Origin of the sequence: Pseudomonas sp. CFBP 13711, assembly GCF_014842265.1 — a bacterium.
Taxonomy (GTDB): domain Bacteria; phylum Pseudomonadota; class Gammaproteobacteria; order Pseudomonadales; family Pseudomonadaceae; genus Aquipseudomonas.
Genome location: NZ_JACYVI010000016.1, coordinates 112,499 through 159,903 on the forward strand (window position 1 = coordinate 112,499; position 47,405 = coordinate 159,903).

Sequence of the window (47,405 nt, forward strand, 5' to 3'; positions counted from 1 at the left end):
CAGCGTGTCGCCGAAATAAGCCATGCGCCGCCAGACCACGAAAGACCCCAAAGGGCCTGCCACTACCGCTAACGCGAGGCCTGCGAGCAAGGCGTAAAGAAGAAAATCAGCCATGCTTGCAGCTGTCCCCGTGGTCGTGAGTGTGGGTATGAACGTGATCGTGGACTTGAGCGGGTTGGCAGACTTCGCCATGCAGGTCGTGCGCATGATCGTGATGGTGGTGATAGATCGCCAGGCTCGGCGCGTTCAGGCCGAACAGCTCAACGAAAGCCGGATCGTTACTGACCTGCTCGGGGTGACCGGAGCAGCACACGTGGCGATTGAGACAGACCACTTGATCGGTGGTGCTCATCACAAGGTGCAGGTCATGGGAAACCATCAGCACACCGCATTGATGCCGATTGCGCAGCTGAGTGATCAGCGCGTACAGCTCGGCCTGTCCGGCGACATCCACGCCCTGCACCGGCTCGTCGAGCACCAGCAGCTCCGGTTTGCGCAATAGCGCTCGCGCCAGCAGCACGCGCTGCATCTCGCCACCGGAAATCCCTTGCAGCGGGCTGACGATGACTTTCTCGGCGCCGACCTCGACCAGCGCTGCCCGAGCGGTGTCGCGATCAACGCCGGGCACCAGCCGCAGGAAGCGCAGGACCGACAACGGCAGCGTGGCATCAATGTGCAGCTTTTGCGGCATGTAACCGACGCGCAGTTTCGGCTTGCGCCAGATATCCCCCGAGTCAGCCTTGAGCAGCCCGAGCACGGCGCGCACCAGCGTGGTCTTGCCCGCCCCGTTGGGGCCGATCAGGGTGACGATTTCGCCCGAGCTGACGCTCAGCTGAATTTTTTCCAGCACGCTCTGGCCGGCGCGGGTCACGCTGACGTCCTTCAGGCGGATCAGTGCATCGCTCATCAGGCGGCCTTGCATCCGGCACACACGCCAACGACTTCGACGGTCTGGGCTTCAACGTCAAAGCCCACCTCGTTGGCAGCGTCGACGATGGCGGCGCTGATGGTGGCGTGCTGCAACTCGATGGCGGCGTGACACTCGCGACAGATCAGGAACTGTCCCTGATGCGCGTGGGTGGGGTGATTGCAACCTGCGAAGGCGTTCAGCGACGCGATGCGGTGAACCAGACCGTTTTCCAGCAAGAAGTCCAGCGCGCGGTACACGGTAGGCGGCGCGGCGCGGCGGCCATCTTCTTCGCTGAGCACGGCGAGGATGTCATAGGCGCCCAGCGGCTTGTGGCTCTGCCAGACCAGCTCCAGCACGCGACGACGCAGGGCCGTCAGGCGCAGGCCTTTGCCCGCGCACAGCGTGTCGGCTTCAGTGAGCGCACTGTGCACGCAGTGGGAGTGATCGTGGGGGCGACTGGCCAGGGGTGTTTTAGACATGAGCGGCGACGGCCTTTGAGAGAGACGTTATTATGTTACCCGTTCCTGCCCCCATGAGTGGTTATCGTGTCCCGACTTTTTTTACTTTTTGTCGTATTTATTACCGGTTTTTCAACCATCACTGCTGCTGAAGCAAACGTCCGCGTCCTGACCAGCATCAAGCCGCTGCAACTGATCGCCGCGGCTGTGCAGGACGGAGTCGCGGTGCCGGAAGTCCTGCTTCCGCCGGGCGCATCCCCTCATAACTACGCGCTACGGCCGTCCGACGTACGGCGCGTACAGGAAGCCGATTTGCTCTACTGGATTGGCCCGGACATGGAGACGTTCCTGCCTCGCGTGTTGTCCGGGCGCAGCAAAGCCTCGGTCCCGGTCGAGTCGTTGCCCGGCATGCACCTGCGTCATTTCACCGCCAGCGCCGAGCATCACGATGATGACGAAGACGAGCATGACCACGATCATCGCCCGGGCAGCGTCGATGCGCACTTGTGGCTGTCGTCAGTCAATGCGCGGGTAATTGCGGCGAAGATGGCCGCTGACTTGAGCCAGGCCGATCCGGCCAATGCGGCGCGTTATGAGAGCAACGTCAAAGCCTTCAGCGCACGCCTTGACGCGCTGGACGCCAAAATCAAACAGCGGGTCGCCGGTATTTCAGGCAAGCAGTATTTCGTGTTCCACGAGGCGTTTGATTATTTCGAAGAAGCTTATGGGTTGAAGCATGCGGGCGTCTTTGCCGTCAGCAGCGAGGTTCAGCCGGGTGCTCAGCACGTCGCTGCCATGCGCGCGCGGTTGACCGAATTCGGCAAGACCTGCGTGTTCAGCGAGCCGCCTCTTCGCCCGCGTCTGGCCGACACGTTGAGTGCGGGTCTGCCGGTCAAACTGGCCGAGCTGGACGGATTGGGCGGCTATACACCCGCCACCGCCCAGGGTTATGAGCAATTGCTGAGCAAACTGGCGGATGATCTGGCGGGGTGTCTGGAAGGTTTGTAAGTGCTGGGCCGATGCCTTCGCGAGCAAGCTCACTCCTACAGTTGAACGCGGTCCCTGTGAGAGTGAGCTTGCTCACGAAGCTTTCTGATGTCTACAACGCAAACGGCAACGGGATATGGGTTTCCTGCCGCTGTTCCAGGCGTTTGCGGAATTCGTCCGGATCATGGATCAGCACGTCTTGGCCGGCGAAGGTTTCGGCGGCAATGAGGCGTGACAGCCAGAAGCGCACGCAACCCACACGCAGCATCGTCGACCACAGCTCGGCTTCGGCGGCTGTAAACGGCCTCAGCGCGGCATACGCACCCAGAAACGCCCGGGCGCGCGGCGCATCGATGGTGCCGTTCTCAAACGAGCACCAGTCATTCACCGCAATCGCCACGTCGTACAGCATCGGCCCGGAACAGGCGTTGTAGAAATCGATCACGCCCGTCAGGTGGGTGCCTTCGAACAGCGTGTTGTCGCGGAACAGGTCGGCGTGCAGATTGGCCCGCGGCAGCGCCATGATGGCCGCCTTGCGACGCTGAATTTCCTCGACGGCTTTGGTCAGCAGCGCGCCCTGCGCCTCGTCCAGGTGAGAGATGAAATTACCGCCCTCCTCCAGCATCCAGTCCAGACCACGGTCGGTTTTACGCTCGATAGTCGCGCTGCGTGTGGCCATGTGCATGTGCGCCATGAACTCGCCAATTTGCACGCAGTGCTGGGTGTTGGGTTCGGCCGGGTGCTTGCCGGACAGACGCGGTTGCAGCAGCGCCGGTTTGCCTTTCAGCTCGCGCAGGGCCTGGCCGTCGGTGGTGCGCAGTGCGTAGGGCACGGGCAGGTTGGCATCGTGGAGGACGTCCAGCAGCTCGATGAAAAACGGCATTTCCTGAACCGGGCCGCGCTCGACCAGGGTCAGCACGAATTCGCCCTGCTCCAGGCTGATGAAGAAATTGGTGTTTTCACTTCCAGCGGCAATGCCCTGAAAATCACGCAGGGCGCCAAGCCCGTACGGGGCGAGAAAAGCTTCCAGCTCGGGCCGAGCCAGGGGAGTAAAAACGGACATAGAAGACTGCCAGCAAGAGAGTGAATGTAGGGCGTTACCAGCTGAATAGTACCCATTGGGGTATCAGCATGTCCGGTTGATCCGAACGTATGAATTGACCACTTGTGCCGTCGGCGCGCACCAGATAATAAGGCTTGCCGTGTTTGGGCGTGATCTTCACGGCGTACACGAATCCGTTCGCACGATACTCCGTGATGAAGCCGTCGCTGTCCTGACGGATGGTCACATCAGGCTCTGCCGATGGCGCTTCTTCATCCGCCGCGACCGCCAGCCACGAACAGGCCAGCAACCCGCCGAGCAGTAACAGGCGATTCTGCGCGCGCATGATAACCTTGTGCCTTTGTCGTCAACGGTCCGCGCATTCTAGCGCCGACCCCGCCGAAAAGGTTGATCTTGCACATGAGTCTTGCGCCCCTCGTCCTGGTGGACGGTTCTTCTTATCTTTACCGCGCGTTCCATGCGCTGCCGCCGCTCATGACCTCCAAAGGCCTGCCCACCGGTGCGGTCAAGGGCGTGCTGAACATGCTCAAAAGCCTGCGCAGGCAATATCCTGAAAGCCCGTTTGCCGTGGTGTTCGACGCCAAGGGCGGGACGTTTCGCGACGCGCTCTACGGCGAATACAAAGCCAACCGCCCCAGCATGCCGGACGACATGCGCGTGCAGATCGACTTCCTGCACAACTGCGTGCGAGGCCTCGGCTACCCGCTGTTGTGCGTTGAAGGCGTGGAGGCCGATGACGTGATCGGCACATTGGCGCGCAGCAGCGCTGCCGCCGATCGCCCGGTGGTGATCTCCACCGGTGACAAGGACATGGCGCAGCTGGTCGACGGCCACATCACGCTGGTCAACACCATGACCGGCAGCGTGCTGGATGTCGCCGGCGTGAAAGAAAAGTTCGGCGTCGGCCCGGAACACATCATCGATTACCTGGCGCTGATGGGCGACAAGGTCGACAACATCCCCGGCGTGCCCGGTGTCGGTGAGAAAACCGCAGCAGGCCTGCTGGTGGGCATCAACGGCGGCCTGAAAGAGCTTTACGCGAACCTCGACAAAGTGGCAGCGCTGCCGCTTCGGGGCGCCAAATCCCTGCCGGCCAAGCTCGAAGAACACAAGGAGATGGCCTTCCTGTCCTACGAGCTGGCGACCATCAAGATCGACGTGCCGCTGGACATCAAGCTCGACGCTTTGCACTGCGGCGAGCCTGATCGTGAAGCGCTGATGGCGCTGTACACCGAGCTGGAATTCAAAAGCTGGATCACTGATCTGCAGCGTGATGCCCGCCAGGAAGGCGCGGAAGTCGTCCCCGCTGCCGAGCCGGCGCCGATCATCGAAGCCACGTACGAGCTCATTCTTGAGCAAACCCAATTCGACGACTGGCTGAAGAAGCTCAACGCCGCGCAGTTGTTCGCCTTCGTGGTGCAGAGCAACGGCACCGACGCCCAGCGCGCGCAGATCGTCGGTCTGTCGTTTGCGATCAAGACCCACGAAGCCTGCTACATCCCACTGACCCATTCCTATATGGGGGTGCAGCAGCAACTGGATCGCGACGCGGTGCTGAAAGCGGTCAAGCCCATCCTGGAGGACGCGAGCAAAATCAAGGTCGGCCAGCACGCCAAGTTTGCGATCAACCTGCTGGCCAACTGCGCCATTGACGGCGACCAGAGCCAGGGCATCAACGTGCAGGGCGTCAAGTTCGACACGATGCTCGAATCCTACGTGCTCGACTCCACCGCGACGCGCCACGACCGTGACAGCCTGGTCGCCAAGTACCTGGATCACACGCCGGTCAATTTCCAGGACATCGCGGGCAAGGGTGCGAAACAGCTGAGTTTCGATCAGATCGCGCTGGAGCAGGCCGGCACCTATGCGGCTGAAGAGGCTGACCTGACGCTGCGCCTGCACGAGGTGCTGCAGGAGAGGCTGGCCAAGACGCCGAGTCTGGCCCCTGTGCTGAACGACATTGAAATGCCGCTTATGCCCGTACTGGCGCGCATCGAGCGTCAAGGCGCGCTGGTCGATGCCAATCTGCTGGGCAATCAGAGCGTCGAGCTGGGCAACAAAATGACCGAGCTTGAGCGCGAAGCGTTCGCCATCGCCGGTGAGGAATTCAATCTCGGCTCGCCCAAGCAGCTCGGGGTGATTCTCTATGAAAAGCTCGGCATGCCGATCATCAGCAAGACCGCCACCGGCCAGCCGTCCACGGCTGAAGCGGTGCTCGCTGAACTGGCCGAGCAGGAATATCCGCTGCCGAAAGTGCTGATGCAGTACCGCTCGATGAGCAAACTGAAGAGCACGTACACCGATCGCCTGCCTGAGCAGATCAACCCGCGCACCGGGCGAATTCACACCTCCTACCATCAGGCGGTGGCGGTGACCGGACGTTTGTCCTCCAGCGACCCGAACCTGCAGAACATCCCTATCCGCACCGCCGAGGGTCGTCGCATTCGTCAGGCGTTTGTCGCCCCCCAAGGCTACAAACTGCTGGCGGCGGACTACTCGCAGATCGAGCTGCGGATCATGGCGCATCTGGCCAAGGACGAAGGCTTGCTGCACGCCTTCCGCAACGATCTGGACGTACACCGGGCGACGGCGGGCGAGGTGTTCGGTGTCGAACTGCCGGACGTGACCAACGACATGCGCCGCAGCGCCAAAGCGATTAACTTCGGTCTGATCTACGGCATGAGCGCGTTCGGGCTGGCCAAGCAGATTGGTGTTGATCGCAAGCAATCCCAGGCGTACGTGGATCGCTACTTCGCGCGCTATCCCGGCGTGCTGGATTACATGGAGCGCACCCGTGCGCAGGCGGCGGAACAAGGGTATGTCGAGACCATCTTCGGTCGTCGCCTGTACCTGCCGGACATCAACGCGAAGAATCAGGCGCTGCGCAAAGGTGCCGAACGCATGGCGATCAACGCGCCGATGCAAGGCACGGCGGCGGACATCATCAAGCGGGCGATGGTCGCGGTGAACGGCTGGCTGGAAGACTCAGGTCTGGATGCTCGCGTCATCCTGCAGGTTCACGATGAACTGGTGCTGGAGGTGCATGAGGATCTGGTCGAGCAGATCAGCAAGGACATCCGCGTGCACATGAGCGGCGCCGCCGAGCTGGACGTTCCGCTGTTGGTTGAAGTGGGTGTGGGGAACAACTGGGACGAGGCCCATTGATACTGGTTTGCCGTTCCGATTCTGCAGGGAGTCGGAACCGCGCCATCATTAAATTTCCGCCGGTTTTGAACTTCGGCGGACAAAACCCGGTCTGAGTTTGCGAATGGCTGACGTAGCCATTCATGCTCCTATGTTGTGTTAAGTGTTGGCAGATATCCGGACCCCTTCCGAGAGGTCTGGACTTGGACCCCGAACTTCCCCTCCCCACATGAAGTCCGGGGTTTTTTTTGCCTGCGATTCAGGCCGCCGGTGCCTTGTCTTCCAGTTCCATCCAGTCCGCCAGCACGGTGTAAGCCTCTTCCAGGCCCATGCGCTTGGGTGCCGAGAACAGCTGGATGGTGATTGCGTCACCCCAACCGCGATGGATTTCCGACTGGACTTTGAGCAGCGTGTTTTTCGCCGCGCCGAAGGTCAGCTTGTCGGCTTTGGTCAGCAGAATATGCATCGGCATACCACTGGCGATGGCCCAGTCGAGCATCAAAAGGTCGAAGTCGGTCATCGGGTGGCGGATGTCCATCATCAGGATCAGCCCCTTCAGACTTTCACGGCCGCCCAGATAGGCTTCGAGGTGGCGCTGCCAGTGCAGCTTCAGCGGAATCGGCACTTTCGCGTAACCATAGCCAGGCAAGTCGACCAGACGGCGGTCGTCGTCCAGGCTGAAGAAGTTCAGCAGCTGGGTGCGGCCAGGGGTTTTCGACGTGCGCGCCAGGCTGGCGTGAGTCAGGGTGTTCAGCGCGCTGGATTTACCGGCGTTGGAGCGGCCGGCGAACGCGACTTCAAAGCCTTCGTCATCCGGGCATTGGTCGACTTTGGCAGCGCTGAGCATGAACTTGGCTTGTTGGCACAGGCCGAGAATAGGGTTCTTGAGTTGCATGGGATATCCGGTGAGGGCGTTGCGACGTGCGCGGCAACGGGGTGTCTTTTTCCGTTCAATGGGCGCGAGTATATAATGCCGCGGATTTTCATGTGTGCCTTGTCCTGCCCCCGCAAGGGTGTTGTCGACGCAAGAGCCCGCCCGGCATCTGCACTGAAACGTCCAAAAACAGGCCGCTTCTTCTCAAGCCAGCCCATCATGAGGGCCGTACTTTCAGCCGCATCGGATCAACCCATGAACGCATTTCTGTCGAGCCTGCTGTTGACCCTGAGCCTGAATGGCGTCGTGCAGGCCGCTGAATCGCCCGTGGGCGATCCGCTCGCCGGCCAAGGGAAAACAGCAGTCTGCGGCGCCTGCCATGGGCCCGACGGTAACAGTCTGGTGCCCATCTTCCCGAAGCTCGCCGGCCAGGGCGAACGCTATCTGCTCAAGCAGCTGCACGACATCAAGGACGGCAAGCGGGTTGTGCTGGAAATGACTGGACAGCTTAATCCGCTCACGGATCAGGACCTGGCCGACATCGCCGCTTACTACGCCGGCCAGAAAGGCAGTGTCGGCACTGCCGATCCCGATCTCGCCGCCCGAGGTGAAGCGCTGTTTCGCGGCGGCAAGCTCGATGAGGGCATGCCGGCCTGCATCGGCTGCCATTCTCCACACGGCGCGGGCATTGCAACGGCAGGCTTTCCGCACGTGAGCGGGCAGCACGCCGATTACATCAAGAAACAGCTCACGGCGTTCCGCGCAGGTGACCGCACTAACGACGGCTACACGCTGGTCATGCGCACCATCGCCGCGAAGCTGAGCGATAAGGATATCGACGCGCTCGCGGCTTACATTCAAGGGCTGCATTGAGCGTCAGGGCAGCGATCCTGACGGACACGGCTGGTAAAACAAATTGCTCACAGACCTGCCCGGACGGGCCAAAAAGGGTAGCGAACGGCTGCCCTTTTTTGTGGCTGCAGGCGTTACACTTGCGAACTCATATCACCTCGGCCGGTCGAACTGCGGCCACCGAAGTGACCTTCCATGCCCAGGAGTTAAGCATGCGTAATCTGATTCTCAGCGCCGCTCTGATTTTCACCAGCCTGTTCGGTCTGACCGCTCAAGCAGCAGAGCCCATCGAAGCCGGCAAGCAATACGTCGAGCTGAAAAGCGCTGTTCCTGTTTCCGAGCCGGGCAAGATCGAAGTCGTCGAAATGTTCTGGTACGGCTGCCCGCACTGCTACGCCTTCGAGCCGGTCATCAACCCATGGGTCGAAAAACTTCCCGCCGACGTCCACTTCATCCGCGTTCCCGCCATGTTCGGCGGCCCTTGGGACGCTCACGGCCAGCTATTCATTACCCTCGACACCATGGGTGTGGAGAAGAAAGTCCACACCGCCGTGTTCGACGCGATTCAGAAAGGCGGCAAGCGTCTGACCGACCCGAACGACATGGCTGACTTCGTTGCCACCCAGGGCGTCGACAAGACCAAGTTCCTCGAAACCTTCAACTCGTTCGCTGTGAAGGGCAAGATCGCCCAATACAAGGAACTGGCCAAGAAGTATGAAATCACTGGCGTTCCTACCATGATCGTCAACGGCAAGTACCGCTTTGATCTCGGCACTGCCGGTGGTCCTGAGCAAGCGCTGCAAGTGGCCGATCAGTTGATCGCCAAAGAGCGCGCGACGCTGACCGCCAAGTAAGCGCTGACCATGGCGCGCTGGGGAACTACTGAACGGGTCGTTGCCCGGCACAAGCCGAAGGTCAACGAGCATCATCTTCACGAAACAGGGTTGCCGGCCGACGGTCGGCTTCGCCTGCTCAGCTTCAATATCCAGGTGGGTAACAGCACCGAACGCTACCGGCACTATCTGACCCGGGGTTGGCAGCATCTGCTGCCCCACAATGGCAGAGCCGGGAATCTGCAGAAGATCGGCGACCTGCTGCGCGACTATGATCTGGTCGCGTTACAGGAAGCTGATGGCGGCAGCCTGCGTTCGGGCTACATCAACCAAGTCGAACACCTTGCCCAGCTCGGTTCTTTTCCGTACTGGCACCAGCAACTCAATCGAAACCTCGGACGCCTCGCCCAGCACAGCAATGGCGTGCTCAGCCGTTTGCGTCCGTGGGACATCGAAGACCATCCGCTGCCAGGCCCGGCCGGGCGTGGCGCCATTCTCGTTCGCTTCGGCGAAGGCCCGGATGCGCTGGTCGTGGTGGTCATGCACCTGGCACTGGGCGCGCGGACCCGTACACGGCAGCTCGCGTACATTCGCGAGCTGATTGGCGGGTATCGCCATCAGGTGCTGATGGGCGACATGAACACCCACGCCAATGACCTGCTGCAAACCTCGCCACTGCGCGATCTCGGCCTGCTCGCCCCGCAGATCGAAGCGACTTTTCCGAGCTGGCGTCCCCAGCGATGCCTGGACCACATCCTTCTGAGCCCGACCCTGACCCTTGAAAAAGTGCAGGTACTGGCGCAGCCCATTTCCGATCATCTGCCCGTCGCGGTGGAGATTCGCTTGCCGGCCTCATTAATCGGTGACTCGCTGCCGATAACAAGCACATCTCCTCGCGGACCTGTGGAATGACCGACGAAGCGCAGCGCTGGAAAGAAAAGTACCTCAAGAGCATCGAGCAGCAAGACAAACTGGAGCGGCGCTGGAATGCGCGGCTCGACTTGCTGCGTCGAGGCCTCGTGCGCAGCAGCCTGGCGGCCGAAGGTGCCGACAAGGCGGTGGATGCGTGCATGAAGGAAATGCGCGAAATCGTTCGCAAGGACGACATGGACGCAGGCCTGGCAGCCTTGATTCCGCGCCTGGAAAAAGCGGTGCTGGACTCCGAACAGCGTCGCGAGCAGCGCGTCGAGCAGATGGGCACGGCGTTGACCTCGTTGGTCACGCAGTTGCAGGCGTTGCCGCTGCCAAAGGACGTCAGCAAGCCGCTCAAGCGATTCGCCAAGGGCCTGGAAGATCGCATTACCCAAGCCCGTGAGCTACCGCTGTTATTGAGCGAGTTGAGCGGACTTCAGGGGCAGGCGCTGTCGCAGATCGAACACCCGGATGAAGCGTCCCGCCCGGGTTTCCTGCAGCGATTGTTTGGCAGTCACCGTGAGGCTGGCGGCGAAGGTGATGAGTCGGCCCCGTTGCCCCATTCCGTTACCGAGCCGGCCGGGCTGCAGGCTTCCGATGATGCGCCTCAGCATCCGGCCGCCGTGCCGGAAGGTGCCCCAGAGAACACTGAGCTGGAGGCTGAACTTCGCAGCACCGTCCCGCCGGTCCCCCAGCCTGTCGCCGAAGAGCCCGAGCGCTCCATTCCGACGCCCCCCTTGGAAGTTGCAGTCCAGCCGGTAATGCCCGAGCCCGAGCCCGAGCCGGCCCGGCCAGACCAAGAGCCCGAGACGCCGCTCCACACCGCTGATGTCCCACAGGCCTCCGCCGCCGAGTCTCCCCACGACGAAGCATCCGAGCCTGCGGCTGAAGCGCCCTCTCCCGATCCCGAAGAGATTGCTGAAGCCGTCGTTATTGCCGACGACACCGAAATCGTCGCTGAAGACGAAGAGCCTGACGAGACCTTCGCCGAAGAGGACAGCTCCTACGCGCTGCCCTCCTCGCCCGAGCCGAGTTACAGCTCGGTCGCCGCCCACATCGAAGAAACGTTGCTGGGCCTGCTCGACGAACTGACGCTGCCTGAACACCATCGTCCGCAAGCCGAAGCCATGCGCGCCCGGCTTGAGCATGGGCTGAACTGGTACGAACTCCTGCCGATCCTCGACGATCTCGCCGTGCTGATGCTTGCTATCACCGACAGCGGCCAGCACGAATTCGAGGCTTATCTCAAGCAGCTCAACGAGCGCCTTGAGTCGTTTCAGAGCGGCTTGCTGGCTGCCAGTGAAGACCACGCCGATCAGCATTCGGCGTCGCGTCAACTGGATCATCAGTTGCGCGAGCATGTCGACGACCTGCAAACCAGTGTGCAGCAGGCGGCCGATCTGGACAGTCTGAAGCACGTGCTGGAAAGCCGTCTCGAAGGGCTGATTGGCACCATGGATCATCATCAGCAGCAACGCGATCAGCGCGAACAGGAAGTCGCCACCCGCCTGCAAGCCCTCTCCAGCCGCGTGGCCACGATGGAGCAGGAAGCGCTGGGCTTCCGGGTTCATCTAGAAGAACAACGGCAGAAGGCGCTGATCGACACACTGACAGGCCTGCCGAACCGCGCGGCGTGGAACGAGCGGCTGGAGCATGAGATCGATCAGTTGCAGAGGAAGCGTTCAAGCCTGCTGCTCGGCATTCTCGACCTGGATCACTTCAAGCGCATCAATGACGGTTACGGCCATCTGGCGGGCGACAAGGTCTTGAAGATCATCGCCGGTCAGCTGCGAAAGCGGTTACGGGCTTCGGATTTCATTGCGCGTTTCGGCGGAGAAGAGTTCGTGATCCTGCTGCCGACCACGCCGATGGATGAGGGGCTGGCGCTGTTGGAGCGTCTGCGGGAGGGCATCGAGCAATGCCCGTTTCACTTCAAGGGCGAGCGGGTGACGGTCACGGTGTCCATGGGCATCACGCTGTTTGCTCCGGGTGAGCGCAGTGATGTGGTGCTCAAACGTGCGGATCAGGCGCTGTACCGCGCCAAGCACGAAGGGCGTAACCGCATCGAGCAGGGATGAACGCTTCGTCTGGTTGGCTGCGTTGGCTTGATGCATTTTTGAATGCGCCGCCGACGTTACGTTACACTGTTGCATTATTTGCCTACACGTCGTGCCGCCATGAAGTCTTTTTCCGCCCTGTTTCTGTTGTTGCTGCTGACCGCTTGCAGCAGCGGTCCGAAGATCGACACCAGCCACCCTTCCGTCAATTTCGACAGCCGCGTGCAGTTCGTGGTGGTTCATTACACCTCTGCTTCCCTCGACCGGTCGCTGGCCTTGCTGACCCACGGTGAGGTCAGCGCGCATTACCTGATCGGCGACGGTCCGGCCACCACCTACAAGCTGGTCGACGAATCCCAGCGCGCATGGCACGCCGGTGAAAGCGAATGGGACGGGCGCACCTGGCTCAACTCAAGCAGCATCGGCATCGAGATCGTCAATCCGGGCTATCGCGACACGCCCACGGGTCGGCTTTGGTATCCGTACAGCGAAGCGCAGATTCAGGCGCTGATCGTTCTGCTCAAAGACATCGTCAAACGCAACCACATCGAACCCCGTCACGTCATTGGTCACAGCGACATCGCGCCGTTGCGCAAGCTCGATCCGGGACCGTTGTTCCCATGGAAGCGGCTGGCCCAGGAAGGCCTGGGCATCTGGCCGGATGAACAACAGGTCGCACAGCGTCAAACCCAGTTGATGGGCGTCGTACCAAATATCGTGTGGTTCCAGCAGCAACTGGCGCTGCTGGGTTACCCGACGCCGCAGACCGGTGAGCTGGACATCGCAACACGTCACACACTGGCTGCGTTTCAGATGCACTATCGACCACAAAAATTTGACGGTGAGCCGGATCTGCAAAGTGCAGCTATGCTGCAAGTACTTAACTTCAGGCACTAAATTCCGCTAATTGCCGGTTTTTTCGGACTATTTCTGCGCTTGTTGCTATACCTCAGTGGTTATGGAAATCCCACCATCTGGATGACTGCCGATGTTCACGGCGACGCCGCGACTGCGCTCTTTACTTTATCGTCCCTGGCTTCTGGCATTAGTGGCCGCGCTGTTAAGCGCGGCCGTCTTGCTGGCGGGCAGCTTCGGGCTGGCGATGCATCAGGCCCGGCAGGACGAACGTGCCCAAATGAATGCACAGGGCGAGCGCTTTCTGGTGCGATTGGAGCAATTATTCGGTCAGTTGAGGGCCGGGCTCGATCAACTTGAAGCGCAGCCGTTGCGCGGTTGCAGCCCCGCAATGATCGAGCAGTTACGTCAGGTGAACTCGCGCTACCGTTTTATCTACGAAGTGGCGTACGTCAGCGAAAGTCAGTTCTGTTCAAGCTGGACGCGGCAGAGCCTGATTGGCAAGCCCAGGCCGCCGGACATTCGCGGCCCCACTTATGATTACTGGCTGAATACCTCCACCCAGCCTGACGACAACCTGGCTTCACTGATGCTCGGGCGCGGGGAGTTTCGTGTTTCCACCTCCCGCGGCCATTTGACTGACGTCGTTGACCTGCCGGCGGGCGGCAGCCTGGTGGTGGTGTTAGATCGTGGCTCCAAGGCAGTCCCGGTCCTGGGCCCGCCTCAGACATGGCCGCCCACGCCGGACTGGTCGCCGACCTCCACCGAAACGCTGATGTCCACCCAAGACAAACTCGTCTACCGGATGCCGACCCAGAGCCCGGAATATCAACTGGTCCTGATTACCCCGCGCAGTGCCTTGCAACAGAAGATCACCGGTGCGTGGTGGCTGCTGGTCCCGGCCAGCCTGTTGATTTCGTTGTTCATCGGCATTCTCGTCCTGCAACTGGTGCGTCAACGGCAGTCATTGGGCGGTGAGCTGCACGGGGCATTGCGCCGCGGAGAGCTGAAGGTTTTGTATCAGCCGATTTTCGACCTCAACACGCGGCTGTGCGTGGGCGCCGAGGCGTTGGTGCGCTGGCGGCGACCGGACGGCACGTTGACCAGTCCTGACCTTTTTATCCCGCTGGCGGAAAACACCGGGCAGATTCGTCAGATCACCGATTTCGTGCTCCAGCAATTGCTGGAGCAGCTCGGCCAGCTTTTACGCGCCAATCCGCACCTGTACGTGTCAGTCAATCTGGCAGCGTGCGATGTCATGGCCCCACGCATCGGCCGAGTGACGGCGAAGCTGCTGGCGTTACACCGGGTGGCGCCTCGGCAGATTGCGTTTGAAGTGACCGAACGCGGTCTCGTGGACGTGGTAGTCGCGCGCAATCATCTTCAGGCGCTGCGCGATCGGGGCCATCAGGTGTTGATCGATGACTTCGGCACCGGCTATTGCAGCCTCGCCTATCTGCAGACGCTGCCGGTGGACTGTTTGAAAATCGACAAGGCGTTTATTGACGCCCTCGGCCACGATGCCGCGAGCAGTGGCGTGGCGCCGCATATCATTCGGATGGCCCATGCGCTGCAACTGCGGGTGATCGCCGAGGGCATCGAGTTCGAGTCACAGGCGATGCTGCTGAAAAGCGAAGGGGTGATGTATGGCCAGGGCTGGCTGTTCGCCCGGCCCCTGAGCGCGACCAAGTTCACTGAACTGGTGACCGGCGGCAGACGCAGCGCCGGGCGGCGTGCGGATGATGTGGCGTAGCGCAGCAATGCCGGTCTAGAGCGGCAGCGCCATGTAGAACTGCGTACCCTGCCCAGGTCGGGAATACACGCCCATTCGCCCGCCGTGCAACTGAACGATTTCCTTGCACAGGGCCAGCCCCAGGCCTGCCCCACCTTTCTTGCGTCCAACCTGAACGAAAGGCTCGAAGATTCGGGCTTGCTGGCCGTAGGCAATGCCCTCGCCGTTGTCTTCCACGCTGATGATCAACCGCTCGCCATGACGCCGCGCCTGCAAGCGGATCAGGCCGGATTTCGGGGTATGGCGCAAAGCGTTATCAAGCAGGTTGTCGAGCACGCGGTCCAGCTGCGCCTTGTCCGCCTGTACCCGCGGCAGTGGCTCCTGGGTTTCCAGCAGCACCATGACGTCCTGATCGTGGGCGGTATCGGCAAAGCGCTGACGCGCCGCTTCGAGCAATTCGTTGATATCACAGGGCTCGAGCGTCAGCTTCTGCAGGCCGTTCTGGTAGCGCGAGAAGTTGAGCAGGTCGTTGATCAACTGCATCAGGCGCTGCATTTCTTCATTGACGGTGTCGAGCAGGTCCTTCTCTCGCGAATCCGGCGGGAAATGCACGCGCTCCTGAAGCAGGCCGAAAGCCATGTGCATGCCGGTTACAGGCGTGCGCAACTCGTGGGAAGCGCGCAGCACGAACTCGCTGCGTACCCGTTCGAATGCCCGCTGCTCGGTGACGTCGTGCAGCACCATCACGGCGCCGACGATGTGCCCTTTGGTGTGGCTGACCGGCGTGAGGCTGTAGGTCAGCAGGCGGACTTCACCGTCGATCTCGATGGAAAGGTCATCGGGTGCCCGTTCCAGCGTGCCGCCGCGCAACACCAGATACAGCTGCTCGTCCAGTTCCGGGCGTTGCAACGCTTCGCCGAGCCCTTGGCCCAAGCGACTTTCTTCCCAGCCCAACTGTCGTTGCGCGACCGGGTTCAGGTGCTCAAGCCGCCCTTGTCGATCAATCATCAGCAAACCGTCGTCAATGCTGTCCAGCACCGCCTGCAAGCGCTGTTGGCCGGCGAGCAGTTCATCGACATTGGTTTTCTGATGCTGGCGCAATGCGTCGGCCATCATGCCGAAACGGTGAGTCAGCAGATTCATTTCATCCGACGAGGATGTGGGCAGCGTAACGTCGAAATCCCCTTGGGCAATCCGGTCCGCCGCCTTGGCCAGCTGCTCGATGGGGCCGCCGAAACGCCGGGCGATGCCGTGGGCGGTGACGAAGCCGATAACCAGCACCGCCAGCCCCACCAGTCCCAGCAGCGCGGAAACCCAGAGCGCTCGCGATCTCGACGCGGTTTCAGCCTGGCTGATGTTCTCAAGCGCCTGACGATGGGCGTCGAGCAAGCCGTTACGCAACGTGTTGAACGCCTCTGTCACGGCCTCATCGTCGCGGATCGCGTCACCATGTTCGCTGGATTGCTCAATGGTTTTGACGAAGCGGGCGTAGTTCACCCGTGCCGCTTCGAATCCGCTGGGAACGCCGGTCTGCTGATCATGATCAATGCCCTGATCGAGCAGGTTCTGGAACTCCTCCTGATTGCGCTTGATCGCCGCTTGATCGGGGTTGTCCTGGAGCATCAAGACCAATTGGTCGCCCAGGTTCTGTCGCAGCTTCAGGCCGATATCGAGGGTGATGAAGTTGTGCCGAATTGATGATTCCTGAGATTTGGCCATCTGCATGACGCTGACGAGCCCCAGCACCAGGCCCAGCAGGGCAACGGTGATAAGGGCGGAAATACTCAGGAAGAGTCGGGTGCGCAACTTCATCGCAAACATCATCGGCGCCCTGTCACAGGTTGTACTGCTTGCGTTTTCGGTACAGCGTCGAGGCGTCGATGCCCAGCGTGCGCGCGGCCTGATCCAGCGTATCGCTGGTGGCCAGTACTGCGCCGATGTGGGCTTTCTCCAGCTCATCCAGGCTCAACGCTGCGCCGACACGCGGGGCATTGTTGACCGGTTGTTCGGCCATGCCCAGATGCGTAATTTCGACTTTTTCCTGTGGGCAGATAATGCTCGCCCGCTCGATCACGTTACGCAGCTCTCGGATGTTGCCGGGCCAGCGGTAGTTGAGCAGCGCACTGCGCGCCTGTTCGCTGAAGCCACGCGCCGGGCGGCTGTATTCCTTGACGAAGCGCGCCAGAAAGCGGTCCGCCAGCGTCAGGATGTCTTCGCTTCGTTCGCGCAGCGGCGGCAGGTTCAGGGTGATCACGTTCAGGCGATACAACAGGTCCTCGCGGAAACGCCCTTCGCGGACCATGTCTTCGAGGTTCAGGTTGGTCGCCGCCAGGATGCGCACGTCGGCACGACGGGTGACGGGGTCACCGACGCGTTCGTATTCCTTGTCCTGAATGAAGCGCAGCAGTTTCGGTTGCAACGTGAGCGGGAAGTCGCCGATTTCATCAAGGAACAACGTGCCGCCGTCCGCCTGATTCACTCGACCGAGGGTGCTTTCGCTGGCGCCGGTGAAGGCGCCACGGCTGTGGCCGAACAGTTCGCTTTCCATCAATTCGGCAGTGAGCGATGGACAGTTGATGGTCACGCAGGCCTTCTTGGCGCGCTTGCTCCAGCCGTGAATCGCCCGCGCCAACTCACCTTTACCCGTACCGGATTCGCCGAGGATAAGAATGTTCGCGTCAGTGTTGGCGACCTGGCGGGCGGTTTCGAGGATCGCCATCATCGACGGGCTGTGTGAATCAAGGCCGTCCTTCGGTTTGCGTACTTCGCCTTCCAGCGCTTCGAGTCGCGCGGACAACTGGCGGACTTCAAGCTGCTTGGCAGTGGCGAGGCGCAGTTGATCCGGGCTGCAGGGTTTGACCAGGTAATCGGCAGCGCCGGCCTGTATCGCATCCACGGCGGTGTCGACCGCTGAGTGCGCAGTCACTATCACCACGCGCATCCAGGGCGCCTGCACGCGCATTTGCGCCAAAACGTCCAGCCCGTTGTCCTCGCCCAGACGCAGGTCGAGGAAGCACACATCGAATACCTGACGCTGCAGCAGCGATTCCGCCTGCGCCGCGCTGTTGGCGGTGGCTACGCTGTAGCCCTCGTCTTCCAGGCAATAACGGAAGGTGCGAAGGATGGCGGATTCATCATCCACGAGCAGAATACGGCCCTGATTCTCAGCGGCTGCTTCCATTTTTCCTACGCTCCTCAGTGAATAGTCTGTGTTAGTCCCGGAAAGATCGGGCAAGTTGCATGGTTCATTCTGATTGATTCTTTACGCTGCATGGTAGCGATCTTCTGAAAAAAGCCGTTATGCGCTGATCCATGGCAGGGCACGTGGGATTACCGTTGCCCCGAATCTCCATGTGGGCAAAATCAGGCCGCGCCGAACATCTGGGCGAAAGACCAGTCTGTCCAGAGGTACCTTTTGCAATTGTCTGGAGATTCCCATGCCCCCGTTGAAGAAGATCGCCCTGGCCATCACTACCGCCAGCCTGCTCGGACTGACGCCCGTCATCGCTCACGCCGCAGCCGCCGATCTGCCGACCCAACTGGCCGAAGCGCGCCAAGAGGGCTCGATCTGGACCGCCTTTGCCCTGAACCGGCATTTGAGTCCCTTCAAGATCAGCGTGGATGTGGAACAGGGCACGGCAATCCTCAAAGGCAAGGTCGAAAACCAGGTCGACAAGGATCTTGCCGCGCAGATAGCGGGCGACATTCAGGGCATCAACAAGGTCGATAATCAGCTTGAGATCGATCCGCAGGTCGCGGCCGATCCGGGCACCAAAGCCACCATGGCCCAGCGTTTCGACGACGCAACGCTGATAGCAACCATCAAATCCAAGCTGCTTTGGAACAGCGTGACCGAGGCATTGAATATCGATGTCAGCGCTGCTCAGGGTGTCGTCACCCTAAAGGGACAGGCGAAAGACGCAGATGCCAAGCAGCTGGCCGGAAGCCTGGCCACCAATACGGACGGCGTGACGGAGGTGAACAACCTCATCAGCGTCAGTGCGCGAGATACCCAGGCCATCAAAGAGCAGAGCGAACTCCAGGCCAATGCCGTTCGCGAGGAATTCAGCGATGCATGGATCACCAGCAAGGTGAAATCCAGCCTTATATATAGCCGCACCCTCGATGGCTTGAACATCAAGGTTGAGACCAAAAACGGAGTAGTCACGCTGGACGGTGTGGTGGCCAATTACGCCGAGAAGGAACTCGCGGTCGAAATCGCGCGCAATATTCGCGGGGTTAAAGGCGTCGATGCCGACACCCTGCGCGTCACGGCGCGCAGCGCAGGCTAGAGCGTTACGCGGCGGTCGAATGACAGTTCTGAGATTAGAAATTACATCCTGAATGAATTCGGCCGCCAACGTGGTGTCAGGCGGTTCGTGCATTCCGCACGATGGCAAATGTTCAATCGTGCAGCTTGCGCGTAAGACGCTTCCGGGTGGTAGTTATAAGTTATTGATTTATAAAGGTTTATTGGCCTTCAGAAAGCTGGCACACAGCGTGCAACACCCTTGGTAACAAAGGCCCGAACAGACGGCCGACAAGATTGCCAGGAGTCCGCTGAATGAACGCTCAACATCTCGCCAACAAACTGCGTATCTCACCGCTGCATTTGCAGCAGGTTTTGTTTGCCAGTCTGGCGCTGATGATCACGCTCATTGGTGTGCAGCAGTTCAATCACTGGAATCAGAAGCAGGAAGTGACTCAGGTCCACTACTCCCATGCCCACACCGTACCGTTTGCCAAGGCAAGTGCGCTGAAAGCCTCGGATGTCGCCCTGAGCATGCAAGTTGATGACGCGGCCGCTACTCCTGATGAAGCGCCACGTCAGCAAAGCTGGGTTTTCTGAACTTCCGGGTCGAAGACGCGATCTACCCCGAGGGTCATTCCGACGCCTCGACGTAGCAAAAAAATCAATAAACAGTAAGGAGATTCACCATGTTGAGTTGGGCAATCACATTTCTGATCATCGCTATCGTTGCAGCCGTCCTTGGTTTTGGTGGTATCGCAGGTACTGCTACCGGCATTGCCAAGATCCTGTTCGTGGTCTTCCTGGTCATGTTCGTGGTGTCGTTCTTCTTTGGCCGTCGCGGCCGAGGCTGAATATGGGCTTCAAGCATTTCCATGCACTGACATTGGCGCTCCTTGGGAGCGCCAGCGTTACAGCGATGGCGGCCAACGATGGTCAGTCTCGGGCGAACGAGCTTTTGAGCTCCAATCCCGAGTACCGCGAGACGTGGTCGAGCGTCGTGAAGAAGGAAGAGCGACTGCCTGACTGGGTGATCAATCTCTCGGGTGCCGCGGAGCAAATGAACGCCGTGACCGAAGACGGTGACAAGTATCTGGTAGGGCCGCTCTGCGAAACCCAGGACACTTGCCGCAACAAGCGTCTCATCGTCGCTTTCAGTCTCGACAAATCCCATGCTTACGCCATGTTGGTCGAAGTGCCGGCGGGACTTCCCGCAGACAAATCGCCGACGCGTCATGCGGATTACCGGTTTTTGGGCAAACCGGACGAAGGCATGCAAGGCCTTCTGAAAGAGCAGCTCAAGAAAGACCCGAACTGGTACTGATTTGAATGAGGGGAGACCTGTCCCTGACAGACCTTCCTGATAGGCGCGCAGCCCGAAGACGGTGCGCGTATGACCAAGGGGCCGGGGCGTTACGATCAACGGAGTGATTGAAGCGTCCTAGGTGTACAAGGAGTACTCCCACACGTGGGCCGGGTCAGGCAAGCCGCAACGCAAGTCCATCGTCCGATACGGTTTTAGCCTTTATCCGACAGTGGACTTGTGAGGCGCAAATATCCTCTATTTTCTTCAAGGTCTCCGGTCTTCAAGAGTCCTACAGAGCTGCTTCTACGTTTCCTACGACCGTATATCGCCAAAAATCCCCCGCTTAAATGGCTTGTCGGCCACCTTTGACCAATCTGTCATATTGCCACCACGCCTCGCGTAAATCGGCTACAGGCGACGTTTTAGCCACTTCTCAGCATTCTCCAGTCAACTACGTTCGCCCTCTTTTGGCGCACTGCAACGTAAGTGATTGATTTTCATCATGCCGATTCGGCATGGGGTAGTCATTTACGGCATTAGACGATGACAGTCACCGTGGGAATAGTTGCGCCTTTTTCGCCTGCTCAGAGCTCGGATGCTCGCCTGCGGCCACTTACGAGACAGTCCTGACGGCGACCGCGGCGTCGCGCTTGCTGGCAAGCGCAATGATGAACGTGTGGTTGGGGGATGTCCCGGCAATGACAACAAGGTAATGACATGAAGAAGGCAAAACTGAGCCTCGCCTGGCAGATCCTCATCGGCCTGGTCCTGGGTATCGCCATCGGCGCCGTCCTGAACCACTTCAACACCGAGAAGGCCTGGTGGATCAGCAACATCCTGCAGCCGGCGGGCGACATCTTTATCCGCCTGATCAAAATGATCGTTATCCCGATTGTGATCTCCTCTCTGGTCGTAGGCATTGCGGGCGTTGGGGACGCCAAGAAGCTTGGCCGCATCGGCCTGAAGACCATTCTCTATTTTGAAGCCGTCACCACGATCGCCATCGTTGTGGGTCTGCTGCTGGCCAATGTCTTTCATCCCGGCACCGGCATCGACATGAGCACGCTGGGCACGGTGGATATCTCGCAGTACGAGAAGACCACCTCCGAAGTGCAGCATGACCATGCCTTCGTCGCGACGATCCTCAATCTCATCCCGTCGAACATCTTCGCGGCGGTCGCCCGTGGCGACATGCTGCCGATCATCTTCTTCTCGGTGTTCTTCGGGCTGGGCCTGTCGAGCCTGAATGCGGAAGTGCGTGATCCACTGGTTAAGGTCTTCCAGGGCGTGTCGGAGACCATGTTCAAGGTCACCCACATGATCATGAATTACGCGCCGATTGGCGTGTTCGCGCTGATCGCCGTGACAGTCGCCAACTTTGGCTTTGCCTCGTTGCTGCCATTGGCCAAGCTGGTGATTCTGGTTTACGTCGCCATCGCCTTCTTTGCCTTTGTGGTGCTGGGCCTGATTGCGCGCCTGTTTGGCTTTTCGGTGCTCAAGCTGATGCGCATCTTCAAAGATGAATTGGTGCTCGCCTATTCCACCGCCAGCTCCGAGACCGTGCTGCCGCGCGTGATCGAGAAGATGGAAGCGTACGGGGCGCCCAAGGCCATCAGCAGCTTCGTGGTGCCGACCGGTTACTCGTTCAACCTCGACGGCTCGACGCTGTACCAAAGCATCGCGGCGCTGTTCATCGCGCAGCTGTATGGCATTGATCTGTCAATCGGCCAGCAGTTGATGTTGGTCCTGACCCTGATGGTGACGTCCAAGGGCATTGCCGGTGTACCGGGCGTATCGTTTGTCGTGCTGCTGGCAACCTTGGGCAGCGTGGGCATTCCGCTGGAAGGCTTGGCGTTCATTGCCGGCGTCGACCGCATCATGGACATGGCGCGCACCGCGCTGAACGTGATCGGCAACGCGCTTGCGGTGTTGGTGATCTCGCGCTGGGAAGGCATGTACGACGACGCCAAGGGCGAGCGCTACTGGAACTCCCTGCCGCACTGGCGTGGCAAGGACCCTCTGCCGGCGGGTCAATCGACGGTGGAGTAATCACTGTCTGGCGTGAATCATCAAACCCTGGCCCCGGCCGGGGTTTGTTGTTTCTGCCCCCGCCGTTATCATCGCCGCATCTTGCGAGGGGATTTGTATGCTGAACGGCCTATGGCTTGGTTTTTTTGTGGTCGCGGCGATTTCTGCGCTGGCGCAGTGGCTGGTCGGGGGCAACGCTGGCGTTTTTGCCGCCATGGTCGAGAGCATCTTCGCCATGGCCAAGCTGTCTGTGGAAGTCATGGTGCTGTTGTTCGGCACCCTGACCCTGTGGCTGGGCTTTCTCAACATTGCCGAAAAGGCGGGTATCGTTGACTGGCTGGGCAAAGTCCTGGCGCCGCTGTTTCATCGCCTGATGCCTGAAGTGCCGCGCGGCCACCCGGCGTTAGGCTTGATCACCCTCAACTTCGCCGCCAACGCGCTGGGTCTGGACAACGCCGCCACACCCATCGGTCTCAAAGCCATGCGCTCACTGCAAGAGCTCAACCCCAGCCAGACCATCGCCAGCAACGCGCAGATCCTCTTTCTGGTGCTCAACGCCTCTTCGCTGACGCTGCTGCCGGTGACCATCTTCATGTATCGCGCCCAGCAAGGCGCTGCCGATCCCACCATGGTCTTTCTGCCGATCCTGCTCGCCACCAGCGCCTCGACGCTGGTCGGTCTGCTGTCAGTGGCGTTCATGCAGCGCCTCAAGTTGTGGGACCCGGTGGTGCTCGCTTATCTGATTCCCGGCGCTTTGCTGCTGGGCGGCTTCATGGCGGTACTCGCCGGGCTGTCCGCTGCTGCGCTGTCGAGTCTCTCGTCGGTGCTGGGCAACGTGACGCTGTTCGGCATCATCATGCTGTTCCTGGTGGTTGGCGCGCTGCGTAAGGTCAAGGTGTACGAAACCTTCGTCGAGGGGGCGAAAGAGGGCTTCGACGTTGCCAAAAACCTGCTGCCTTATCTGGTCGCGATGCTCTGCGCCGTCGGCGTATTGCGAGCGTCCGGCGCGCTGGATCTGATTCTTGAGGGCATTCGTCACGGGATTCAGTGGGTCGGCCTGGACACGCGCTTCGTTGATGCGCTGCCGACGGCGCTGGTCAAGCCGTTCTCCGGCAGCGCGGCGCGGGCGATGCTGATCGAAACCATGAAAACCCAAGGCGTCGACAGCTTCCCGGCCCTCGTCGCGGCGACGATTCAAGGTAGCACCGAAACTACGTTCTACGTGCTGGCGGTGTACTTTGGCGCCGTGGGCATTCAGCGCGCGCGACACGCAGTGGGCTGCGCGCTGCTGGCGGAATTCGCCGGTGTGGTCGCCGCGATCGCCGTCTGCTATTGGTTCTTCGGCGCGACGGTGTAACGCTTTTCACCCTGCTCGACAGTCCATTGCAACATTTGGGCGGCCAGCGTATCGCTGGCCTGACCGAATGCCGAGACCACCGCTGACACCTGCTTGTCGGCCACTGGCTGATGCACTTCGAAGCGCCGGTTCGCCACAATCCGCTGGCGATCATCAGCGAGCCGCGCATCCAGGCGAATCACCACTTCAATGGCGGCCCCGCGATACTCGCTCTGAAACGCCTGCAGCTCCCCGCCCAATTCAAAATCAGCCTGCAGATTACTGTCGTCGGTGCTGATCGACTGCACTCGCCCGTCACGGTAGAAAGCATCGGTCAGGCGGTTGCGCAGCAGCACCGGCGCTGGATCACTCCAGCGCGCGCCCTTGTAGCTGCTGATGACATTGCCCTGAGGGATGACGGCGATGCGGGGGCTGTCCAGTGTCTCGCTGGATTTGGGCCGCACCACCCGCAACGACCACGCCACCGGCGCCGCCCCTTTGCTGGCGGGCGATGCCGTCGGCAAACGGTAGACGTCTGACGGCGCCTGCTCGGGAAGGATCGAACAGGCGCCGAGGGACAACAGGGTTACCGCCAACAACAGTCGATTAATGGACTGACCGACAAGCCTCATGGCTCGAACTCCTTATTCTTTTCACTGCCCAGCAAATAGCCGCTCGGGTTGGCGTTCAGGCTGCGCGAGATGGTTTTCAATGAGCTGAGGGTTTCACGCAGCTCGCGAATCGCCGGGCCCAGTTCGCCCAGCCCTTGCAGGCCATCGTTCACCGAATTCTGGTTGTTCTTGAGCAGCGCATTGATGGTCTGGCTGCTCTGTTCGAGGGATTTCATCGCCTGCTGCGCACTGGCGATGGTTTGCCTGCCGTCGCTGGTCAGCAGCTGGTTGGCGTTGCGCATCAGCGTAGAGGTCTGCTCCAGCGTCGCGCCGGCCTGCTTGCTCAGCAGCGTCATCTGCTTCAAGGCCTGACGAATGTCGTCGCGCTGATCGGAGATGGCCCCGGTGGTTTGCTCCAGATGCTGCAAGGTGCGTGACAGCGTCTCCACGTTCTCGGAAGAAAACATCGCGTTGGCGTTGTGCAGCAATGCGGTGCTGCCGCTCAGCAAATCATCGCTGTCGTTCAGCAGCCGCGAAATGGGCGACGGCGAGGCGATGATCACTGGCAGGTTGCCGCCCTCGCCTTTCAGCGCCTCGCTTTGCGGTGTGCCGCCGCTGAGCTGAATAAGCGATGTACCCGTGATGCCGGCCAGTGCCAGTTTGGCGAAGGTGTCGCGCTTAATCGGGGTTTCACCGGCCACACGGATTTGCGCCAGCACGCGGCGAGGGTCCTGGGGATCGAGGCGCAGCTGCACGACGTCACCCACCTTGATCCCGCTGTACTGCACCGGACTGCCGCGAGACAGCCCCGTCACCGCTTCGTTGAAGACAACCTGATAGTCCTTGAACGCCGAGTCGACGCTGGACTTTGCGAGCCACAGACCGAACAGCAGCGCGGCAGCGACCACGATGACCGTGAACAGGCCGATCAGAACGTGATGGGCGCGGGTTTCCATCATGAGACCTCGTGTGGGTGGGTGGCCGCCGAATAGGCCGAGCGGCCGCGCGGGCCATGAAAGTATTCGTGAATCCAGGCGTCCTTGGTCGCCGACACCCTGTCGATGGTGTCCGCAACCAGCACGCGCTCCTGCGCCAGCACGGCAACGCGGTCGGTGATTGTATAAAGCGTGTCGAGGTCATGGGTGACCATGAACACGCTCAGCCCCAAGGCGTCGCGCAGGGTCAGAATCAACTGATCGAAGGCGCCGGCGCCTATCGGATCGAGCCCGGCAGTGGGTTCGTCCAGAAACAGGATGTCCGGATCCAGCGCCAGCGCTCGTGCCAGCGCCGCGCGCTTGATCATGCCGCCAGAGAGCGACGCAGGGTATTTGTGCGCCGCCGACAGCGGCAGCCCGGCCAGCGCCATTTTGATCCCGGCCAGATGCTCCGCTTCCTCGCGGCTCAAGCCGGCGTGTTCGATCAGCGGTAGCGCGACGTTCTCCGTGATGGTCAGCGAGGAGAACAGCGCGCCCTTCTGAAACAGCACCCCGAAACGTCGTTCAACTTGGGAGCGGGCTTTGTCGGACAGATTCAGCAAATCCTGACCCAAGACGCGGACGCTTCCTGCGGCAGGCCTTTGCAGCCCGACAATGCTGCGCAGCAACACAGATTTGCCAGCGCCGGAACCGCCCACCACGCCAAGGATTTCCCCGCGATACAGGTCCAGATCGAGGTTCTCGTGCACCACCTGCGCGCCGAATCGATTGCTCAAGCCGCGGACCTCAATCACCGTCTCGACGGGTTGAACGCAACGGCGGGTCACCAGCCGATCTCCATGCAGAACATCGCGACCAATGCGTCCAGTACGATGACCACGAAAATGGACTGCACCACGCTCGACGTCGTGTGTGCCCCAACGGACTCAGCGCTGCCCTCGACCTTGAAGCCCTCCAGGCAACCGATCGCTGCGATGAAGAATGCAAAGATCGGCGCCTTGGCGATGCCGACGAGAAAGTGTTGCACGCCGATGTCGGCCTGCATCAACGACAGAAACATCGCCGGCGAGATGCCCAGCGACAGAGCGCAGACCACGCCGCCACCGACGATGCCGCAGATCATCGCGAGAAAGGTCAGCATGGGCAGCGAGATAAGCAACGCGATCACGCGAGGCAATACCAGCAGCTCTGTTGGACTCAGTCCCAAGGTTTGCAGCGCATCCAGCTCTTCGTTGGCTTTCATCGAGCCGATCTGCGCAGTGAAGGCGCTGGCCGTACGACCGGCCAGCAGGATGGCAGTCAGCAGCACGGCGAACTCCCGCAGGAACGAGAAGCCGATCAGGTCAACGGTAAAAATCGTCGCGCCAAAGGCCTTCAGCACCGTGGCACCGAGAAAGGCTACCACCGCGCCAACCATGAACGTCAGCAGCGCCACAATGGGCGCGGCGTCCAGGCCGATTTGCTCGATGTGGGCGATGACGGACGTGGTGCGCCAGCGTTTGGGGCGAAACAGGGTGGACGCGAAGGTCTGCAGGATGAGACCGATGAAGCCGAGCAGCTGCAGCGTGTCCTTCCAGATCACCTCCACTGCCGAGCCAATTCGCGACAGCAGCTGCATGCCCACGGCCGCCTCGGGCTCTCGGACTGGCTGGCAATAGTCTGCCAGTGCGCTCTGGATGGTCTGCATCAGCGCGCGGCTGGATTCCGGCAGGTTGGGCGCTTGCACGGCCAGTAGGCGCAGGCGCTGTACGCCGAGCAGTTCCACGAGCAGCGACGCACCGGCGGTATCGAGGGCGCCGAGTTCGTCCATGTCCACGAGGGTGGCTGGACCAAATCCGGCGCTCAGCGCATCGGTCTGGCGCTTGAGTTCGCGGTAATGGGCAAGCGTCCAGTCTCCGGCAATCCGCAGTTGCACGGGATTGATCGAAGTGTCCAGTAAGACGCGTCCTGGAACCTTGGGCGCGGAGGAAGCCTGCGTGGTCAGTGGGGTCATAGCGACGAGCTTAGTTGGTTTTGGCCGGGGCAGATGGGCTCTCGGCTGGCGCACTGTCCGCAGGTTTTTTCGCCTCCGAATCATCCGGATCCGCAGCGTCGGTGCCTGGCTTCAGGCCTGCCGGCTTGATCTTGTTGCGCGTGACGGCAGGCTGGTCGCGCTCGGTGACGTCAAAGCGCAGCACACCAATCATCTGCCCGTCCTCAGTGAGCACCCTCACCTGCCATTTACCCAACACGTCCGGCGGAAAATTCTGTTTGTGCGTCCAGGCCCGGTAGCCTTCCTCACGACCGCCCTTGATGTCTAGAGCAATGCGCTCTATTTCCTCGCCGTTATGGCGCCACACATGATAAATCCGTTCATTCAGGCCGCGCGGGGCGTTGATCGAGGTGTAGGCGTAGAGCCCGGCGCTGCGCAGCTGGTTGACGCCGATCTCCTGAATGCTCTCGCCGGGGGTGCGATTCTGGTTATCGAAGCGCGTGCTGATCGCCGCCTCGGTCAGCCAGAGCGTCGCCGGCGGCACCCAGAATCGCGCCATCCAGCCCACCCCTCCGATGGCCAGTGTCATGGCCACCACACCGAGGCCGCGTTTCCAGTTGTTGATCGGGTAGCCCGATGCCAGGCTCGGGAACGACAGCAGCATCGCAATGCCCAGTGCCAGCTTGTAGCTCTCGGCCGTGGTCAGGTGAACGATGATCGGCAGCGCCGTGAGCAGTGCGGCGAACAGCGTCAGGGTATGCAGGGCCATGAACAGCCAGCGGCGCGGCGCCAGCCATTTGTAGTACAGCGGGTCGATGATCGAAATCAGGCCTGCCGCCCCGAGCAGCCCGGTGAACGCCAGCTGGCCGCTGTACCACGTGGTGGTGACGAAGAAGAACGGCAGTACGAAAAACAGGCTTTCCTGATGAATCATCTGAGTGCCGTAGCGCAATAGCGGCTGCGGGATCTCGCGTTTGAACAGCTTCGCGAACAGGGCGACGGCGCTGTTTTCAACCATCAGCCAGATCCAGCTCACCAGCAGAATGACCGCAATCCAGGTCGCCAGCTTGGCCTGGCGATCCACCAGAATGAAGCTGCCGATGCCTGAGCAGAACCCGAAGAACGCAATCAGCCCGGGGTAGCGCTTGATGAACTCCAGCACGCGCTGTACCAGCGAGTGCTGAATGATTGCGTTAATGTCTGGCATCTCGGGGCGTCGCTCTTCGTGGGTGAGTCTTGGTGTTGGAGTATGGATGTACGGAGCTGGGTGTATAAAAAATAACCAAGCCGGACTGCGCCCACTTCGTCGAAATATTGAAACGCCAAGCGCCTCGCTTACAACGGTCTCTTCTTGTATACCCGCCACCGCCAGAGGATCAGCAACGCCACCAGTGCCGTCAGAAGGCATCCGACTGCGTACAGCTCGTCGTAGCTGAGCAGTGGCTCCTCAACGCGAAGATACCCGGGTTGCGCCAGCAATTGACGCATCGCCTGATTGGCCAGATCCAGACTCACGCCTCGGGTCCTCTTGGCCGGATCCTCAAAGCGGCCATCATCGTAATCATTCAGCGCACCCCAGTAATAGTCGGCCAACGCGCTGTTGCCTTGAACCGCCCAGGCCTGCCTGGCAATGGACGCCTGCTGTAGCCGCGCAAAGGTCGCCGGGTCCATGCCTTCCTTGCGCAGCCGCTGGAGCATCGAGCGTACCGCCGCCGTGGCCGAATCGACGTCTTCGCGGTTGAGATCAGCGTTCAGGCTGAGAAAACCGGTGTCCCCAAATGCTTCGCGATCGGCCCATGGCCCGTAGGAATAACCCTTGTCCAGACGCAGTTCGCTGTACAGCGCCCAGTCCAGATACGCTTTCACCAGATCCCAGGTTTCATCGTGCTGCTCGCCCATGTCTGGCTCGGGGAACAGCAGATGCAGCTTCGCGCCATCGCCCAACGCGCCCCGCACTAGCGTGCGCTCAGGATCGGCCTTTTCAGTGATCGAGCGCAGCGGCGGATGTTCCGTCGGATCCACCGCATTGAGCTGACCGAAGGTGCGCTCAAGGTAGGCAGGCAGCAGTTTGTCGAGGTCGCCCACGATAATCAGCGTCATGTTGTTGGAGGCGTACCAGTTGTCGTGGATATTCTCGATCTGCTCCAGCGTCAGGTGATCGACCTCAGGCCGCTCCGGGCACTTGAGGCCAAGCTCCACGGCAAGCTGGCTGCTGGCGCCGTGGCCCAGATCGCGTTTGTCCAGCCAGCGTTGCAAGTGCGAATAATGGCCCCCGTCTTCACGAGCGACGATGCGCTTGGCGGTGTCCAGATTGGCTTGATTGATTTGCGTGTGGGTCAGCAGATTGAGCAGCAGGTCAAGCACCTTGCGCTGATTCTGCGCCGGCGCCTCGATGACAAAGGTGGTGTCGGTGTTGCTGGTGAACGCGTTCCACTCACCGCCCAACGCCTGCATCTGCTGCTCTAGGCCGCCCTCACCGCTGTTGTCGATCCCGCTGAACAGCAGATGCTCAAGCAGGTGCGGCAGTTCTTTGTCTTCGCATTTGAAGTCATCGAAGCCAATACCCACGACCAGGCGGATAGCGACATGACCTTTGTCCGCAGGCTTGAGCAGCAACTGCAAACCGTTGGGCAGCACGTAGCCCTCGACCTGAAACCGGTCGAGGGCCATGGAAGAAAGGGATGTCAGAACCAGACAAACGAACAGCAGGCAACGCATAAAAACGGGCTTCCTTGCGGGCCGGTATGTGTAACAGACTTCGCAGAGGCCCCTGCGTTCACCACGATTAATCCGCGTTGCCCTCGCTGGACAAGGCGCCTGTGTCGGTGGTTTCAAGGACCGCGTAGGCGCTGCTGCAGAACAGCGAGTTCAGGCGTTTCATGTCGGAAATCAGCTCGAGGTGCAGAGAACTGGTCTCGATACTCTGCACGATCTTGCGTTGCAGTCTGCTGACATGGGCGTGGGCCAGCCGCCGCTCCTGTGCCCGAAAACGACGTTTCTCGCGCAACAGCTGGCGCGCGCTTTCCGGGTCACCGCTGAGGAAGACCGACAGGCCAAGACGCAGGTTCGCCATCAGTTGCTCGTGCAGCCCTGAGAGTTCTTCCAGGCCGACGTCGGAAAACGACCGTCGCTGCGACGTTTTCTGCTGCTGGACCTTGCGCAGCATGCGCTCGATCAGCCCGCTGGCCAGCTCCAGATTGATCGCCAGCTCGATGATCTCGGCCCAACGGCGATTGTCCTGATCGCTGAGGTCGTCGCGGGGCATTTGCGCCAGGTACAACTTGATGGCGTTATAAAGCACCTCGACATCGTCGTTGAGCCGACGTACTTCCTGAGTGACCGCCGTCTGGTTGCCACGCAGCACTTCTTGCATGGCATTGAGCATGCTGTCGATCAGATCACCCATGCGCAAGGTTTCGCGCACCGCGTTTGCCAGCGCCAGGCTTGGCGTGGCGAGTGCGGTCAGGTCCAGATGGCGAGGCTTGGTCTGGCCGTTGATCTCGGCCTGCTGCGGCAGAATCGAAGCGCACAGGCGCCCCATCGGCCCCACCGTCGGCAGCATGATCAGGCAGCGCAGGGAGTTGTAGATGACATGAAAGCTGATGACCAGGCTCGACGGACTGACATTCAGCGTGTCCATCCACGCCACCAGCGGGGTCAGCACCGGGGTGATCAGCAGCAGGCCGATCAGCTTGTACAGCAGGCTGCCCAGCGCCACTTGCCGACCGGCGACGTTTTGCATGCTGGTGCTAAGGAACGCCAGCAGACCACTGCCGATGTTGGCGCCGATCACCAGCCCAATCGCCACCGGCAGGCTGATGATTTCCGCGCCTGCGAGGGTCGCCGTCAGCAGCACGGCCGCAAGGCTTGAGTAGGAAATCAGCGCGAACATGGCGCCGACCAATGCGTCGAGCAAGAGATCACCCGTCAGTGACGCAAACAACACCTTCACACCAGCAGCCTGGGTAATCGGCGCGGCGGCAGTGACGATCAGTTGCAAAGCGAGAATGATCAGGCCCAGGCCAATGCCGACACGACCCAATTGGCCCACACGGGTTTGTTTGCGCGACAGAAAGAAGATCACGCCCAGAAAGATCAGCAGCGGCGACAGCCACGACAGGTCGAACGTCAGTATTCGCGACATCACCGCTGTACCGACGTCGGCACCGAGCATGATGGCCAGCGCGGGCGTCAGGCCCATCAAGCCCTGGCCAACGAACGACGTCACCAGCATTGCCGTGGCGTTACTGCTCTGCACCAGCGCGGTGACGAGTATCCCCGCGACAAATGCCAGCGGGCGTTTGGACATGTTCTGGCCAATGACTCGGCGCAGCTGCGAGCCGTAGACACGCAGAATGCCGGTCCGAACGATGTGTGTGCCCCAGATCAACAGCGCGACGGCGGAAAGCAAATCGAGCAGGGTCAGCATACGGAGAGCCCCCTGTTGGTTGCCCATTGGGCAAAGTTAAAAGGTCCAGCGTGTAGCGAGCGTAAGCGCTTGAGGTGCATCGAACAGCGCGCTCAACTAAAGCTTTAGTCGGCCTGTGGCCTTAATGCCAGCATGGCACAGCGGATTATTTCTTGAAACAAATCTGTCATAAATCAGGTGTTTGAACGCCACACCTTTGCGCTCTGCCAATAAAAAACGGGGCATTCACAGCCCCGTTGTTTTCACGTCTGTGCGGCGGACGTTATTGACCCGGCACGTCCTTGTGAAGTTTCACAGGGTCCTGCATCGCACGTTTTTTAGCCATCGACGTGCGCATCTTGATGTTGATCGCTTCGACTGCCAGCGAGAACGCCATGGCGAAGTAGACGTAGCCCTTCGGCACATGCACATCGAATGACTCGGCAATCAGGACCGTACCGACGACGATCAGGAACGACAGCGCCAGCATTTTCAGCGACGGGTGCTTCTCGATGAAGTCGCTGATGACGCCCGCGCATAGCATCATGATCAGCACCGCCACGATGATCGCCGCCACCATCACCGGTACGTGGGACACCATGCCGACAGCAGTGATGACCGAGTCCAGCGAGAATACGATGTCGATGATTGCAATCTGAATGATGGTGTACAGAAACATGCCGCCCTTGCCTTTCGGCTCGTCCAGCGTCTCTTCTTCGCCTTCCATGCCGTGGTAGATCTCTTGCGAGCTCTTCCACAACAGAAACAGGCCACCGAAAAACAGAATCAGGTCGCGTCCGGAAATGCCCTGGCCCCAGACCACGAACAGGTCGTCGGTGAGGCGCATGACCCAGGTGATCGACAGCAGCAGCAGAATCCGCGTCACCATCGCCAGCGCCAGGCCGAAGATACGGGTGCGCGGCTGCATTGCCTTGGGCATGCGGCTGACCAGGATCGAGATCATGATGATGTTGTCGATGCCCAGCACGATTTCCAGGGCGGTCAGCGTGAAGAAAGCAACCCAGATCTCAGGGTTGGTCAGCCATTCCATTACGTATTCCTTTGAGCGTTCGTTTTCCCTCCGGCACGGTTGCGCCAGAGGGAGCGTTGAGTTGCGTTTATAGGCTGCTGAAGAACGGGAAGATTCCCATCAGCAGCGCGGCGATCAGAATGCACACGCACACCAGCACGGCCCATTTGAGGGTAAAGCGCTGGTGATCCCCGAATTCGATGCCCGCCAGTGCTACCAGCAGATACGTCGACGGCACCAACGGACTCAACAGGTGGACGGGCTGGCCGACGATCGAGGCACGTGCCATTTCCACCGGGCTGATGCCGTAATGCGAAGCGGCTTCGGCCAGTACCGGCAGCACGCCATAGTAGAACGCGTCGTTGGACATGAAGAAGGTGAACGGCATGCTGACCACCGCTGTGATCACGGCCAGATAAGGGCCCATCGCTTCAGGGATCACGGCCAGCAGGCTCTTCGACATCGCGTCGACCATTCCGGTGCCGGACAGGATACCGGTAAAGATCCCCGCAGCAAAAATCAGTCCGACCACTGCCAGCACGCTGCCGGCGTGGGCAGCGACGCGGTCTTTCTGTGCTTGCAGGCACGGGTAGTTGACGATCATGGCGATACTGAACGCAATCATGAACAGCACCGGCAGCGGCAACAGGCCCATGATCAGTGCCACCATCAGCGCCAGCGTCAGTGCGGCGTTGAACCAAATCAGCTTGGGACGGCGGGCTTCAGGAAACTGGGAAACGCTGATGTCGCTGTGATCGCCTTCGTCACCGGGCAAGTGCAGTTCGCCCAGGCGCGCACGTTCACGTTTGCCGTAGAAGTAGGCAATCACCAGAATCGCCACAACGCCCGCCAGCATCGCCGGAATCATAGGCACAAAGATGTCGGATGGATCGACATGCAGGGCACTCGCCGCACGCGCGGTCGGGCCGCCCCATGGGGTCATGTTCATCACGCCGCCGGCCAGAATGATCAGGCCCGCCATGATGCGCGGGCTCATGCCCAGACGGCTGTACAGCGGCAGCATGGCGGCCACGCAGATCATGTACGTCGTGGCGCCATCACCGTCCAGCGAGACAACCAGCGCCAGCACCGCTGTACCGACCGACACTTTGACGGGGTCGCCTTTCACCAGCTTGAGGATCTTGCGCACGGCCGGGTCGAACAGCCCGGAGTCGATCATCAGCGCGAAATAAAGGATGGCGAACATCAGCATCACGCCCGTTGGCGCAAGTTTGGTGATGCCGGCCAGCATCATCGGGCCGATTTCGGAGGCAAAACCACCGAACAGAGCGAAAACAATAGGAACGATGATCAAGGCAATCAGCGCTGACAGGCGCTTGCTCATGATCAGGTACATGAAGGCGACGACCATGGCGAAGCCGAGGAAGGTCAACATAGCAATACTCCAGCGTTACGCGGCGGGGAACGGACGAGACGAATCGATCAGCTCAAAACGAGCGGCGCGTGGAGTCGGGGATTACGGAGGGGGTACTGCAGGGCACATGCAAGCATCGGGAATCACCTAATTGTTGTTGTAGATGGGCCGGAGAACGTCAAGCGCGTTCGTCCTGGCCGACCGGTCTGTCGCCGGCGGTGAGGGGATGCTAAACGGGGAAGCTTTCAGCCAGCTTTCGTTGCACTTCTGAAGTTGACGAGCGGGAGTTTGAGTTATCGACCCCAGGATGCGGTCAGACCCCTACATAACCTGGAGATTGCTCATGAGTGAATTGCATACCGGCGGATGCCATTGCGGCAATCTGCGTTACCAGATCGATGGGCCCGTGGATGACGTTGCCCACTGCCACTGTACGATTTGTCGGCGCACGTCAGGGGGGATCGTCATGACGTGGACCAGCGTGCCGGTCGAGGCTTTCAAATGGTTGGCGGGAAGTCCGACCCCCTATGATTCAGGGCCGACGTGCGTCAGGTATTTTTGCAATAACTGTGGGGCGCAGGTCGCGCTGTTCAGCCGCAACAGCCCGGAGACTATGGACGTGACTATCGCCACCCTTGATCGCCCGGAGCTCACGCCTGCCGATCGGCATATCTGGACCGACAGCCGCCTGCCCTGGCTGCACCTGGACGAGCATCTGCCGGGTGAGCCTGGGGAAACTGACTGAATCATCGCGGGGCGTGCAGTTGCGCAACGATCAAGGCAGCTCCAGGCCGCCGGCTGCTTTGTGCAATGCCCGCAGGTGATCACCGACCTGCTTGAGATTGTCTTCGGTCGCAGCAATCTCGGCGGCGCGGTCGGGATCAAGCAGCGCCCTCACCTCTTTATCCAGATCACCGCTGAGCCGCTGCAGTTGTTTCTGGCGCTGGCTACTTTCGTCTTCCAGACGCTGCCACTCGCCCTCCTGCGGCAGACCGTAGCCGCCGCTGCCGAGCAATTCCGCCGGGCGACTCAGGAATCCGCTGTTGGCCAGAATGTCCTGCAATGTGCCGGTCGCCTTGGAGACGCCGTTATCCTTTTGCTCCACAGCACTGAGGTAGCGCTGCTTGACCTCATCCTGCGCGAGCAATAACTGACGACGCAGCCCGGCCTGTTCCAGCAGCAGCATTGCCGCGCTGGTACGCAGGTCAGCCTGAGCGAAATACGGACGCCGTTCCTGCGGCGTCAGTGCCAGCCAATCTTCAACGGTGGTCTGCTTGACGTTGGTGGTCTTGCGCAGCACATCGAACATCGCCTGATAACGGTCGCGGTACGAGTCGAAGCGGTAGCCCATGCGCAGCGCCTTCTTGGGATCGTCCAGCACGCTGGTATCCGCCAGCCCCCTGCCCTTCAGCACTTCCAGCAGCCCGTTGGGCATGATGCTGTCCAGCCCGACAAGCCGCGGATCGTTCGTGCCGCTGCGCAGCAGCTTCAGGTTTTCCACCGCGCAGTTATTGGACAGGAACCAGTAATCCCCGTCATAGGCCCAGTGCATCTCGGCTGCGTGCTGAACCAGACCGTTGATCTCCTCACGGGAGAGTTTCAGCGGGACCGAGGCCAGGCCACGCAGTTCGGTCTTGGTGTACTCATCGATCACCTGACCCAGTGGCAGGACAAACAGGCGCGACGGATACTTGCCGGTCAAGCCGCTCCAGCTGGACAGCTGCAGATCATTGACGAACGCGCGATACGACAGCACCAAGTGCTGATCCAGGTCCAGCCGGCAGTCAGGGCCGCGTGGGCGACCGGGCTTGCAGATCACCAGCCGCAGCATGCTGTGACCCCAACGGCTCGCCAGATTCTGGTTGGCCTCAGCCAGCAGGTAATCGACCTCATACACCCGCTCGGGGTCGAGCTTGCCCAGTGGCTCTCGGGCAAAGTCGTTACCGGCGTTGAGATAAGGATAGGACGTCGGGCACTGATCCTTCGTCGCTGGCGCCCAGTCGAACCGAGCCTTGTAATAGTCGTACAGCGCCGGACGGCGGCAGGCGTAGGCCGGATCGAGGAGGAAGTACTCCATGTTCACCGCAACGAATTCCAGCGGGCTGCTGATTTCGTAGATATCCGGGCTGCGCGCGACCTGGCCATTGCGCTCTTCCCTGTCACCGCGGCGGCCGACGTACTGCGGCCATCCCGCCAGATCCAGAAGGCGCGGATCATCACTCAGCGTGAAACGTCGGTCGGTCTGCCCCCGGCAGCTGTCACGCAGGCCAACCTTCCCCACGCTCTTGCCCTGCCGGGCACACGCAACGATCAGCTTGCGGTCTTCAGGGGACCAGAGCTGCGCGTGATCATAAATATGGGTCAGCTCATGCAGGACCGTGGCGAGCATTTCCTCCCGCACGGTGCCGTGAGGACGGCTGGTTCGTGTCGTTGCGGCGCTGCCGTCGGTCAGGCCTGCGAGCAGGTGCTCATTCAGGTCCAGACGGTAGGGACCGTCTGCACGGCCGTAAGCATTGGACGGCATGTCGTCGGTCCAATGCACTTCCACCTTGCGATCAAGCTTGCTGACGAACAATGGCGGCAGGTGCGCCATGGCTTCGTCGAGCAATGTCTGGCTGGCCTTTTGTTGCGCAGGACTGAGCCCGTCGTTATGCAGCGACAGGCTGAGGTCGGCGAAGGCGCTCGTGCAAATCAGCGAGAGCGCCGACGTCAGCAGCCAGACAGCGAGGCGTTTCACAGTGCGAGGATGGCCTCGGCGAGGTCCTGATCACTGGCATTACGGGCTTCAGGCAGGCGGTCACGCAGTGTGATGAAGGCTGCGTCGAGCAGTGCGCCATGGATGTCACCGTTACTGGCGACATAGCTGGCGGCGTCGTCGCGCGCTTCGAGGACGAGTTTCCAGTTGCGCACGGATGAGGTGGTGTCGGAGGTGAAATCGATGCTGCGGCCGAGGGCGCGAACGACGATGTTACTGGTGGCCTTCAGGGTTTGTGCCTGTGCCATATCAGTCAGCAAGAGCAGGCCAAGGGCGGCAGCGATCAACGGGGTACGCATGGAACGTCTCCAAAATACGGTAGTTACAAAAAAAGTGACTATTGGACGAGGATTGCCTGCGCCAGTTCAAGGTCGCTTGCATGAAGTTTTGGGCGGGTTTGACGCAGGTACGCCAGCGCAGACTCCAGCCGTGCTCCTCGCAGTTGGCCGTCACTGGCGACAAACACTGCAGCATCATCCTGGGCGGCAATTATCAACTTGCTATCGAAAGGCCCTGTCGTCACCTGGCTGGTGGCGTATCCGGTTTTGACCAGGCTTTGTATTGTCACGTCGAACGCCAGAACCTGAGTTGAAATACTCAAGGCTGCGGTGACGGCAAGCACGAGGCGAGACAACGAATGCATGGCTATTCAGGGCTGTTCAGGTTCTGCGAAAACGGGTCGCAAGGCTAGCGCAACATCCGGTTCAGAGCTAGTGCAAAGACCCAGGCGTGTGCTGGAGAACCTGTCTGGAAGCTGAATCAGATGGCAAGGATTGCTTGGGCGAGTTGCGCGTCCGACGCTTGCAGGCCCGGTGCAACCTCGCGAATGTGTTGCAAGGCGCCCTGTAGCTTCACGCCTCGGATCTCGCCTTCGCTGGCAACGAAGCTTGCGGCGTCGTCGCGGGCGGCCAGAACGATCTTGTCATCGTGGAAGGAGGACGAAATTTTAGACGTGGCGTTGGACGAAGCATCGAGCGCACGGACGATGGTGTCCGTTGTAACCACAAAGCTGGAAGCCTGGGCTCCGGTGGCAGCGACTATCAGGAAAGCGGCACTCAACAGGCGAACGCGAGACATACAGGCACTCCAAAATAACGGGATTCGAAAACCACAGACGCATAAATCGGTAAGCTCGGCGAGAGCTGTCTTGTGACTGCGTGGTCAAGGTGGCGCAAGATTAGCTTATAAGCGGGCTGCCGAACTATCCCGGCCTTGTGCCAGTCGCCGCTACGTAACTCTATATGTGCCGCAATTACCCGTGATCGTTGGACTGTAATGGGATTTGCTGAGTTGCGTAAAACTGTACTGGTCGGCCCTTAGCGTGGTTTGCCCGACCCTAGAACGACAAAACCCGCCAGCAGTGACCTGCTGACGGGTTTTGTTTGAACAATTCGGATTGCTGGTGAGAGGCGCTCGGCCTGGGACCAGCAGACGCTAACTTAGCGCCAGAACGGCTTGCTCAGCTCTTCGTAACGCTGGGATTCGCTGATACCGGCGTCAGCCAGCAAACGTGCATCCAGGCGAGCCAGTTGATGGCGGCTGGACAGACGACGCTGCCAGAGCATCAGGTTGGCGAACATGCGCAGCGGCAACGAGGCTTGTGCGGTTTTTGCGGTGTCTTCGTAGAACAATTCGGAACTGACGGTGCGTTCCATGATGCTTCTTCCTTCCGCTTGTGGCGGGATTAGAGATTGACTTGATTGGTGACAATATTCCTCTCATTGCCCGTCTCTCTCTAGACACAGTTCATTTGTATTGTGCTGCTCCAGTTAACTGTTAATCACCACTGTTTTGTTCGGAAGTGGGGCAACTGTACGGGTCTGCACCAGAAGTGTGCTTTTTTGTCAGTTGGGCCAGTCATTTCCCATTAGAAGTACGTGAAATCACCCGTACAGCAGTACAGTTTTTGCAGAATTTGCGTTCAGGTTGCTAGCTGTGACGACGAAAGGTCGTCGCCACTGACAAACTGTGTCTTCAGATCGCCAACATGCGGCCGGTTTCTTCCAGGTTTAGGTGCCAGCTGAGTGCATCACGCAGCACATGCGGTGTGTGACCGCCAATTGCACAGGCGCGGCGGAAGTAGTCATTCAGCGCCTCGCGATAGGCCGGATGCACACAGTTGTCGATGATGACCCGGGCGCGCTCGCGGGGTGCCAGGCCTCGCAGGTCTGCCAGTCCGATCTCGGTGACCAGAATGTCTACATCGTGTTCGGTATGGTCTACGTGGCTGACCATTGGCACCACGCTTGAAATGGCTCCGGCTTTGGCAATGGACTTGGTCACGAAAATGGCGAGATGGGCGTTGCGGGCGAAGTCGCCTGACCCGCCTATCCCGTTCATCATCCGTGTGCCGCCCACGTGAGTGGAGTTGACGTTCCCGTACAGGTCGAACTCCAGGGCAGTGTTGATACCAATGATGCCCAGGCGGCGGACGACCTCCGGATGGTTCGAGATTTCCTGGGGGCGCAGTAACAGTCTGGATCTGTACTGCTCCAGATTGTCGTAGACCGCAGAGTGCTTGCGCTCGGACAACGTCATGGAACAGCCCGAAGCGAAATCCAGCTTGCCCGCCTCGAACAGATCGAACGTCGAGTCCTGCAGCACTTCCGAATACATGGTCATGCCGTGAAAGGGTGAATCGATCAGCCCGGTCATGACGGCATTGGCGATCGTACCTACCCCCGCCTGCAGCGGCATGAGCTGATTGGTCAGTCGGTTCAGCCGCACTTCGCCTTTGAAGAACTCGACCAAGTGGCCCGCGATAGCCTGAGTGTCAGTGTCTGCCGGCAACACAGTCGACGGCGAGTCGGGTTGATTGCTGATCACGATGCCGACGATCTTGGCCGGATCAATCTTCACGGCCTGACTGCCGATTCGGGTATCGGTCTTGAGCACCGGGATCGGCAGGCGTGTTGGCCGGTAGGTGGGTATATAGATGTCGTGCAGCCCTTCGAGCTCCATGGGTTGGGCAAGGTTGATCTCGATAATCACGTGTTCGGCAAGAATGGCGAAGCTCGCCGAGTTGCCGACTGACGTGCTGAGCACCAGATGTCCCTCTTCGGTGATTGCTACGCATTCGATCACGGCGATGTCCACGGCCTTGATCTGGCGATTGCGCAGCTGCTCGACGGTGTCCGACAAGTGCTGGTCAATGAACATCACGGTGCCGTCGTTGATGGCCTTGCGCAGGGTGCTGTCGACCTGAAACGGCATGCGGCGGGAGAGCACGCCGGCCTCGGTCAGTTGCTTGTCCAGATCGTTGCCCAGGCTGGCGCCCGTTATCAGGCTGATCTTCAGCGGAACTGTTTTGGCGCGTTCGGCCAGCGCCTGAGGCACGGCCTTGGCTTCGCCGGCGCGGGTGAAGCCGCTCATGCCGACGGTCATGCCGTCCTTGATCAAGGAAGCGGCGTCGGCCGCGCTCATTATCTTGCTCATCAGCGAGGGCAGACGGATTCGTTCACGGTGCATGTTGTTTAATCTCATGACAAAGATGCGTGAGCGAAGTCTAGAGATTTGAGGAGCGTTCGTCCCGCTACCAAGGTCGCACTAAAGGCTCTAATTAGCGCCTTTGCGCGAGAAACACTTTTACCCGGGCTGTAAAAAACCCTCGGCCATCACCTGCGCCGAGGGTTGTTTCATCGCGAGTTGCAGCGATTATTCGATCGCTTTGACCATGTCCTCGATGACCTTTTTGGCGTCACCAAAGACCATCATGGTTTTGTCCAGGTAGAACAGTTCGTTATCCAGGCCTGCATAGCCGCTGGCCATGGAGCGCTTGTTGACGATGATGGTCTTGGCCTTGTACGCCTCGAGAATCGGCATGCCGGCAATCGGCGACTTGGGATCGTTTTTCGCCGCCGGATTGACCACATCATTGGCGCCCAGCACCAGGACGACGTCCGCCTGACCGAACTCGGAGTTGATGTCCTCCATCTCAAACACTTGATCGTAAGGCACCTCGGCTTCCGCCAGCAGCACGTTCATGTGCCCCGGCATCCGGCCGGCCACCGGGTGGATCGCGTACTTCACCGTAACACCCGCGTGGGTCAGCTTTTCGGTCAGCTCTTTCAGCGCGTGCTGCGCTCGAGCAACCGCCAGCCCGTAACCCGGCACGATGATTACGGTGTCGGCGTTGGTCAGCAGGAAGGTTGCATCGTCAGCCGATCCCGATTTAACCGGACGGGCTTCCTTGCTGCCGCTCGTAGCACCGGCATCCACTGCGCCACCGAAGCCGCCGCCGATCACGTTGAAGAACGAGCGGTTCATTGCCTTGCACATGATGTACGACAGAATCGCGCCGGAGGAGCCGACCAGAGAGCCGGCGATGATCAGCATCGAGTTGTTCAGCGAGAAGCCAATACCCGCCGCTGCCCAGCCCGAGTAACTGTTGAGCATCGACACCACAACCGGCATGTCTGCGCCACCAATCGGGATAATCAGCAGCACGCCAATCACGAACGCCAGGATCAGCATGACGCTGAACGCGAACAGGCTACCCGTCAGCATGAACGTGATGCCGAACAGCAGCGTCGCCAGACCCAGAACCAGATTGAGCTTGTGCTGACCGGCAAACTGCACCGGTGCGCCCTGGAACAGGCGGAACTTGTATTTGCCCGACAGCTTGCCGAAGGCGATGACCGAACCGGAGAACGTAATCGCCCCGATCGCCGCGCCCAGGAACAACTCCAGACGGTTGCCCGCAGGAATCGGATCGCCCAAGTGGTGAACGATGCCCAGCGACTGTGGCTCGACCACCGCAGCGATGGCGATGAACACGGCTGCCAGACCAATCATGCTGTGCATGAAGGCGACCAATTCCGGCATCTTGGTCATCTCGACGCGCTTGGCCATGATCGAACCGGCAGTACCGCCGACCAGCAGACCGATAAGGATGTAGCCAATGCCTGCGCTGGCGCCGTCGGTAGATAGCGCAGCCAGTTTGAACACCAGTCCGATCGTAGTCAGAACAGCCAGGCCCATGCCGAGCATGCCGAACAGGTTGCCTCGGCGCGAGGTGGTTGGGTGAGACAAGCCCTTCAGCGCCTGGATGAAGCAGATCGCTGAGACGAGGTACAGCAAGGTGACGAGGTTCATGCTCATTACTTGGCCACCTCGTCTTTTGCCTTGGGCGCTTTCTTTTTGAACATCTCAAGCATCCGCCGGGTGACCAGAAAACCGCCGAAGACGTTAACGGCCGCCAGCGCAACGGCCAGGGTGCCCATGGTTTTGCCCAGTGGCGTCACTGTTAGCGCGGCGGCAAGCATGGCGCCGACGATGACGATGGCCGAGATAGCGTTCGTGACTGCCATCAGGGGCGTGTGCAGTGCAGGCGTCACGTTCCAGACCACGTGGTAGCCGACGTAAATGGCCAGCACGAAGATGATCAGGTTGTAGATACCGGGTGAGATGAACTCTTCCATTATTTTTATCCTCAGCCGTTCTTGCGGATGACTTGGCCATCGCGGCACATAAGGCACGCGGCAACGATGTCGTCTTCGAGGTTGATCTGGAACTGGCCTTCCTGGGTGAAGAGCAGCTTCATGAAGTCCAGCAGGTTGCGGGCATAAAGAGCAGACGCATCCGCCGCGACCATGGCGGGCAGATTCGTGTGGCCAACGATGGTCACGCCATGCTCGACCACCACTTGGTCGGCTACCGTCAGAGGGCAGTTGCCGCCCTGCGCTGCCGCCAGATCGATCACCACCGAGCCGGGCTTCATCTGCGCGACCGTTTCAGCGCTTAACAGCACCGGAGCCTTGCGACCGGGAATCAGCGCCGTGGTAATCACGATGTCCGCCTGTTTGGCGCGCTCATGAACGGCCACAGCCTGACGCTGCATCCAGCTGGCCGGCATCGGGCGGGCGTAACCGCCGACGCCCACGGCAGCTTCCCGCTCCTCGTCAGTCTCGTAGGGCACGTCAACGAACTTGGCCCCTAGCGACTCGATCTGCTCCTTCACCGCTGGACGTACGTCCGAGGCTTCAATGACCGCACCCAGTCGTTTGGCAGTGGCGATGGCCTGCAGCCCCGCAACCCCCGCTCCGAGAATCAGCACGCGCGCTGCTTTCACTGTACCGGCCGCTGTCATCAGCATGGGCATGAAGCGCGGATAGTGCTGCGCCGCCAACAGCACAGCCTTATAGCCAGCGATGTTGGCCTGGGAAGACAGCACGTCGAGGCTTTGCGCGCGAGAGGTGCGTGGCGCGGCTTCGAGGGCAAAAGCGGTGATACCGCGTTCAGCCAGCTTGGCGATCATGTCGTTATTGAAAGGGTTGAGCATCCCGACCACCACTGCGCCGCTTTTGATCAGCGGCAACTCGGCGTCGTTGGGAGCGGAGACCTTGAGGATGAGTTCAGCGCCGAACGCATCGGCGGCGCTGCCCATTAATGCACCTGCCGCCTCATAAGCACTGTCGGTCACGCTCGCCGCAATGCCCGCGCCGTTCTGCACAGTCACGGTGTGGCCTTGGGCGACGAGCTTTTTGATGGTTTCGGGAGTGGCGGCGACCCGGGTTTCACCAGGCTGGGTTTCGAGGGGGACTCCAATGTGCACGTCAAATCTCCTGCGTGATCTTATTGTCTTAATTAGGCCAGCGCGCTACGGCCCGAGGGCTGGGATTGCGATCACTACGCCCGTTAAAACAGCCGGGCGCGGCATTTTGCAGGGGATGCCAGAGGCCTTCAAGGGTTTCTGTAACTGAACGAAAAATGTACTACAAGTCACCCCGTGACCGATTGACGCACAAAACCGATTAAGTCATTGATACCAGACGCATTTTCATGGTTACGGTTTCTCACAACCGTGGTAAGGCAAAATTTCTAAAATGAATCGAAATCAGGCTGTAGAGCGCTATTTGTATGACTATTGGGATAACGCGAGCACAAAGAAGCGTGTGTCGCAAATGCGACAAATCAAGATATATGTAGGTTTTAGGATCTTCGTACTACACGGAAACGTGCGTGTTGTGGATAGGCATTCAGGGCAGGGAGTAGGTCTTGGCCTGCTGAATCAGCCAGTCACGAAACGCCTTCAGCGACGCTGATTCCGTTTTGCGCTCCGGAATCATCAAGTAATAGGCCTTTGAGCTTGAGAGCTGGTGAGGGTTGGCAATCACCAGGCGTTTTTCGGCCAGTTCATGCTGAATAAGAAATGGTGGTATGAGCGCCACACCCATGTCGTGCATGGCTGCCTGAGCGAGCATGGAAAATAGCTCGTATCGGGGACCTGTCATGTCGCGAGCCACCCCCATGTCCAGCGAGTTGAACCACTGCCGCCAGGCGTAGGGCCGAGTGGTTTGCTGGAGCAGCGGCATCTCGGCCAACTCTTGAGCGCTGATGCTGTGCCGTGCCCCAAGCAGTGCCGGACTGCAGACCGGCATGGGATTTTCGCCCATCAGTCTGTGGGACTCGGTACCAGACCAATCAGCATCACCGAAGTAGATAGCTGCGTCGAATTCGGTATCGGCAAACAAAAACGGTCGCGTGCGGTTGGTCAGGTTGATAGTGACGTCAGGGTGGTTCTTCTGAAAATCCTTTAGGCGTGGCAGTAACCATTGCGTGCCAAAGGTGGGCACTACCGCCAGTTCGATCACATTGACGCCCTGATGACCCATCACTGACAGCGTGTCGCGTTCAACAGCGTCAAGTTGCGTTGCGATGCGCCGGCTGTAGGAAAGGCCAGCCTCAGTAAGCTTCACACCCCGTCGCGAACGTCGGAACAGGCCGACATTCAAGAACTCTTCCAGGCTCGCGACCTGACGGCAGATCGCGCTCTGGGTCAGAGAAAGCTCCTCAGCCGCCTTGGTGAAGCTCTCGTGCCGCGCGGCTGCCTCGAAGCTCACCAGCGCAGCGGTGCTTGGGATTTTACGACGCATGTACCTTTGCCTCACTCACAGCGACGGCCCGCTGGCACCGGCCGTGTCTCGGAGTGAGAAATTAACACAGGATGATGCGAAATCGTCGTTTGCTCGATCCAGGGTTCAGGCCTAGGCTCGCTTCATTACTTCTCCGGCAGGTCCGGAAGCGCATTTGGTGAGGAGAGAGTCATGAGCGGCAAGGCAAGTTTCAGTTGGATCGACCCCCTGTTGCTGGACCAGCAACTCACCGAAGAAGAGCGCATGGTTCGCGACAGCGCCGAGCAGTTCGCCAGGGACAAACTGGTACCGCGTGTGCTTGAAGCCTTCCGCCATGAAAAGACAGACCCGGCGATCTTTCGCGAGATGGGTGAGATAGGTCTTCTCGGCGCCACGATCCCGGAGCAGTACGGCGGCAGCGGTCTGAACTACGTGTGTTACGGCTTGATCGCTCGCGAAGTCGAGCGCGTCGATTCCGGTTATCGCTCGATGATGAGCGTGCAGTCCTCCCTGGTCATGGTGCCTATCAACGAATTTGGTACCGAAGCGCAAAAGCAGAAATACCTGCCAAAGCTTGCGTCCGGTGAATGGATTGGTTGCTTCGGCCTTACCGAACCCAATCATGGTTCGGATCCGGGCGCGATGATCACCCGTGCGCGGAGCGTCGAAGGCGGCTACCGTCTAACCGGCAGCAAAATGTGGATTACCAACAGCCCGATTGCCGATGTCTTTGTTGTCTGGGGCAAAGATGACGCTGGGGATATCCGCGGCTTCGTACTGGAAAAGGGCTGGCAAGGCCTGACTGCTCCGGCGATTCACGGCAAAGTCGGCCTGCGCGCTTCGATCACTGGCGAGATCGTGATGGACAACGTGTTTGTGCCGGAAGAGAACATTTTCCCGGACGTCCGCGGTCTTAAAGGTCCGTTCACGTGCCTGAACTCCGCCCGCTATGGCATTTCCTGGGGTGCCTTGGGGGCTGCCGAGTTTTGCTGGCACACCGCGCGTCAATACACACTGGATCGTCAACAGTTCGGCCGGCCGCTCGCTGCTAATCAGCTGATTCAGAAAAAGCTCGCTGACATGCAGACCGAGATCACGCTAGCGCTTCAAGGCTGCCTGCGTCTTGGCCGGATGAAAGACGAGGGCACTGCAGCGGTTGAAATCACCTCCATCATGAAGCGCAATTCCTGCGGCAAGTCGCTGGACATCGCGCGTATGGCGCGTGACATGCTGGGTGGCAACGGCATCTCTGATGAGTTCGGTATCGCCAGGCATCTGGTCAATCTGGAGGTGGTAAATACCTACGAAGGTACCCACGACGTCCATGCGCTTATCCTTGGTCGCGCGCAAACCGGCATCCAGGCCTTCTATTAAGGAGCCAGCAATGGGCGCGTTATCGCATTTGCGTGTGCTGGACTTGTCCAGGGTCCTCGCCGGCCCTTGGGCAGGGCAGATTCTGGCGGACCTCGGTGCCGAGGTGATCAAGATCGAGCGCCCGGGTAACGGCGACGACACGCGCGCGTGGGGGCCGCCCTTCCTGAAGGATCCGCGCGGAGAAAACACGTCTGAAGCTGCGTACTACCTCTCAGCCAACCGCAACAAACAGTCCGTCACCATCGACTTCACCCAACCCGAAGGCCAGAAGCTGGTCCGCGAACTGGCGGCGAAGTCCGATATCGTCATCGAGAACTTCAAGGTTGGCGGGCTGAAGGCCTACGGTTTGGATTACGAATCACTGCAACTGGAGAACCCCAGGCTCATCTATTGCTCCATTACCGGGTTCGGTCAGACGGGACCCTACGCCAAGCGAGCAGGTTACGACTTCATGATCCAGGGGCTTGGTGGGCTAATGAGCCTTACCGGTCGTCCCGAGGGGGAGGATGGCGCGGGACCGGTGAAGGTCGGCGTGGCGCTGACGGATATTCTGACGGGGCTGTATTCGACTTCTGCGATTCTTGCTGCTCTGGCGCATCGGGATCAGGGAGGGCCTGGTCAGCACATCGACATGGCGTTGCTGGATGTGCAGGTCGCCTGCCTGGCAAATCAGGCAATGAATTACCTGACGACGGGCGTATCGCCAAGGCGACTGGGTAATGCTCACCCGAATATCGTGCCCTACCAGGATTTTCCCACCGCCGATGGCGATTTCATTCTCACGGTGGGGAACGACAACCAGTTCCGCAAATTCGCGGAAGTGGCCGGGCAACCGCAGTGGGCCAGCGATCCGCGGTTTGCGAGTAATGAGCAGCGCGTGTCGCATCGTGCCGAGCTGATCCCGCTGATCCGGCAGGCCACCGTCTTCAAGACCACGGCTGAATGGGTCACGGCGTTGGAGGGGGCCGGCGTACCGTGTGGGCCTATTAACGATGTCGCCCAGGTGTTCGCAGATCCGCAGGTGCAATTCCGCGGTCTCCAGGTCGAGTTGCCTCATGCATTGGGCGGGACTGTTCCTCAGGTTGCCAGTCCGATCCGTTTATCTGCCACGCCTGTTGAATATCGGCGTGCGCCGCCGTTGTTGGGAGAGCACACACTGGAAGTTCTAACCGGATTATTAGGATTACCTGACGCTGAGGTAATTGCCTTGCGTCAGAGGGGCGTTCTCTAAGGGCTGGTGCTCTTGCAGGAGTCTTTAGCCGGTCTCTATATAAACAGAAGGAAGTGTCGGATTTCGTTAGGGTTTTGGCTTTTTCTCCAAAAGTTCAAATTAGGTGTTGACGCTCCTCTGGATCTGTCTATAATTCGCCCCACTTCCGGCGCAGAAGAAACGGAAAACTCCTTGATAATCAAAGAGTTGGACGAAGTAAGCAGCGAGGAATGCTTCGGTTCAGATGCTTGAATCGACAGCGGTGAAAAAGGCTGTTGACAGCAGA

The 47,405-nt window shown here is 60.0% G+C and carries 45 protein-coding genes and 1 pseudogene (1 of these 46 cut by a window edge); 17 read left to right on the plus strand and 29 right to left on the minus strand.

Features of this window, described 5'->3' with window-relative positions; all coding sequences use genetic code 11:
- The 3 genes in view from znuB to IFT47_RS27745 are tightly spaced (each overlapping or abutting the next) and all read right to left on the minus strand, a layout consistent with a single transcriptional unit that may run on beyond the window.
- Nucleotides 1-114 carry the start of a zinc ABC transporter permease subunit ZnuB gene (gene znuB, locus IFT47_RS24030; RefSeq protein WP_172610143.1) on the minus strand. 669 nt of this gene lie to the left of the window's left edge, so 114 of the gene's 783 nt are visible here — the first part of the coding sequence; the start codon lies at nt 112-114; its stop codon lies off the left edge, out of view.
- Nucleotides 107-907: a zinc ABC transporter ATP-binding protein ZnuC gene (znuC, locus tag IFT47_RS24035; protein ID WP_192174438.1), complete on the minus strand. Its 801-nt coding sequence runs from the start codon at nt 905-907 to the stop codon at nt 107-109. The genes znuB and znuC overlap by 8 nt, the downstream gene beginning before the upstream one ends.
- Nucleotides 907-1,389 (minus strand): Fur family transcriptional regulator, encoded by a 483-nt coding sequence (locus IFT47_RS27745; RefSeq protein WP_122534313.1) that lies wholly within the window; start codon nt 1,387-1,389, stop codon nt 907-909. Before IFT47_RS27745 ends, znuC begins: the two co-directional genes overlap by 1 nt.
- Before the next feature lie 57 nt (nt 1,390-1,446).
- On the opposite strand from IFT47_RS27745, the gene znuA reads away from it, so the two are divergent.
- Nucleotides 1,447-2,376: a zinc ABC transporter substrate-binding protein ZnuA gene (znuA, locus tag IFT47_RS24045; protein WP_192174439.1), complete on the plus strand. Its 930-nt coding sequence runs from the start codon at nt 1,447-1,449 to the stop codon at nt 2,374-2,376.
- A gap of 91 nt (nt 2,377-2,467) precedes the next feature.
- Here the strand turns inward: znuA and IFT47_RS24050 are convergent, their stop codons facing one another.
- A complete protein-coding gene (locus tag IFT47_RS24050) occupies nt 2,468-3,418 on the minus strand; it encodes a homoserine kinase (RefSeq protein WP_192174440.1) in 951 nt (316 codons plus the stop codon).
- A gap of 34 nt (nt 3,419-3,452) precedes the next feature.
- Nucleotides 3,453-3,743 (minus strand): DUF2782 domain-containing protein, encoded by a 291-nt coding sequence (locus tag IFT47_RS24055; protein ID WP_192174441.1) that lies wholly within the window; start codon nt 3,741-3,743, stop codon nt 3,453-3,455.
- A gap of 74 nt (nt 3,744-3,817) precedes the next feature.
- Here IFT47_RS24055 and polA point away from each other — a divergent pair, with 74 nt between their 5' ends.
- Nucleotides 3,818-6,583: a DNA polymerase I gene (polA, locus tag IFT47_RS24060; protein ID WP_192174442.1), complete on the plus strand. Its 2,766-nt coding sequence runs from the start codon at nt 3,818-3,820 to the stop codon at nt 6,581-6,583.
- Between the two features lie 238 nt (nt 6,584-6,821).
- Here polA and yihA read toward each other — a convergent pair whose 3' ends face one another.
- A complete protein-coding gene (gene yihA / locus IFT47_RS24065) occupies nt 6,822-7,457 on the minus strand; it encodes a ribosome biogenesis GTP-binding protein YihA/YsxC (protein ID WP_065987940.1) in 636 nt (211 codons plus the stop codon).
- A 234-nt stretch (nt 7,458-7,691) separates the two neighbouring features.
- Here yihA and IFT47_RS24070 point away from each other — a divergent pair, with 234 nt between their 5' ends.
- From IFT47_RS24070 to IFT47_RS24095, 6 genes are all read left to right on the plus strand, one after another.
- Nucleotides 7,692-8,309, plus strand: coding sequence for a c-type cytochrome (locus IFT47_RS24070; protein ID WP_192174443.1), 618 nt, complete (start codon nt 7,692-7,694; stop codon nt 8,307-8,309).
- A 191-nt stretch (nt 8,310-8,500) separates the two neighbouring features.
- Complete coding sequence (locus IFT47_RS24075) at nt 8,501-9,142, plus strand: thiol:disulfide interchange protein DsbA/DsbL (protein ID WP_192174444.1); 642 nt, start codon at nt 8,501-8,503, stop codon at nt 9,140-9,142.
- A 9-nt stretch (nt 9,143-9,151) separates the two neighbouring features.
- Entirely contained in the window at nt 9,152-10,033 is an 882-nt protein-coding gene (locus tag IFT47_RS24080) for an endonuclease/exonuclease/phosphatase family protein (protein WP_192174445.1), read from the plus strand.
- Nucleotides 10,030-12,111 carry a GGDEF domain-containing protein gene (locus IFT47_RS24085; protein ID WP_192174446.1) on the plus strand — a complete coding sequence of 694 codons (2,082 nt, stop codon included), beginning with the start codon at nt 10,030-10,032 and terminating at the stop codon, nt 12,109-12,111. Before IFT47_RS24080 ends, IFT47_RS24085 begins: the two co-directional genes overlap by 4 nt.
- A gap of 99 nt (nt 12,112-12,210) precedes the next feature.
- Entirely contained in the window at nt 12,211-12,987 is a 777-nt protein-coding gene (locus tag IFT47_RS24090) for an N-acetylmuramoyl-L-alanine amidase (RefSeq protein WP_192174447.1), read from the plus strand.
- A gap of 91 nt (nt 12,988-13,078) precedes the next feature.
- Nucleotides 13,079-14,698, plus strand: a complete 1,620-nt coding sequence (locus IFT47_RS24095; RefSeq protein ID WP_192174448.1) for an EAL domain-containing protein — start codon at nt 13,079-13,081, stop codon at nt 14,696-14,698.
- Between the two features lie 15 nt (nt 14,699-14,713).
- Here the strand turns inward: IFT47_RS24095 and IFT47_RS28330 are convergent, their stop codons facing one another.
- From IFT47_RS28330 to algB, 3 genes and pseudogenes are all read right to left on the minus strand, one after another.
- Entirely contained in the window at nt 14,714-15,079 is a 366-nt protein-coding gene (locus tag IFT47_RS28330; protein WP_407073261.1) for a sensor histidine kinase, read from the minus strand.
- A 20-nt stretch (nt 15,080-15,099) separates the two neighbouring features.
- A pseudogene (locus IFT47_RS24100) lies at nt 15,100-16,501 on the minus strand (KinB sensor domain-containing domain); the annotation flags it as partial.
- Nucleotides 16,502-16,511: 10 nt separating this feature from the next.
- Complete coding sequence (gene algB, locus IFT47_RS24105; protein ID WP_192174450.1) at nt 16,512-17,858, minus strand: sigma-54-dependent response regulator transcription factor AlgB; 1,347 nt, start codon at nt 17,856-17,858, stop codon at nt 16,512-16,514.
- Between the two features lie 256 nt (nt 17,859-18,114).
- On the opposite strand from algB, the gene IFT47_RS24110 reads away from it, so the two are divergent.
- The 6 genes from IFT47_RS24110 (at nt 18,115) to IFT47_RS24135 (ending at nt 23,617) form a co-directional block, all read left to right on the plus strand.
- Nucleotides 18,115-18,969 carry a BON domain-containing protein gene (locus tag IFT47_RS24110; protein ID WP_192174451.1) on the plus strand — a complete coding sequence of 285 codons (855 nt, stop codon included), beginning with the start codon at nt 18,115-18,117 and terminating at the stop codon, nt 18,967-18,969.
- Between the two features lie 272 nt (nt 18,970-19,241).
- Nucleotides 19,242-19,526 (plus strand): hypothetical protein, encoded by a 285-nt coding sequence (locus IFT47_RS24115; protein WP_192174452.1) that lies wholly within the window; start codon nt 19,242-19,244, stop codon nt 19,524-19,526.
- An 89-nt stretch (nt 19,527-19,615) separates the two neighbouring features.
- On the plus strand, nt 19,616-19,780 hold the full coding sequence (locus IFT47_RS24120) for a DUF1328 domain-containing protein (protein ID WP_002555679.1): 165 nt from the start codon (nt 19,616-19,618) through the stop codon (nt 19,778-19,780).
- Between the two features lie 2 nt (nt 19,781-19,782).
- Complete coding sequence (locus tag IFT47_RS24125) at nt 19,783-20,250, plus strand: inhibitor of vertebrate lysozyme family protein (protein WP_192174453.1); 468 nt, start codon at nt 19,783-19,785, stop codon at nt 20,248-20,250.
- Between the two features lie 699 nt (nt 20,251-20,949).
- Nucleotides 20,950-22,281 (plus strand): glutamate/aspartate:proton symporter GltP, encoded by a 1,332-nt coding sequence (gene gltP / locus IFT47_RS24130; protein WP_192174454.1) that lies wholly within the window; start codon nt 20,950-20,952, stop codon nt 22,279-22,281.
- A gap of 97 nt (nt 22,282-22,378) precedes the next feature.
- Entirely contained in the window at nt 22,379-23,617 is a 1,239-nt protein-coding gene (locus IFT47_RS24135) for a nucleoside recognition domain-containing protein (protein ID WP_192174455.1), read from the plus strand.
- On the opposite strand, the gene IFT47_RS24140 is transcribed toward IFT47_RS24135, so the two are convergent.
- The 9 genes from IFT47_RS24140 to IFT47_RS24180 form a co-directional block, all read right to left on the minus strand.
- Complete coding sequence (locus IFT47_RS24140; protein ID WP_192174456.1) at nt 23,590-24,228, minus strand: ABC-type transport auxiliary lipoprotein family protein; 639 nt, start codon at nt 24,226-24,228, stop codon at nt 23,590-23,592. The two genes, IFT47_RS24135 and IFT47_RS24140, sit on opposite strands and share 28 nt — an antisense overlap.
- Nucleotides 24,225-25,163, minus strand: coding sequence for an MlaD family protein (locus IFT47_RS24145; protein WP_192174478.1), 939 nt, complete (start codon nt 25,161-25,163; stop codon nt 24,225-24,227). Before IFT47_RS24145 ends, IFT47_RS24140 begins: the two co-directional genes overlap by 4 nt.
- Complete coding sequence (locus IFT47_RS24150; RefSeq protein ID WP_192174457.1) at nt 25,163-25,969, minus strand: ATP-binding cassette domain-containing protein; 807 nt, start codon at nt 25,967-25,969, stop codon at nt 25,163-25,165. The genes IFT47_RS24145 and IFT47_RS24150 overlap by 1 nt, the downstream gene beginning before the upstream one ends.
- Entirely contained in the window at nt 25,966-27,135 is a 1,170-nt protein-coding gene (locus tag IFT47_RS24155; protein ID WP_192174458.1) for an ABC transporter permease, read from the minus strand. The genes IFT47_RS24150 and IFT47_RS24155 overlap by 4 nt, the downstream gene beginning before the upstream one ends.
- 10 nt (nt 27,136-27,145) lie before the next feature.
- A complete protein-coding gene (locus IFT47_RS24160) occupies nt 27,146-28,321 on the minus strand; it encodes a DUF5924 family protein (RefSeq protein ID WP_192174459.1) in 1,176 nt (391 codons plus the stop codon).
- Nucleotides 28,322-28,449: 128 nt separating this feature from the next.
- Nucleotides 28,450-29,832, minus strand: coding sequence for a M16 family metallopeptidase (locus IFT47_RS24165; protein WP_192174460.1), 1,383 nt, complete (start codon nt 29,830-29,832; stop codon nt 28,450-28,452).
- A 67-nt stretch (nt 29,833-29,899) separates the two neighbouring features.
- A complete protein-coding gene (locus tag IFT47_RS24170) occupies nt 29,900-31,543 on the minus strand; it encodes a Na/Pi cotransporter family protein (RefSeq protein ID WP_192174461.1) in 1,644 nt (547 codons plus the stop codon).
- A gap of 262 nt (nt 31,544-31,805) precedes the next feature.
- On the minus strand, nt 31,806-32,573 hold the full coding sequence (locus tag IFT47_RS24175; protein WP_192174462.1) for a TerC family protein: 768 nt from the start codon (nt 32,571-32,573) through the stop codon (nt 31,806-31,808).
- A 67-nt stretch (nt 32,574-32,640) separates the two neighbouring features.
- Complete coding sequence (locus IFT47_RS24180; protein ID WP_192174463.1) at nt 32,641-33,948, minus strand: CitMHS family transporter; 1,308 nt, start codon at nt 33,946-33,948, stop codon at nt 32,641-32,643.
- A 322-nt stretch (nt 33,949-34,270) separates the two neighbouring features.
- Between IFT47_RS24180 and IFT47_RS24185 the strand changes: the two genes are divergently transcribed.
- Entirely contained in the window at nt 34,271-34,672 is a 402-nt protein-coding gene (locus tag IFT47_RS24185; RefSeq protein WP_192174464.1) for a GFA family protein, read from the plus strand.
- Nucleotides 34,673-34,702: 30 nt separating this feature from the next.
- Here the strand turns inward: IFT47_RS24185 and IFT47_RS24190 are convergent, their stop codons facing one another.
- The 10 genes from IFT47_RS24190 to IFT47_RS24235 all read right to left on the minus strand — a co-directional run bounded on the left by IFT47_RS24190 (nt 34,703) and on the right by IFT47_RS24235 (nt 44,556).
- A complete protein-coding gene (locus IFT47_RS24190; RefSeq protein ID WP_192174465.1) occupies nt 34,703-36,664 on the minus strand; it encodes a DUF7844 domain-containing protein in 1,962 nt (653 codons plus the stop codon).
- Nucleotides 36,661-36,981, minus strand: a complete 321-nt coding sequence (locus tag IFT47_RS24195) for a DUF2388 domain-containing protein (protein ID WP_037017155.1) — start codon at nt 36,979-36,981, stop codon at nt 36,661-36,663. Before IFT47_RS24195 ends, IFT47_RS24190 begins: the two co-directional genes overlap by 4 nt.
- A gap of 38 nt (nt 36,982-37,019) precedes the next feature.
- Nucleotides 37,020-37,325, minus strand: a complete 306-nt coding sequence (locus IFT47_RS24200; protein ID WP_192174466.1) for a DUF2388 domain-containing protein — start codon at nt 37,323-37,325, stop codon at nt 37,020-37,022.
- Nucleotides 37,326-37,441: 116 nt separating this feature from the next.
- The gene (locus IFT47_RS24205; protein WP_133774179.1) at nt 37,442-37,759 is read right to left on the minus strand and encodes a DUF2388 domain-containing protein; all 318 of its coding nucleotides are present in this window, start codon (nt 37,757-37,759) and stop codon (nt 37,442-37,444) included.
- A 362-nt stretch (nt 37,760-38,121) separates the two neighbouring features.
- Nucleotides 38,122-38,337, minus strand: coding sequence for a DUF1127 domain-containing protein (locus tag IFT47_RS24210; protein ID WP_093466716.1), 216 nt, complete (start codon nt 38,335-38,337; stop codon nt 38,122-38,124).
- A 319-nt stretch (nt 38,338-38,656) separates the two neighbouring features.
- Nucleotides 38,657-40,150: an acetyl-CoA hydrolase/transferase family protein gene (locus IFT47_RS24215; RefSeq protein WP_192174467.1), complete on the minus strand. Its 1,494-nt coding sequence runs from the start codon at nt 40,148-40,150 to the stop codon at nt 38,657-38,659.
- 186 nt (nt 40,151-40,336) lie between these two features.
- Nucleotides 40,337-41,782 (minus strand): NAD(P)(+) transhydrogenase (Re/Si-specific) subunit beta, encoded by a 1,446-nt coding sequence (locus IFT47_RS24220; protein ID WP_192174468.1) that lies wholly within the window; start codon nt 41,780-41,782, stop codon nt 40,337-40,339.
- Nucleotides 41,782-42,102, minus strand: coding sequence for an NAD(P) transhydrogenase subunit alpha (locus IFT47_RS24225; protein ID WP_065987890.1), 321 nt, complete (start codon nt 42,100-42,102; stop codon nt 41,782-41,784). Before IFT47_RS24225 ends, IFT47_RS24220 begins: the two co-directional genes overlap by 1 nt.
- Nucleotides 42,103-42,113: 11 nt before the next feature.
- Nucleotides 42,114-43,235 (minus strand): Re/Si-specific NAD(P)(+) transhydrogenase subunit alpha, encoded by a 1,122-nt coding sequence (locus tag IFT47_RS24230; protein WP_192174469.1) that lies wholly within the window; start codon nt 43,233-43,235, stop codon nt 42,114-42,116.
- 424 nt (nt 43,236-43,659) lie between these two features.
- Nucleotides 43,660-44,556, minus strand: coding sequence for a LysR family transcriptional regulator (locus IFT47_RS24235; RefSeq protein WP_192174470.1), 897 nt, complete (start codon nt 44,554-44,556; stop codon nt 43,660-43,662).
- Nucleotides 44,557-44,727: 171 nt separating this feature from the next.
- Here IFT47_RS24235 and IFT47_RS24240 point away from each other — a divergent pair, with 171 nt between their 5' ends.
- Complete coding sequence (locus IFT47_RS24240) at nt 44,728-45,909, plus strand: acyl-CoA dehydrogenase (protein WP_192174471.1); 1,182 nt, start codon at nt 44,728-44,730, stop codon at nt 45,907-45,909.
- A gap of 10 nt (nt 45,910-45,919) precedes the next feature.
- Nucleotides 45,920-47,140: a CaiB/BaiF CoA transferase family protein gene (locus IFT47_RS24245; protein WP_192174472.1), complete on the plus strand. Its 1,221-nt coding sequence runs from the start codon at nt 45,920-45,922 to the stop codon at nt 47,138-47,140.
- Between the two features lie 35 nt (nt 47,141-47,175).
- Here IFT47_RS24245 and IFT47_RS27445 read toward each other — a convergent pair.
- On the minus strand, nt 47,176-47,405 hold a 230-nt coding region (locus tag IFT47_RS27445), incomplete at its 5' end, for a hypothetical protein (protein WP_206759207.1).

Coding starts and splice junctions, on each gene's coding strand:
- znuC (WP_192174438.1), bottom strand. CDS start 907: ATGAGCGATGCACTGATCCGCCTGAAGGACGTCAGCGTGACCCGCGCC.
- IFT47_RS27745 (WP_122534313.1), bottom strand. CDS start 1,389: ATGTCTAAAACACCCCTGGCCAGTCGCCCCCACGATCACTCCCACTGC.
- IFT47_RS24050 (WP_192174440.1), bottom strand. CDS start 3,418: ATGTCCGTTTTTACTCCCCTGGCTCGGCCCGAGCTGGAAGCTTTTCTC.
- IFT47_RS24055 (WP_192174441.1), bottom strand. CDS start 3,743: ATGCGCGCGCAGAATCGCCTGTTACTGCTCGGCGGGTTGCTGGCCTGT.
- polA (WP_192174442.1), top strand. CDS start 3,818: ATGAGTCTTGCGCCCCTCGTCCTGGTGGACGGTTCTTCTTATCTTTAC.
- yihA (WP_065987940.1), bottom strand. CDS start 7,457: ATGCAACTCAAGAACCCTATTCTCGGCCTGTGCCAACAAGCCAAGTTC.
- IFT47_RS24070 (WP_192174443.1), top strand. CDS start 7,692: ATGAACGCATTTCTGTCGAGCCTGCTGTTGACCCTGAGCCTGAATGGC.
- IFT47_RS24075 (WP_192174444.1), top strand. CDS start 8,501: ATGCGTAATCTGATTCTCAGCGCCGCTCTGATTTTCACCAGCCTGTTC.
- IFT47_RS24080 (WP_192174445.1), top strand. CDS start 9,152: ATGGCGCGCTGGGGAACTACTGAACGGGTCGTTGCCCGGCACAAGCCG.
- IFT47_RS24085 (WP_192174446.1), top strand. CDS start 10,030: ATGACCGACGAAGCGCAGCGCTGGAAAGAAAAGTACCTCAAGAGCATC.
- IFT47_RS24090 (WP_192174447.1), top strand. CDS start 12,211: ATGAAGTCTTTTTCCGCCCTGTTTCTGTTGTTGCTGCTGACCGCTTGC.
- IFT47_RS24095 (WP_192174448.1), top strand. CDS start 13,079: ATGTTCACGGCGACGCCGCGACTGCGCTCTTTACTTTATCGTCCCTGG.
- IFT47_RS28330 (WP_407073261.1), bottom strand. CDS start 15,079: ATGGTGCTGCTGGAAACCCAGGAGCCACTGCCGCGGGTACAGGCGGAC.
- algB (WP_192174450.1), bottom strand. CDS start 17,858: ATGGAAGCAGCCGCTGAGAATCAGGGCCGTATTCTGCTCGTGGATGAT.
- IFT47_RS24110 (WP_192174451.1), top strand. CDS start 18,115: ATGCCCCCGTTGAAGAAGATCGCCCTGGCCATCACTACCGCCAGCCTG.
- IFT47_RS24115 (WP_192174452.1), top strand. CDS start 19,242: ATGAACGCTCAACATCTCGCCAACAAACTGCGTATCTCACCGCTGCAT.
- IFT47_RS24120 (WP_002555679.1), top strand. CDS start 19,616: ATGTTGAGTTGGGCAATCACATTTCTGATCATCGCTATCGTTGCAGCC.
- IFT47_RS24125 (WP_192174453.1), top strand. CDS start 19,783: ATGGGCTTCAAGCATTTCCATGCACTGACATTGGCGCTCCTTGGGAGC.
- gltP (WP_192174454.1), top strand. CDS start 20,950: ATGAAGAAGGCAAAACTGAGCCTCGCCTGGCAGATCCTCATCGGCCTG.
- IFT47_RS24135 (WP_192174455.1), top strand. CDS start 22,379: ATGCTGAACGGCCTATGGCTTGGTTTTTTTGTGGTCGCGGCGATTTCT.
- IFT47_RS24140 (WP_192174456.1), bottom strand. CDS start 24,228: ATGAGGCTTGTCGGTCAGTCCATTAATCGACTGTTGTTGGCGGTAACC.
- IFT47_RS24145 (WP_192174478.1), bottom strand. CDS start 25,163: ATGGAAACCCGCGCCCATCACGTTCTGATCGGCCTGTTCACGGTCATC.
- IFT47_RS24155 (WP_192174458.1), bottom strand. CDS start 27,135: ATGACCCCACTGACCACGCAGGCTTCCTCCGCGCCCAAGGTTCCAGGA.
- IFT47_RS24160 (WP_192174459.1), bottom strand. CDS start 28,321: ATGCCAGACATTAACGCAATCATTCAGCACTCGCTGGTACAGCGCGTG.
- IFT47_RS24165 (WP_192174460.1), bottom strand. CDS start 29,832: ATGCGTTGCCTGCTGTTCGTTTGTCTGGTTCTGACATCCCTTTCTTCC.
- IFT47_RS24170 (WP_192174461.1), bottom strand. CDS start 31,543: ATGCTGACCCTGCTCGATTTGCTTTCCGCCGTCGCGCTGTTGATCTGG.
- IFT47_RS24175 (WP_192174462.1), bottom strand. CDS start 32,573: ATGGAATGGCTGACCAACCCTGAGATCTGGGTTGCTTTCTTCACGCTG.
- IFT47_RS24180 (WP_192174463.1), bottom strand. CDS start 33,948: ATGTTGACCTTCCTCGGCTTCGCCATGGTCGTCGCCTTCATGTACCTG.
- IFT47_RS24185 (WP_192174464.1), top strand. CDS start 34,271: ATGAGTGAATTGCATACCGGCGGATGCCATTGCGGCAATCTGCGTTAC.
- IFT47_RS24195 (WP_037017155.1), bottom strand. CDS start 36,981: ATGCGTACCCCGTTGATCGCTGCCGCCCTTGGCCTGCTCTTGCTGACT.
- IFT47_RS24200 (WP_192174466.1), bottom strand. CDS start 37,325: ATGCATTCGTTGTCTCGCCTCGTGCTTGCCGTCACCGCAGCCTTGAGT.
- IFT47_RS24205 (WP_133774179.1), bottom strand. CDS start 37,759: ATGTCTCGCGTTCGCCTGTTGAGTGCCGCTTTCCTGATAGTCGCTGCC.
- IFT47_RS24210 (WP_093466716.1), bottom strand. CDS start 38,337: ATGGAACGCACCGTCAGTTCCGAATTGTTCTACGAAGACACCGCAAAA.
- IFT47_RS24215 (WP_192174467.1), bottom strand. CDS start 40,150: ATGCACCGTGAACGAATCCGTCTGCCCTCGCTGATGAGCAAGATAATG.
- IFT47_RS24220 (WP_192174468.1), bottom strand. CDS start 41,782: ATGAGCATGAACCTCGTCACCTTGCTGTACCTCGTCTCAGCGATCTGC.
- IFT47_RS24225 (WP_065987890.1), bottom strand. CDS start 42,102: ATGGAAGAGTTCATCTCACCCGGTATCTACAACCTGATCATCTTCGTG.
- IFT47_RS24235 (WP_192174470.1), bottom strand. CDS start 44,556: ATGCGTCGTAAAATCCCAAGCACCGCTGCGCTGGTGAGCTTCGAGGCA.
- IFT47_RS24240 (WP_192174471.1), top strand. CDS start 44,728: ATGAGCGGCAAGGCAAGTTTCAGTTGGATCGACCCCCTGTTGCTGGAC.
- IFT47_RS24245 (WP_192174472.1), top strand. CDS start 45,920: ATGGGCGCGTTATCGCATTTGCGTGTGCTGGACTTGTCCAGGGTCCTC.